Origin of the sequence: Mycolicibacterium hodleri (genome assembly GCF_025822245.1) — a bacterium.
GTDB classification, from domain to species: Bacteria; Actinomycetota; Actinomycetes; order Mycobacteriales; family Mycobacteriaceae; genus Mycobacterium; species Mycobacterium hodleri.
This window is the reverse complement of sequence record NZ_JACKTL010000027.1, coordinates 56,380-114,050: the sequence shown is the minus strand read 5'-3', so window position 1 is coordinate 114,050 and position 57,671 is coordinate 56,380. Positions and strand designations below refer to the sequence as shown.

Sequence of the window (57,671 nt, the reverse complement as noted above, 5' to 3'; positions counted from 1 at the left end):
CCCAGAGCCGACACGACCGCGGCCGCCCCGACGACCGCGTCCGGGTACGGGCCGAGCCAGCGGACCAGTTCGGCCGCCTGGGCGGCGCGGCCGTCGTGCAACGCGACACTGGCCGCAATCCGCACCGCTGCGGCCCGCTCGCCGGCCACCTCGGACCCGAGCAACTCGTCGGCGAGTCGGCCCGCGGTGGCGCAGTCCCCGGTCAGGGCGAGCGCATCGGCCAGTTTGGCGCTGAGCTCGCTCGCCCCCACCGTGGTGGCCGCCCGGTACAGCCGGGCGGCCCGTGCGGGCCGGTCCTGGTTCCGGGCAGCCAGTTCGGTCAGTGCGGCCGCCAGCCGGGGATCGCGCAAGCCGTGCTCGGCCAGGCGCAGGGCCAGGTCGGTCGACAGCGTCGACTGCTCGAGTTGTGTTCGTAGCAGCGATGTTTCGACCTGGTGGTGCCGCGCGGCCCCGATGATCTGGGCGACGCTCTGGTGCAGGGCGACGGCGAACGTCTGGCTGTGGGCCGGGGCGATGAGCCCACTGGCCCTGGCGACGTCGACCAGTCGCTGTGCGTCGTCCTGAGGCACGCCCAGCGCGGCGGCCACGTCGTCCGGCCCAAGCTCCTGGCTCAGCGACGACAGGAGAAGGGTGTCGAGCACCGGCTCCTCCGCCCGACGCAAACGCTCGATCAACGCCACCCTGGTGGCCCGTGCGACGGCGTCAGGGGCCGTCGCGCCGTCCGCGGACGCCACCGCGGTCAGCGCGGAACGGACCAGGAACGGCAGCCCCGCGCTCGCCGCCATGGTGTCCCTGACCAGATCCGCCGACGGCGGCACACCGAGGATCTCGGCGGCGACGCGGTGCACCTCGGACGGCGTGAGAGGGGACAGCACCAGCTCGGGGGCCTCGCGGGCCATCGCCGTGCGCAGCGCCGCCAGTGCGGGCTGATGGGACAACGGTTCGGCCGCGACGACGACCGACGCGGCGGGGTCGCCCACCAGCTCGGTCAACCGCTGCAGCTCCGGGGTGCTCAGGAGGTGAGCGTCGTCGACCACTACCGCCGCGCCCGGCGGGTCACCGACGCGTGGGGGCCGGGCGACGACGGCCACGCCGGCCGCGCGCAGCTTGGCTCGAATCTCGGCGAGCACGGTGGTCTTGCCGGTGCCGACCCCGCCGGAGACCAGCACCTTCGCCGGCTCGGTCGGCGACGACAGCCAGGTCGCGACCGCGTCGCTGACGGCCATTAATTCGCGGGCGCCGCCGGGGCGATCACCGGAGTCGTCGGAATCTCGGGTGGTGGCGCCACCGTGGTTGGCGTGCTCGGCGCCCGCGTCGTCGTGATCGGCGGTTGCGTGGTCGTCGTGACCGGGGGCTGCGTGGTGGTCGTGGTGGGGGGCTGGGTCGTAGTCGTCGTCGGCGGGGTCGTGGTCGTGGTCGTCGTCGTGGTGGTGGTCGTGGTGGTCGTCGTCGTGGTGGTGGTCGTGGGCGACGTGGTGGTCGTGGTGCTCGTCGGCGACGTGGTCGTCGAGTCGGAGGTCGGCGAAGTGGAGACCGTCGAGGTGTTGCTCGGCGCGGCGCTCTGCCGAGTCGACGTCAGGGTGGAGAGGCTGGTGGTCACCAGGCCGTTCGCACCGGTCGAGGAAATGGTGACGACCTCGGTGACGGTGCCGCTGTCGGTCGAGTTGCCGGTCAGCTGCACCGCCGCGAACCCGCCGACCGCCAGGAGTGCGGCGGCAGCGGCGGCGCCGAAGAGGATCGGCGGCCGCTTGTACCAGGGCAGGGGCTCGGAATCGGGCCGGTCGTCCTCCTCCTCGTGCGCGAAGGCCATCTCCGGCCGGGCCCCCGTCGACGAGTACTCCGAGCTGTACTCACCCCCGGCGTACGGCATCGGCTCACTGGCGGGCAGGTCGTCGTCCTGCGACCACGCCAGCGCGCCCGAGTCGCCCGCATTGGGCGGGCCGGGCGGCCCACCCGCGGCCCACCCCATGGTCGGAGCCAGACCCGTCGGTGCGTCGACGGTCGGGGCCAGGCCGGTCGGCGCCATGCCCGTCTGCGCGTCGTCGAATCCGAGGGCCCCGACCACCGCGGCACCCGCGGCGATCGACAGCACCGGCGCCGGCGCCGTGACGACCGGGGCACGTAGCTGTTCCGAGAGCCGCTGCGTGACGAGCGGAATGGCGGCCCCGCCGCCGACCGTGGCGACCGCCGAGATGCTCGCGAGTGGAATTCGGTAGCGCTGCAACGTCTCCGAGATGGTCGACAGCAGTCCCGTCAGGGGTGCGTCGACGAGGCCTTCGAGTTCGGGTCGCGTGATGCGGACGTCGGAGGAGTAGCCGGGGATCTCGGCCTGGATGACGGTGGCGGTGTCGGCGGACAACCGCTCCTTGGCGCCGCGGCAGGCGTCGCGGAGGCGGCTGAGTGATCCGACCGCGGCCGTGCTGGCGGGATCGGCGGAGTTGGCCTCCGCGATGCCCGTGACGACGTGGTTGAGCAGCGCCTGGTCGACGAGGTCCCCGGAGAAGTCCTGGTATCTCAGCGTGGTCCCGATGACGGCCAGCCCGGCCCCCGCGTCGGCCAGCGTGATGCTGGTGCCGCCGCCGCCGAAGTCGCACAACACGACGACGCCCTGCGACGGCAGCCCGGGTGCCGCCCGCAGGCCTTCGAGCGCGGCGACGGAGTCGGGGACGAGCGCGGGGGGCACCCCGTTGGGGGACAGGGCGGGCTTGGCGCGCAAGGCGTTGCGCAGGGCGCCGAGGACCCCCGGACCCCAGTGCGCGGGCACCGCGACGGTGACCGGCGCACCACCGCCGACCTCGCGGGCCAGCACGTCGAGCGCCTCGGCCAGCACGATCTCGCCGCGATGGGACGAGCCGTCCGCCGCCACCAGCGGCACCGGATCGCCCACCCGCTCGACGAATCCCGCCAGGACCAGACCCGGCTGGTTTGGCCCCGGGAACACCCCGACCTCGGGGGCGCGGTCGGGGTACACGACGAGGACCGACCGTCGCGTGACCGGAGCGGACCCCACTCGGGCCGCCACCAGATTCGTGGACCCGACGGAGAATCCGAGTGGTGCTGTCATGTCCCGTGGTTCGCTCATGTCCCGCTATTCCTCGTGAAGACGCGCATCCCTGGGGGATCGGAGAAAATCAGCACTCACCATAGCGGCGTCGCACCCGGTCGTGGGTTACATCCCCCTAACGATTGCGAACCCCTAATGCGTCGGCCCCTAATGCCCACCCCGTGCGGGTGGCGTCAGCACCGATTACCGCGGCCGCCTGCGTCGATAACATTCGAGCTGAACCGTGGCCGCCGCACCTTCGTGTCGGCTTCGCATCGACACCCGAGCAGGGAAGAGGAGGTACGTCGTGGCGAATTCACTTCTCGACTTCGTGATGTCGTTGGTACGCGATCCGGACGCGGCAGCCCAGTACGCGGCCAACCCCGCCCAGACCATCGCCGACGCCCACCTGACCGACGTCACCCACGCCGACGTCGCCAACCTGATCCCCGTCGTCGCGGAGTCGATGTCGACGCCCGTGCCGTCGAACGGTGTCCCCGCCGGCGCCGACACGCTCCTCGACTCGGCCCACAACGTGTGGGCCAGTGGCGCGGCCACCGCGGCCTTCGACGCCTTCGACGACCACCTGCCGATCCAGGGAACCGACGTCGTCGCAGATCACGTGCCCGCGGTGGCGAACGTCATCGAGCTGCCGGAGGATTCCACGCCGACCGTCGTCGACCACGGCTTCGACGATCTGAGCGTGCCCACGGTCGACGCCACCGGGCTCGACGACCTGCACCTGGCGGCCGTGAACGATTCGGTCGACACCGCCGACCTCGACCAGCACGACGGCCAGCACGACCTGCCGGGTTCGCTCGACGACCACCTGGACCACCCGCACGACCCGGGATTCGACATCTTCACCTGACCCTCGGCCGCACGGCCAGACACCACCGCGACTGCGCGGCCAGCAATGGCCGCGCTGTCGTCGTTTCGGCGCAGGTCAACGACGTGGAATCGGAACCCCCATGGCCATCCCCTAATCCCCTAACGGTCGCCCCTAGGGCGCCCCTCAACGGCCCGGGGGAGCAAGGGGTTGCGTCCCCGTTTCCGGGGTTCCGGAAGGCCCATAACGTAGTGAACAGATCGCCGGAGGCACGGCGACACGACCTGGACACCCACCACCGGAAGGCACTCCCATGACGAACCTCCTCGACTACATCCTCGACCTGTTCCGCAGCCCGGCAGTTGCCGCCAACTACGTCTCCGACCCCGAGGGCGCCCTGCGGTCCGTCGGCCTGCAGAACGTCAGCGCCTCGCAGTTCGCCGCAGTCGCCGCCTCGGCCGCGCCCGCCGGTGTCCTGCTCGGCGGCGGCGACCCGGTCTACGGTCTGCAGAACGCGGTCGCGAGCTACCACAACATCCCCGCGGCGTTCTCCCCCCAGACGGCGTTCTCGCCACAGACCGACCTCGCGAGCAACAACGACACCCAGCTCGCCAGCAACAACGACACCTCGCTGCTCAGCCCCGACCAGCACGCCGGCGCCAACGCCCAGCAGGGCGCGTTCAACCTCGGATTCGGCGACATCACCCTGGGAGACAAGACCAGCAACAGCGCCACCAACGGCGGCGTCGTGAACACCGGTTCGGCCGGCCACATCGACACCACCAGCGTCAACGGTGACGGCAACGTCGTCGGCGAGGGCAACAACGCCAACACCGGCTACATCGGCGGCGGCAGCCACTCGCCGATCATCATCGGCGAGGGCAACGACACCAAGGTCACCGACACCTCGCAGCACTCCGGCGGCGACATCATCACCGGCAACGAGGGCACCGTCATCAAGGACAACGACATGTCCGGCGGACACGGCGGCAGCGCGGGCGCCAGCGGCGGCTCGAGCGGTGGCGGTCTGCTCGGCATCGGCGTCGGAAACGGTGGCAACGAGGCCAATGCGGGCAGCGGCGGCAGCGGCGGGTCGATCATCGTCAACGACACGTCCTCGCACTCCACCAGCTCGACCGTGGGCGGCAACCAGACCACCGCCGGTGGCGACCTGGGCAGTGGCAACCACACCGACAACTCGGTCAACACCCACGTCTCCACCGAGACCGAGACCCACACCGACAACCACGTCGACAACACCGTGGACGACCACAGCTTCACCAGCAACGTGGCCTCGGGCAACTCGACCGACCTCGCGTCGCACAACGACACGGATCTGGCGTCGCACAACGATTCGCACCTCGGCTTCTAGCCGATCACCACGACTGGCGGGGACTCCCTTGGGGGTCCCCGCCAGTTCCACGCCTACCGTGGACCGCGGCGGAAGAGGATGACATGACCCAACCGAACGACCCTCGCAAGGTCAAGGTGATCGTCGAGTTGATCGACCACAGCACCAGGATCGCCGAGGCCTACGACCGCGGTGACCTGGTCGAGCGACTCGCCACGGCCAAGGAGCGGATCAGCGACCCCCAGGTGCGCGTGGTCATCGCGGGCCAGCTCAAGCAGGGCAAGAGTCAACTGCTCAACTCGCTGCTCAACGTCCCCGTCGCCCGCGTCGGTGACGACGAGACCACCACGATGGCGACCGTCGTCTCCTACGGCGAGCAGGCCACGGCGCGGCTGATCGTGGCGCGCGGCGACGGCGCCGAGCCGGAGGCGGTCGAGATCCCGATGGCCGACGTCCGCAACGACCTGCGCCGCGCGCCGCAGGCCGGCGGCCGCGAGGTGTTGCGCGTCGAGGTCACCGCGCCCAGCCCCCTGTTGAAGAACGGCCTGGCGTTCGTGGACACCCCGGGAGTCGGGGGTCACGGCCAGCCGCACCTGTCGGCGACGCTGGGTCTGCTGCCCGACGCCGACGCCGTGCTGATGGTGAGCGACACCAGCCAGGAATTCACCGAACCCGAGATGACCTTCATCCGCCAGGCCGTCGAAATCTGCCCCGTGGCAACGATTCTCGCCACCAAGACCGACCTCTACCCGCACTGGCGGGAAATCGTCGCGGCCAACGTCGCGCACCTTCGACGGGCCGGCGTCGACGTCCCGGTGACTCCAGTCTCTTCGGTGCTGCGATCTCACGCCATTGCGATGAACGACAAGGAGCTCAACGAGGAGTCCAACTTCCCGGCGATCGTGAAGTTCCTCAGCGACAGGGTGCTCAGCCGCGAGAACGACCGGATCCGCGATCAGGTGCTCGCCGAGGTGAGGTCCGCGGCCGAACATCTGACGATGACGGTCGAGACGGAGTTGTCGTCGATCAACGACCCCGAGGCCCGCGACGCGCTCAACGCCGACCTCGAACGCCGCAAGCAGGAGGCGCAGGACGCGCTGCAACACACCGCGTTGTGGCAGCAGGTGCTCAACGACGGCATCACCGACCTGACCGCGGACGTCGACCACGACCTGCGCGCCCGGTTCCGCGCCATCACCCAGCACACCGAGCGCGAGATCGACGGATGCGACCCGACGCAGCACTGGGCCGAGATCGGTGCCGAGCTGGAGAACGCCATCGCCACCGCCGTCGGCGACAACTTCGTGTGGGCCTACCAGCGGGCCGAAGCGCTCGCCCAGGAGGTGGGCCGCACGTTCTCCGAAGCCGGGCTCGACGCGGTCAAGATGCCCCAGATCAACGCCCGCGACATGGGCGCCGGCTTCGGTGACATGAAGTCGCTCAGTCGGCTGGAGGCCAAGCCAATTGGCAAGGGCCACAAGGTGGTCACCGGCATGCGGGGGTCCTACGGCGGCGTGCTGATGTTCGGCATGCTCACCTCGTTCGCCGGCCTCGGCATGTTCAACCCGCTGTCGCTGGGGGCGGGGTTGCTGCTGGGCCGCAAGGCGTACAAGGAGGACATGGAGAACCGCATGCTCCGGGTGCGCAACGAGGCCAAGACCAACGTCCGAAAGTTCGTCGACGACGTCTCCTTCGTCGTCAGCAAGGAATCCCGCGACCGGCTCAAGGGCGTGCAGCGCCAGCTCCGCGACCACTACCGCGAGATCGCCAACCAGACCACCCGCTCACTGAACGAATCGCTCCAGGCCTCGCTCAGCGCGGCGAAGATGGAGATGGACGAACGCGACACCCGGGTCCGCGAATTGGAGCGCCGGCTCGACATCCTGCGCCAGGTCACCGAACACGCCGTCAACCTCTCGCCACGACCGGAAGCGGTCGCTACGTAAGTTCCCGGCAACGGTCACTAAGCTGGGCAACCGACATGAGCACCAGCGATCGAGTGCGCGCGATCCTTGGCGGCACCATCCAGGCCTACCGGAGCGACCCGGCCTACCGGGAGCGGGCCGACGTGCACCACGAACTGGACTGGATCGGCAGGCGTCTCAACCAGCCCATCCGCATCGCCCTCGCGGGAACGTTGAAGGCGGGCAAGTCCACGCTGGTCAACGCGCTGGTGGGCGAGGACATCGCCCCCACCGACGCCACCGAGGCCACCCGCATCGTGACGTGGTTCCGCAACGGGGCCACCCCCAAGGTGACGGCCAACCATCGGGGCGGCCGACGGTCCAACGTCCCCATTGCCCGCGACCCCGGGGACCGGGGCTTGACGTTCGACTTCGCCAGCCTCGACCCCGACGACGTCCTGGACCTCGACGTCGAGTGGCCGGCCGCCGAACTCGTCGACACCACCATCATCGACACCCCCGGCACGTCGTCGTTGTCGCGGGACGTCTCCGAGCGCACCCTGCGCCTGCTGGTGCCCGAGGACGGCGTGCCGCGCGTGGACGCGGTGGTCTTCCTGCTGCGCACGCTCAACGCCACCGACATCGGGCTGCTGAAGCAGATCGGCACCCTCGTCGGCGGCTCCGCGGGTGCGCTCGGCGTCATCGGCGTCGCGTCGCGGGCCGACGAGATCGGCGCCGGTCGGATCGACGCGATGCTGTCGGCCAAGGACGTGGCCACCCGGTACACCGCCGAGATGGACAAGACGGGCATCTGCCAGGCCGTGGTGCCGGTGTCGGGGTTGCTCGCGCTGACCGCGCGGACGTTGCGGCAGAGCGAGTTCGTCGCGCTGGAGAAGCTCTCGGGGGTGGACGCCGGCGAGCTGGCCAAGGCGATGCTGTCGGTGGACCGATTCGTCCGGGAGGACGGCGAGCTGCCCGTGGACGCCGCCACCCGGGCGGCCCTGCTGGAGCGGTTCGGCATGTTCGGCATCCGGATCTCGATCGCGGTGCTGCGGGCGGGCATCTCCGATTCGGTCGCCCTGGCCGACGAGCTGCTCGAGCGCAGCGGGTTGATCGCGCTGCGCGACGTGATCGACCAGCAGTTCGCCCAGCGGTCGGACCTGCTGAAGGCGCACACCGCGCTGGTGTCACTGCGCCGGGTGGTCGAGGACAACCCGATCTATGCCACGCCCTTCATCCTCGCCGACATCGAACCGCTGATCGCCGACACCCACGCGTTCGAGGAGCTCCGCTTGCTGAGCCAATTGCGTTCGAGGCCAACGACGTTGAACGACGACGAGATGGCGTCGTTGCGACGAATCATCGGTGGCTCGGGTACCGACGCCGCCAGCCGCCTCGGGCTGCAACCCGACGCGCCCTACGACGGGCCGCGGGCGGCCTTCTCCGCGGCCCAGCGCTGGCGGCGGCGCGCCGACCACCCGCTCAACGACCCGTTCACCACCAGGGCGTGCCGCGCGGCGGTCCGCAGTGCCGAGGCGATGGTCGCCGACTTCGCCGCGCAGGGCCGCTGACTGCCCGCTTGTTGCGGGATGACTCGACCCGCTCAGGGGCGGGGGTACAGCGTGCGCGTCTCGTTGAGTCGCGGCCGCTGACGTCCGTCACCGTAGGTCGACGACGTCCTGGTCCTCGGGAGGTTGGACGGGTCGAACGACGTGGTGGTCGGTGTGGACGAGGTCGTGTCGGTGCTGCTGGTCGTCGTGTCGCCGGGGTTGATGTCGGTAGTCAACGGGGGGCTGGTGCTGGTGATCGTCTCGGTGCTGGTGGTCGAAGTCGTGGCAGCGGACGTGCGCTCGGAGAAGCTGGGATCCGGGTAGTACTGCGGACTGTTTCCGGGCTCGTCGGAACCGCCCACCATGTACGAGATGAGCAGGTAGAGCACGCCGATCACTGCAATTGCGCCGATGCTGGCCCCGACGACGGTCGACGTGCGCTCGTGCCACGCGAGCTCGTCCTCGTCGTGGTCGGCGTCCCTCACGGGCTTGATGGTAGCCGCGGGCACTCGTGCCGGCCGGGGTCAGCCCAGTTGCGGGATGACCTCGGCGGCGAAGAACTCGACGTGGTCGAGGTCGGACTGGTCCAGGACCTGGAGGTAGACGCGCTGCACGCCGGCCTCGGCGAACGGATCCAACTTGTCGGCGATTTCACCGGGCGTGCCCACCAGCGGTGAACTGCCGCGCAGCTCGTCGACGTCGCGTCCGATCGCCGCCGCACGGGCCGCCACCTCGGCGTCGTCGCGCCCGGCGCACACCACGAAGGCCGCCGAGTACGTCAGCGAGTCGGCGGCGCGGCCCGCGTCCGCGACCGCCGCCGCGACGCGGGCGTACTGCGCCTTGAGGGTGTCGAGGTCGACGAACGGGATGTTGAACTCCGCGGCGTACTTCGCCGTCAGAGCCGGGGTGCGCTTGGGCCCGCCGCCGCCGATGATGATCGGCGGGTACGGCGACTGCACGGGCTTGGGCAGCGCGGGTGACTCCTTGACGGTGTAGTGCTTCCCGGCGTAGTCGTAGGTCTCGCCGACCGGCGTGCTCCAGAATCCGGTCAGGATGTCGAGCTGCTCACCGAGGCGTTCGAACCGCTCTCCGAGTGACGGGAAGGGGATGGCGTACGCCTCGTGTTCGGCCTCGAACCAGCCCGCGCCGAGGCCGAGATCCACCCGGCCGCCGCTCATTTCGTCGACCTGGGCGACGGAGATGGCCAGCACGCCGGGGTGACGGAACGTCGCCGAGGTGACCATCGTGCCGAGCCGAATCGTCGACGTCTCGCGGGCAATGCCGCCCAGGGTCACCCAGGAATCCGTCGGACCCGGCATGCCGTCGCCCGACATCGCCAGGTAGTGGTCGGACCGGAAGAAGGCCGAGTAGCCGGCCGCCTCCGCGGTCTTGGCCACGGCCAACTGGTCGGCGTAGGTGGCGCCTTGCTGCGGTTCGACGAATACGCGGAAGTCCATGCCGACGAGCCTAGAGGCCGCGTTCGCCGTCGCGCACCGCCTGCACGGCGGCGTCGTCACCGGTGAAGGTGAGCTTGGCCTGATCCCGCCCGGAGATGAACATCAGCAGCTCGCCGGGTTCGCCGGTGACGGTGACGGCGGGCCCCGAGCCGACGGTGGTCAACGTCGTGCCGTCGGGGGTCTTCAGCGACACCCGCGCCGGGGTCTTCTTCATCGTCATCCGTGACATCAGGCTGACCTGGCGCGCCAGCGAGGACGTCGTCTCGCCGTCGAGTTCCCGTGGCTCCCAACCAGTTGCGGCGCGCCGGACGTCCTCGTGGTGGATGAACATCTCGGCGACGTTGACGAACGGGTCGAGCAGCTTGAACGGCGACAGCAGTGGTGGGCCCGACGCGATCTGGTCGAGCAGGACGTTCCAGTCGTTCTCGGCGGCCACCTGGTTTTGCACCCGTTCGGTGTAGCCGGCGAACTTGGGTACGAGGATGCCCGGTGCGGCGTCGAGCCGACGTTCCCTGATGACCAGGTGGGCGGCGAGGTCGCGGGTCGTCCACTCGCCGCACAGCGTCGGTTGTTCCGGGCCGACACCACGCATGGTGGTGACGAGTGCGGCGCGCTCCTGCTGGGCGACTGTCATGGGTTGTCTCCTGTGTCGAGCGCACGATCGAGGTTGATCGCCGCGCTGATGAGTGCGAAGTGGGTGAACGCCTGCGGGAAGTTGCCGACTTGGTCGCCGGTCGCGCTGACCTGCTCGGCGTAGAGCCCGACGTGGTTGGCGTAGGTGAACATCTTCTCCAGCGCCAGCTGGGCGTCGTCGTGACGGCCCGCTCTGGTCAGTGCCTCGACGTACCAGAACGAGCACAGCGAGAAGGTGCCCTCGGCGCCGTCGAGACCGTCGGTCTCCGGGGAGTAGCGGAAGACCAGGGTGTCGGTGACCAGGCCCTTCTCGACCGCCTCGAGCGTGGACAGGAACTTGGGATCGGCCGGGGAGAGGAACTTCACCATCGGCATCAGCAGCACGCCGGCGTCGAGTTCGGTGCCGCCCTCGGTCTGGGTGAACGCCTGCAGGTCGGCGTTCCAGGAGTGGGACATGATGCGTTCGTAGACGTCGTCGCGCGTCTTCGACCACGCGCCGATGTCGCCGGGCAGCCCACGCTGGCGGGCGATGCGAATGGTGCGCTCGAGGGCGACCCAGCAGAACAGCCGCGACGTGGTGTACGCGCGGTGGTCACCGCGCACCTCCCACATGCTGGCGTCGTCGCGGTCCCAGTTCTCCATCAGCCAGTCGATGACCTTCACGACGTCGTCCCAGGCGTCGCTGCTGATCCCGCTGCCGTATTTGTTGAACAGGTAGACCGAGTCGATCAGCTCGCCGTAGATGTCGAGTTGCAGCTGGTCGACCGCGGCGTTGCCAATCCGGACCGGTCGGGAGTCCCGGTATCCGCGCAGGTGCTCGAGTTCGGTCTCGTCGACGGGGCGGTTGCCGTCGATGTCGTAGAGCACGCGCAGCGGTCCGACCCCGTCGTTCTGCTGACGTTCGTCGCCGAGCCGCTCGGACAGCCAGCCGATGAACGCGCGGGCCTCGTCGGTGAACCCGAGCCGCAGCAGGGCGTACAGGCTGAAGCCGGCGTCACGGACCCACACGTATCGGTAGTCCCAGTTGCGGCTTCCCCCAATGAATTCCGGGATGCTGGTGGTCGGCGCGGCGATGATGGCGCCGGTCGGTTCGTGGGTGAGCAGCTTGAGGGTGATGGCCGAGCGGTGCACCATCTCGCGCCAACGGCCCACGTAACGCGACTGGCGCAACCAGGACCGCCAGTACGACGTCGTGGCGTCGAGCAGCTCGTCGGTCAGGTCGACGGCGTTGCTCGACGGCAGATCGTCGCCGTCGAGCATCTCGAGCACGAACAATGCGCTCTCACCCTGGGACAGTTCGACTTTGGCGCTGACGCGGGTGTTGTCGTCACCCTCCTCGATCGACAGGTCGGTCGAGGCGACCAAGCCGAGGCGCACCCCGTCACCGGTGATGAGCACGCCGTCGCCACTGTCTTCGGCGACGCACCGCTCGCGCCCGTAGTCCGGCCTGGCGTCGACGCACATCCGCATGGTGATGGTGCCCCGCACGCCACTCACCCGGCGGACCAGCCGCTGGCGGTGCTCTGGATCGCCCGCCCCGAGCACGGGCATGAAGTCGTGCACCTCGGCGACGCCGTCGGGGGTGAGGAAGCGGGTGATGAGGACGGCGGTGTCCGGAAAGTAGAACTGCTGGGTGCGCGAGACCTCACCCGTCGGGGAGAGGGTCCAGCTGCCGCCCTGCTCGGGGTCCAGGATGGCGCCGAAGACGCTTGGCGAGTCGAACCGGGGCGCGCAAAACCAGTCGACGGTTCCGTTGGTGGCCACCAGGGCGCAGGTACGCAGGTCGCCGATCAGGCCGTGGTCCGCGATGGCGGGCCAGTCGTCAGGCATCGGGCAGGTGCCACCCTTCCGGGCCTGCCAGCTCGATTGCCTCGTCCGGGCCCCACGAACCGCGAGCGTACGGCAGCGTGGGCGGTGGGTTGTCGAGAACGGGCTGGCAGACCTGCCACAACCGGTCCACTTCGTCGGCCCTGGTGAACAGCGTCTGGTCGCCGCGCATCACGTCGAGCAGCAACCGCTCGTACGCCTCCAGTGGCACGTCGTCGGGATCCTCTTCGGCGATGTCGAGGTGAAAGGTCAACGGCACCAGATCCATTCGGGGACCCGGCCGCTTTGCCATCAGGCTGACGCCGAACTCGGGCGAGTCGCTCAGTTCGAGCGTGAGCTGGTTCGGTCCGTACTCGCTGTCGCCGAATCGGCCCATGGGAGGAGTCCGGAAGGTCAACGTGACGGTGCGCCGGGTGGCGCCGAGTGCCTTGCCCGTGCGCAGCAGGAACGGCACGCCCTGCCAGCGTTCGGTGTCGACGAATGCCTCCAGGGCCACGAAGGTCTCGACCTTCGAGTCGTCGGCGACGCCGTCCTCGTCGCGGTAACCCTCGTATTGGCCGAACACGACCCGATCGGGGTCGAGCGGCTGCATCGCGGCGAACACCTTCGCCTTCTCGTTGCGGAGGGCGGTCGGGTCGAGGTGCACGGGTGGCTCCATGGCGATGAAGCCGAGCACCTGGCACAGGTGCGTGGAGATCATGTCGCGGAAGCATCCCGTGGACTCGTAGAACGCGCCCCTGCCCTCGGCGGTCAGCGTCTCGGGCACGTCGATCTGCACCGAGACGACGTGGTCGCGATTCCAGGCGGGCTCGATCAGCCCGTTGGCGAAGCGCAACGCAAGGATGTTCTGCACCGCTTCCTTTCCCAGGAAGTGGTCGATCCGGTACACCTGGTCCTCGCTGATGACGTCCTTGAGCGCCGCGTCGAGTTCGCGGGAGGACTCCAGATCGGTGCCGAACGGCTTCTCCACGACGACGCGGGCCCCGTCGGTCAGGTGCTCGCGACCCAGCATGCCGATCATCGACTCCATCGCCGTCGGCGGCACGGACAGGTAGATCAGGGTTCGCGAATCGTCGCCGAGCCCGTCGTGGGCCTTGCGGACGGCGGCGGCGAGATCCTTGCCGTCGTCTGCGTCGGAGGTCTGAAACGTCAAGCGGCCCAACAGGTCCTTGAGGACGTCGGCGTCTAGGTCGTCGACCGACTCCTCGAGACCGCTGCGAATCTTGGCGCGGAACTCGTCGTCGGAACCGGGGGAGTGCCGCCCCGATCCGATGATCGCGTACTCCTCCGGCAATCGGGACGCGGCCGCGAGGCGATAGAGCCCGGGGAAGAGCTTGCGCTTGGCGAGGTCGCCCGTCGCACCGAAGAGCACGAAGACGTGCGGTCCGGGGCGTTCCTGGGCGGTCATGCGGCGACCGGCACGTCGAGGAGCGCGTTCTGGACGACTTCGGTCAGCGCGGGGTGTATCCAATATGGCCGGCGCGCCAGATCGGTCGCCGGTATCCCGAATTCGATTGCGGTGACGAAGATGTGGATCAGCGTCGCGGCCTGCGGGCCGATGACGTGGGCGCCGAGGATCAGGTCGGTGTTGCCGTCGACCAGCACCTTGCAGAAGCCGTCGGTGTCCTGCATGGCCCAGCCGTAGGCGACGTCGGAGTAGGGCGTGCGGCCGACGAGGTAGTCGGGATGCCCGTCGCGACACTGTTCCTCGGTGAGGCCGACCGAGGCGATTTGCGGTTCGGTGAACACCGCCGACGGCACGCGGTCGTGGTTGGTGGCACGCATGCGGTCGGGGTGCAGGAGGTTGTGCTTGACGACGTCGGCCTCGCGGTTGGCCACGTGCTTGAGCGGAACCGGCGTGCTGACGTCCCCGAGTGCGAAGACGCCCTCGGCGCTGGTGCGGCCGAACTCGTCGACCGCCACCCGGCCCTTGTCGTCGAGGTCGACACCGCCCACGGAGACCTCGAGCCGGTCGGCGTTGGGCGTGCGGCCAGCGGCGACGAGAAGCATGTCGGCGCTCACGGTGCTGCCGTCGGCCAGCGTCAGCGTCAGATCCCCCGGCTCGCCGTCGATGGCGTCGAGTTCGGTGCCCAGTCGCAGATCCCAGCGCGTGCTCATCAGATCGGTGAAGGTGGACCGCACCTCGTCGTCCTGCGGGCCGCCCAGCAGCATGTCGCCGTTCTCGATGACGGTGATCTCGCTGCCGGCCGCGGACATCACGTGGGCCAGCTCGGCGGCGATGTAGCCCCCGCCGAGGACGACGAGCCGCCGCGGGGGCGCCTCGATTCGCATGATCGTGTCGGACGTCTCGTAGGGCAGACCGGAGTCGGCGACGACCGACGGGATGACGGGGCGTCCGCCGTTGGCGATGACGATCCGGTCGGCGGAGATCTGGTGGCGGTTGCCGGCGTCGTCGGTCACCACGAGCTGGCGCGGACCGGTGAATTCGGCGTGGCCGTCGTAGTAGGTGATGTTGGACGTGCTCGCGCGGCCCTCGCGGCCTTCGTCGGAGTGTCGGTCGGTGAGGCCGAAGACGCGGTCGCGCACTTCGGTCCAGTTCATCCCGCCGAGCTTGGCGTCGACGCCGAAGCGGTTCGCCGAGGAGACGGTGTCCACCACCTCGGCGGTGTAGGCGAGCATCTTCGAGGGGATGCAGCCGTAGTTCAGACAGGTGCCGCCGGCGCGCCGCTGGTCGACGATCCCGATGTCCCAGTCGGCCATCGAGTCGTCGATGACGGAGTTGCCGGAGCCGGTGCCGATGACGAACAAGTCGTGATGCTTCACCGGGGGTTTCTTCCCGTTCGGAGGCGCTGGCTAAACGTCTAGAACGCTTCGACACCGCCGATGGCGACGAACATTCCGTGTTTGGTGCCGTCGTTGGTGAAGCGCGTGCCGTCCTCGCCAGCGGCGATCGTCCAGCCCTGCGCGGTGTAGGTGCGGTAGTCGAGGGGGACGACGGGGATGTCGCCGAGGTTGCCGAGCACCCACTGGAGCTGACCGTCGGTGGTCACCCGCACGCCGTTGGCCGGGGCGCCGTCGACCACCGGGGAGCTGGTGAAGGGGGCCTCGCAGGCCACCTCCGTGGTGTTGATCTGGCAGCGGGTCTGGCCCGACTTGGTGGTGACGAACACGTAGCCGTTCTGCGGTGGCAGCGCCTCGGCCGCCGTCGGAGGGGCGGCCACGGGTGAGGTGGCGGTCGTCGTCGTCGGAGTCGGGCTGGACCGCGACGGCGTCGACGTGGGAAACGTCGGCTCGCTGCCGTTCCCGGCGTTGCCTTCGGGGCTACCGGGGACCGTGGACTGGCAGCCGACGAGAACCGCGCCCACAGCGAGCGCGCCCATGACCTTCCACCGCGCGTTCATTGACGTCCAGGCTACGCAAGGGGTGACGGAAGTGGCGGTAGTGACTCGCTCATTCGAACAGGTCGGGCTGTTCCCTGGTGATCTTGGCGAACAACGGCTGGAAGCTGAACCACCCGGCGAAGTGGCTGCCGACCTGCCCGCGCGTCAGTGCCGCCATCTCGTCGTCGATGAGCACGGGGGTCCCGGCGGCCTCGGCCAGCAACTGAGCCTGGCAGGACCGCTCCATGGTGATGAACCACCACGCGGCCTCCTCCACGGAGTGGCCGACGGTCAGCAGTCCGTGGTTGCGCAGGATGGCCGCCTTGCGGTCGCCGAGCGCGTGGGCGATGCGCTTGCCCTCCTCGAGGTCCAGGACGACGCCCGAGTACTGGTCGAACAACGCGTGGTCGTCGTAGAACGCGCAGGCGTCCTGGGTGATCGGGTCGAGCAGCCTGCCCAACGTCGACCACGACTTGCCGTACACCGAGTGAGAATGCGCCGCTCCGATGACGTCCGGCCGGGCGGCGTGGACCTGCGAGTGGATCGCGAACGCCGCCTGGTTGACCGGCCGGTCGCCGTGCACGATCTCCCCGTCGTGGCGGACCAGCAGCAGGTCGCTGACGCGGATGTGGCCGAAGTGCATCCCGAACGGGTTCACCCAGAAGTGGTCGGTGAACTCGGGATCGCGGGCGGTGATGTGCCCGGCCACGCCCTCGTCGAAGCCGAACCGGCTGAACAACCGAAAGGCCGCGGCGAGGTTCTGCTTGCGGTGCAATCGCTCCTCCTCGACCGTGCGATCGGTGCGGGGGAGGAGGGCGGCGACGTTCCCGCCCGCGAGCTTCGTGGCGTCGTCGATCCCGGTGTCTGACATGGCCCGATGGTACTGCCGCCGCGTCGGTGGCGACAGGATGTTCTTCACGTCCGGGCCGGGTCGAGGTGGGCGCGGTAGTTGGCTCGGTAGGCGTTCGGAGGGACGCCGACACTCCTGACGAAGTGGTAGCGGAACGAGGCGTGCGACGTGAACCCGGACTGCTCGGCGACCTCGTCGATCGGCAAGCGGGTCGACTCGAGCAGACGGCGCGCCAGGTCGAGCCGGATCTGCAACAGCAACTGCAACGGCGTGGTGCCGAGGCGCGCGCGGAAATGCCTGTTGAGACTGCGCACGCTGGTCGACGCGTGCTGGGCGATGCTCCGCAGAGTCAGTTCCTCCCGGGCGTTCTGCTCCATCCACTCCATGATCGACCGCAGCGAATCATCCTCTGGCCGAGTCGGTTCGGCGTACGGAGCTTGGCCGCCCTGGCGCCAACTGGGCAACACCAGTCGCCGGGCGGTGCGGTCGGCGAGATCCGGACCGGCGTCCTGTCGAATCAGATGTAGGCAGAGGTCGATGCCTGCTGCGACGCCGGCGGACGTCAGCATTCGACCGTCCTCGACGAACATCGCGCCAGGGTCGACGTCGACGTCCGGATGTCGACGCGCCAGGGCATCAGCCCACTGCCAGTGCGTGGTGGCCCGCCGCCCGTTCAGCAGACCGGTTGCGGCGACCGTGAACGCCCCCACGCAGATGGAACCGATCCGGGCACCCTCGTCGTGTGCCGCCCGCACGACCTCGACGAGTTCGTCGGCGGGTGGATTGAGGAAGTCCTGCTTACCGGGCACGATCACGACGTCGGCTGCCGCGGCCTCGTCGAGGTCGAAGGGTGTTCGGACGTCGACGGCGCCCCACTCGCTCGTCGTGCTCACGGTCTGATCGGCGGCGCAGATGCGCACGTCGTAGCGCGGTTCGTCGCCCGTCTCCGCCAGCGCGACATTGGCCATTCCGAACACCTGGCTCGGCGTCATGAGTTCGAAGCCCAGGACCTGGCCGTGACCGACGACGACGATCTTCATGGCCAGATCTTAACGGTATGTGGCTATGTCGCCACTGGTGTGAGCGGGCGAGAGCGCCGAAGGTTGAGGAACCACCGATTCGACGAAGGGACGGCACATGACCGGAGATGACGAGGCCTTGGCCGCAGAGTTCGACGTGCCCGACTCGCCGGTTGCGCTCGCGGCGCGCGCACTCGCCCGTGACGTGTCGCCCGGGTTCGTCTACAACCACGTGGTTCGCAGCTACCTGTTCGCGCGGGAATTGTCCGCGGCCGCCGCAGTGCCCCAGGTCGACGACGACGAGTTGCTGTTCCTCGCATGCATCCTGCACGACCTCGGCGCGACCGAATTCGCCAACACCGACCAGCGGTTCGAGGTGGCCGGCGCCGACGCGGCAGCCCGGTTTCTCGTCCAGCACGACGTCGACCCCTCGCGGGTTGAGATGGCATGGGCGGCAATCGCATTGCATACCAGCGTCGGCCTGGCCGACCGGTTCGGTCCCGTCGCAGCGGTCGCTCACGCGGGTATCGGTACCGACATAGTCGGGACTTTCCGCCAGCACCTTCCCGAGCGATTCGCCGATCGAGTGCACGCGGCATGGCCACGCCACGACCTCGGCCATGCGCTCGCCGCCGTGCTGGCCGAACAAGTCGAGCGCAACCCTGCCAAGGCGCCACCGATGAGCTTCCCCGCTCACCTGCACCAGGTGATGTACCTCGCTACACCAGCCGTGACGTGGCTCGACGCCGTTGCAGCCGCCGGGTGGAACGACCGCCCCGTCGCCATGCGAGAGGCCGCCTCGTGACCTCCACGTTCGACGAGATCGACGTGTCGGTGGCGGGTGGGTCGCTCACGGTGCGACGTCGGTGCGGCAACGGACCGACGCTGCTGTTCCTGCACTATTGGGGTGGCAGCGGGCGTACCTGGGACCCGATGCTCACCCATCTCGACCCGCAGACGCCGGTCGCCACTTATGATCAGCGCGGCTGGAGCCGGTCCAAGACACTGCCCGGCCCCTTCGATCTGGCGCAATTGGCCAGGGACGCAACGGCGGTCGTCGCTGCGCTGGGCACTGACGTGGTGCTCGTCGGACACTCGATGGGCGGCAAGGTCGCGCAACTCGTGGCGGCTCAACGCCCCGCCGCACTCGCGGGGCTGATCCTCGTCGCGCCCGCGCCGCCCGACCCGCCCGCGGCCGTCACCCCGCAGTATCGGCGGGAACTCGCCCACGCCTACGACGGTCCGGAGGCGGTGACCTTCGCCCTCGACCACGTCCTGTCCGCGAACCCGCTGACGGGATCGGTGCGGACCGCGGCCCTCGAGGACAGCCTGTCCGCGGCGACGACGGCGGCTCGCACCGAATGGCCTCTGCGCGGCATTGCCGAGGACGTCACCACTGCCGCGCGCCGCATTTCGGTCGACACGGTCGTCGTCGCCGGCGAGCGGGACGTCGTCGAGCCGGTCGACGTACTTCGTCGGCACCTGCTGCCGTTCATTCCGCGGGCGCGCCTGCGCGTGCTCGACGCCGTCGGGCACTTGATCCCGTTGGAGGCGCCCTCGGCGCTCGCCGAACAGCTCACCCGCGCTCGGGCCGAGCTGACGCTCGAGAGGTCCACGTCATGCACGCCAAGGTCGTGAAGATTCCGCTACTCGGTGACCACCTGGTCAACGCGTACCTGTTGATCGGGCGCAGACCGATCCTCGTCGACTGCGGCATGCCCAGCAGTGGCGACCGCGTGTGGAACGGCATCGTCGCGGCGGGTGTCGATCCCGTCGACCTCGAGATGATCGTCGTCACCCACGGGCACGTCGACCACTTCGGTGCGGCGGCCGAACTCCAAGCCCGCACCGGCGCGCCCGTCGCCGCCCACGCCGACGACCTGCCGACCTATCTGGCCGGCCGCTCGAATCCCGAACTGCGCCAACCGATCGGCGTCTTCGGACACGTCTTCACCCGGACACCACCGCCGAACGAAGCCACCCGACCGCTGCACCCCGACCTCGTCCTCACCGGGGAATACGACCTTCACGACCACGGCGTCGAGGGCCGCATCATCCACACCCCGGGCCACACCGCCGGTTCGGTGTCGGTGCTGCTCGACCAGGGCGACCTGATCGCCGGCGACATGCTCACCGGCGGGTTCTTGGGTCTGCTGCAATACCGCCCGTCGAACCCGCCGTTCCACGACGACCCCGAGCAGGCGCTCGCGAGCCTGCAGGCCGCGCTGAACCTGGGGCCGCACACCCTGCACATCGGCCATGGCGGTCCGATGCCCGCTGCCGACGTACGACGATGGCTGGATCGGCAGCTGGCCAGGCGGTCTCGACGTCATCAGATGGCAAGCAGCACGAGGCGAATCCGGGGTTGGGCGTCTGCTTTGCTGTCTGGATGACGTTCCTGAGTCGGCGCCGCATGATCGCCGCGACGGGTGTGGCGGCGATGGCGGCCGGCTGTTCGCCTCGCGCCCGCGGCGACGACGATGATCCGATGCGCTTCACCTACGGTCCGCACCCCAGTCAGTACGCCGAGCTCTCGCTGCCGGCGGGCTCGGCGCCGGCGCCGGTGGTGGTGGTCGTCCACGGCGGCTACTGGCGGTCGAGCTACGGGGCCGAGCTCGGCCGGCCGCTGGCCGCCGACCTGGTGGGCCGCGGCTTCGCGGCGCTCAACGTCGAATACCGCCGGATGGGCGACGGAGGTGGGTGGCCGCGGACGGGCCAGGACGTCGCGGCGGCGGTCGACGCCCTCGCGGAGCGGCCGACCGGCCTGGACCTCGGCCGCGTTGTCGCGCTTGGTCATTCGGCGGGCGGGCAGCTGGCGGGGTGGCTGGCGGCTCGCCGGGGCGGTACGGTCCCGCTCGTGGGCGCCGTGCTTCAGGCGGGTGTGCTGGACCTGGTGCGCGGTTCGGCGGACGGGCTCGGCGGCGGTGCCGTCGACGCCTACCTCGGCGGCTCGCCCGCGCGCCTGCCGGAGGCGTATGCGGCGGCGTCGCCCGTGGCCCTGGTGCCGCTAGGCGTGCCGACGGTGTGCGTGCACGGCACCGCGGACACGTTGGTGCCGCTCGACCAGTCCGAGGGCTTCGTCGCCGCGGCGTCGGCAGCGGGTGACGCGAGCACGTTGCACACCGTCGACGGCGACCACTTCGACCCGATCACCGTCGGCACGCCGGCCTGGGATCTCTGCGTCGACGGCCTGCGCGCGCTGACCGGCCGATGACGTACATCAGGCCCTCCCCCGGGGATTGGTTGGGGAGGGCCTGATGGGTTCTGGGGGCTACTTGCCGGTCAGGTGGGCGATGTAGGCGGGGCCGTGGTTGCCGTACCAGCCGGGGCCGACGGTAGGGGCCGGGGTGGCGTAGGTGCCGGGGCTGAAGACGTTGCCCGGGCCCTGCGGCGAGGTGGAGGTGACGGCGTTGGCGGCTCCGGCCAGTCCGAGTGCGGCGCCGCAGATGATGGTGGCGGCGGCGATGGTGCGGAAGATGGTGGTCATGTGTGACTCCTTTGTGCGAGTGCCGTTTTCGGCGTTGAGACAACTATGTCGTAGCGGAGGGTTGGCGTCTGTCGGGTGACCGGTGGATGGGTCGGATGAACGCGGGTGTCCACCGATCGGGGGACGTCGCGCCTCGCGGTCGCCGATACATGCACGTAACACTTTGGCGGACAGCTCTTTTCCCGCTGCGAGCCCTGCGGTACCGCCGCGGGCGACATAGGGTGTGGGCATGCCCGACGCCGAACTGTGCTGGACACCCGCCACCGCTCTCGCCGACGCCGTCCGGAACGGTTCGCTCAGTCCGACGGAGATCGCACGCGAGTTCGCCGACCGCATCGAGACGGTGAACCCCCAGCTGAACGCCTACGTTCACTTCGACCGCGAGCAGGTGCTGGCCGACGCCGCCGACCTGCAGCAGGAGGTGTCCGAGGGCCGCACTCGCGGGCCGCTGCACGGGGTGCCGTTCTCGATCAAGGGCCTGACCACGATGGCCGGTCTGCCGTTCGACTCGTCGCTCAAACCCCTGGCCGGCAACGTGGGCACCCACGACGCCACGGTGGTCACCCGGTTGAAGGACGCCGGTGGCCTGTTCCTGGGCAAGACGAACGCACCCGAATTCGGTTATTACGGCGGCACGGACAGCCATCTGTACGGCCCCACGCACAACCCCTGGCGGCCCGGTCACACCGCCGGCGGGTCGAGTGGGGGCGCCGCGGCGGCGGTGGCCGCCGGGTTGGGTCCGCTCGCCGAGGGTGCCGACGGCGCGGGTTCGGTGCGCATTCCCTCGGCGATGTGCGGCGTGGTCGGCTTCAAGCCGTCGCTCGGTCGCATCCCGCACACGCTTCTCGACGGGCGGCACTACACCCACGTCTTCCACGGGCCGATCACCCGGACCGTCGCCGACGCCGCCCTGATGTTCTCGGTGATGGCCGGACCATCGGACTCCGATCCCAACAGCGTCCCGTCCGACGGAATCGACTATGCCGCAGCCGTCGAGGGTGACGTGACCGGCTGGCGGGTGGCCTGGTCGCCGAATCTTGGCCTCGGACACGTCGACCCCGAAGTGGTCGCGGTGTGCGCCGAGGCCGTGCGGGCCTTCGAAGCCCTCGGCGCGGTGGTCGAGGAGGCGACGCCGGACTGGGGTGATCCCGAGGAGGCGATGTGGAAGGGGCTGTGGGTGCCGGGGTACTCCTGTGAGTACGACGTACTCGACTGGAAGTCGCAGCGGGGTCAGGTCGACGACAACCTCATCGAGATCTTCGCGCAGGCCGAGACGTTGACCGCCGTCGAGATCGGCCGCGCGGAGGCCTTCCGCGGCAAGATGTGGGACACCTTCGGGGAATTCATGCGGACCTATGACATCCTGGTCAGCCCGACGCTGGCCAGCCCCACCTTTCCGCTCGACCGGTTCGCTCCCGAGTGGCTCGACGGTCAGTCGTTGCAGCGTCAACTGCTCGGTTGGTTGCTCACCTACCCGTTCAACATGACCACGACCCCCGCCATCACGGTGCCCGCGGGGTTCACCGCCGACGGCCGGCCCGTCGGGCTGCAGATCGCCGGAGCTCACCGCGCCGACGCCGCCGTCCTGCGGGCCGCGGCGAACTACGAGGCCGTCCGGCCGTGGGCCGACGCGAAACCCGCTCTGGCTACAGCGCCTTGAGCCAGAACGCCCAGCGGGGATCGGACATCTTCAGCCGTGCCCGCATCAGCTTCCAGCAGCCGTACTTGTGATAGTCGAAGTCCCACGCCGAACTCAGCTGCTGGTTGACACAAGCCCATAGGCCCCACTTGGTGTCGGCCAATGCACCGCACACCTGTACCCGCGCCAGCAGCCCGAAGTCGGCTCGGCCGTAGAAGTCCTCGACGAGCTCGTTGACCAGTTCCTCGGTGTAGAACATCTCGGTGGTCAACAACGCCAGCTCGTAGGCCCGTTCGTTGTTGGACGCGAACTCGTAATCCACCAGTTTCATCGGCTCGCCGTCGGCGACCAGGAAGTTGCCCGGCATCGGATCGTTGTGGCAGGCAACCAGATCCAGCCCGGACGCCAACAGTGCCTGCTTGGCCACCTGGTACTCGCCGAGGATCAGGTCGGCGTCCTCGGGTAGCCGCACCCCGAGCTCGCGGGCCTGCCCGAGATGCTCGTCGATCATGTCGAACATGGTCTTGGTGGTGGTCAGCAATTCGCCGGAGTGCAGCACCCGGTAGATGTCGATGATCTGGTGGGGGATGGCCACGTCCTTGAAGTCGCCGTTGGTGCAGGCGCGGTAGCCCTCCAGGAACTCGATGACCTCGACGCCGGTGTCCGGATCGAAGTGGACCAGTTCGGGGCCGATCCCCTTCACCCCCGCGCGACGGGCGGCCTCGTTGGCCAGGCCGCGGTCGATGAACGTCTCACTGCCGGCGCCGGGGATCTTCAGGAAGTAGCGGGTGTCGGTGCCCTCGACGGTGATTCGCCAATTGCTGTTCTGCAGCCCGCCCAGCACCGGGGCGTACTCCAGCCGCTTGCCCTGCCACGGTGCGATCGCCGCCAGGGCTGCCTCGACGCTGCGCTCCGTCTCGTTGCGCGCCGTGCCGACGGCCCGGTTGCCGGTGGTGTCCCGGACGGTCTCGGTGCCGGTCACAGGCTGCCCAGCCGATCGTGGAAGTGCACGTCGCCCAACCCGGCTCGGGCCCGCAGGAACTGCCAGTCGGAGAGCTTGGAGTACTCCAGCGTGCCCGGGCGGGCCGCGTCGGCATACGCGCCGATCAACCCCCACCGGACGCAGTCGGCGACGCCGTAGACCCGTGCACGGTCGAACAGGGCCTGGTCGAAGTGCCCCCAGGCGATCTCGAAGGCTTGCCGGGCGGTCGAGTCGAAGGGCCGCACCTCGGCCAGCAGCACGCCGACGTCCTGCAGCGGATCCATCACCGCCGCGACGTCCCAGTCCAGCAACAGCATCCGTCCGTCGTCGGGCAGCAGAACGTTGGACACGTTGCCGTCGCCGTGGCAGGGCGCGGTGTCGAAACCGGTAGCCGCGATCCGTTTTTCGGCCATCGCCAGCATCCGGGCCATCCAGTCGAAGTCGACCGGTAGCGCCACGTCGTTGGCCACGGCGAGGTCGGTCAGCGTCCGGACGTCGTCGAAGACGGTGGCACAGCGGGTGATCGAACCGAAGTCGTGCACCCGCTTGCGCAGGGCGATCAGCTGTTCGAGCCGGGCGTCGTCGTCGAACACGTTCAGCGTCGCGGTCGAGGCGGGGTCGACCAGGTTTTCCAGCACCAGGATGCCGGCGGCGTGATCCGAGGCGTGTACCCGCGGGCCGACGCCGAGCTCTCCCGCCTCGGTGGCGGCGGCGAACGCCTGCGCGACGTCGACGTAGGCACCGGCGTGGCCGATCATGGACTTGACGAAAGCCGTTGTCGGAGAAGCCGAAGTGTCGTCGGTGCGGACGTCGAAGCACTCCGAGTCCGCACCCCACCAACTCGGGCTGGCCATCGTCGGGGCCGCGTCGGTGGTGACGTCGACGTCGACGAACAGTCCCAGCGAATGCAGCGAGTCGGCGATGTCTGTGGTGGGCATCATTGGCCTCCCTGGTGGACGGCGGCCGGTGAGGGCCAGGTGACGGTGACGGGCCGGGCCGCTTCCAGCCACTTGGTCAGACGCAGCACGTCGGCGTCGGCGAATCGGGGTCCGATCACCTGGATGCCGACGGGCATGCCGTCGCCGAAGCCGAAGCACAGGGCCGCGGCCGGTTGCGCCGTCTGGTTGGCCCAGGCGGTGAAGCCGCAGTGCGCCAACGGGTGTGCCGGATCGAGCCCGACCTCGTCGGCGGGGAACCCGATCGTCGGGATGACCGGTGAGATGACGTAGTCGAATGCGGCGGTCGCCGCGCGGACGAGCTCCGCCGAACGCGCCACCGCCTCACCGTCGCGGGTGAAGTCGGTGGCGGAGCGGTCGGCACCCGGCGCGCACCAGCCCCGGATGGCGGGGTGCACCAGCTCGCGCAGGTCCTCGCGGATGGACTCCAGTTCGGCCGCGGCGCGCACCTGAAACAGCCGGTCCAGTGCGGGATACGGGTCGTCGGCAAAGATCGGGGCCACCGTCGACACGGTGGCGCCGCCGTCGCGGAGCGCGGCCGCGGCGTCGGCGAGCACCGCCAGCACCGCGTCGTCGGCGCCGAAGCCGGACCCCAGTTCGGTCAGCGCGCCGATGCGAAGACCGTTCGGCGCCAATGGTTCTCGGGGCGTCGGGGCCGTCGGCGGTGCCAGACTCCACAGATCGCGGTCGTCGGCGCCCGACACGACGTCGAACATGTCCATCACGTCGTCGGCGGTGCGACCCATCGGTCCGGCCGAGCGCATGGTGGACGGGGCGGTGTGCGGAACGCGGCCCTGGGTGGGCTTGAGCGCCACCAGGCCGCAGTGTCCGGCGGGCAGCCGGACCGAGCCGGCGATGTCGGTGCCCACCGCCGAGAAGCCGATGCCCGACGCCAGTGCGGCACCCGCACCGGCACTCGACCCGCCGGTGCTTCGGGACGGGTCCCAGGGGTTGCGGGTGACGCCGTACAGCGAGCTGACGCCGGCGGCCATCATGCCGAAGTCGGGCATCGTCGTCTTCCCGACGATGACGGCCCCGGCCTCCTTCAGCCGGGCGGCCGGCGGGGAGTCGAACGTCGAATCGGGAAGGTCGGCGTTGGCGGCGCAGCCGTGCCGCCACGGGGTGCCGACCGCGTGCACGCTGTCCTTGATGGTGACGGGCAGACCGTCGAGCGGACTCAACGGCGAGCCCGCGGCCCATCGAAGGGCGGACTCCTCCGCGGCCGTCGCGGCGCCGGCGGCGTCCACATAGGCCATGGCGTTGACGCCCGGGTTGCGGGCCTCGATCCGTGCCAGCGTATGGCTCAGGACGTCGACCGGTGTCAGGGTGCCGCTGCGGTACGCCTCGCGCACCACGGCTGCGGGGGAGTCCAGCACGTCGTCGCTCACGAGACCTGCGCCGCCTCGAGCGCCCCTGCGACCATTCGCCGGGCGGTGGCCGTCAGCAGGTGCAGGCCCGCGAGCATCTGTGCGTCGGTGCTGTATTCGCGTTCGTTGTGGGAGACGCCGTCGACGCTGGGAATGAACAGCATGACCGTCGGAACCACGTCCTTGAGGTTGACCGAGTCGTGCCCGGCCATGGTGGGCATCGTGCGCCATCGCAGCCCGAGCTCGTCGGCCACGGCACCGGCCAGCGCGATCCCGGAGTCCTGGTAGCGGGTAGACGGGCGCAACGTGGCGCTCTCGATCTCGACGTGGACGTCGCCGGCCTCGTCGATCTCGGTGATCCGCTCGAGGAACCGCGCGTGCGCGGCCTCCACCGTCCGCGCCTCCAGGGCACGCAGATCCGCCGCGAGCCGGACGCGGGCGGGCACCACCACCGGTGAGTTGGGCTCCACGGTGAACCGCCCGACCGAACCGAGCACCGTGTCGGGGCCGAACTCCTCGGCGACGGCCCGGACGGCCAGCACCACCTGGCTGGCGCCGACGAGGGCGTCCCGCCGGTACCGCATGTGGGTGGCGCCGGTGTGGGACTGCTCGCCGTGCACCGTGACGACGTACTTGTAGGCGGCCCAGTTGCTGGTCACCACCCCGATGTCGAGTCCCTCGTCGACCAGCGTGCGGCCCTGCTCGATGTGGATTTCCGCGTACGAGTTCGCCGTCGGGGCCACGTCGTGACCCTGAAAACCGATGCGGCTCAGGGCATCCCGCACCGAGGTCCCGCTCTCGTCGACGACGTCGAGGACCGCCTCGGCAGTGGTCTTGCCGACGTAGACCGCGCTGCCCATCAAGCTCGGCGAGAAGCGGGAACCCTCCTCGTTGAACCAGTTGACCGCCGCCACGTTGTACCGGGCGCGTTCGGGGTCGGCAACCGCCCTCGCCGCGGCGTACGCACCGGCCAGTACCCCGTAGGCGCCGTCGAATCGGCCCGACGTCGGCTGGCTGTCCAGGTGCGAACCGAGCAGGACCCACGGGGCGTCCGCCACGATCTCGGCGCCGCCGTACATGTTGCCGACCGCGTCGACCCGGCAGTGCAGGCCGTGGTCGGCGAACCAGTCCCGCAACCACTCTCGAGCCCGGCCGTCGGCCTCGGTGGCGGCTTCCCTGTCCACCCCGCCGGCCGCGGTCGCACCGATCGCCGATAGCTCGGCGAAGTCGGCGAGGAACGCCTCGTCGGTGAGGTCCGCCGTCATCGTTGTTCTTCGGCCAACTCGTGCACCTGGTCGTCGAGCGCCACCGGCGGCGTCGGGGCCGCGATCCGCATCTTGGTCTTGGCGGCGTCGAACATGTCGTTCACCCGGGCCTTGTCGGCGTCGTCGGTCGTGACCAGCGCGGCGGCCGCCAGGAACACCACCAGGTTGACCACCAGGCCGACGATACCGCCGGTCAGGCTGCCCAGCCAGCGGACGTCGTCGGGATAGATCCAGGTCATGACCATCGCCACCAGGAACCCCGACAGCATGCCCGCCACCGCGCCCTGCTTGTTGCCGCCGCGCCAGAAGATGCCCAGGAACAGTGGCACCGCCAGCTGGATCACGCCCTGATAGGAGATCTGGGCCAGCAGCTGCAGCCGCGTCATGCTGAACGTCAGGTACGCGACGACACCCGCCGCGGCCATGAAGACGAACATCGACGTCTTCGCGACCTGGGTCAGCCGCTTGTCCGACAGCGGCCGCTTCGTGGTGTTGACCAGGTCGTTGGCGATCTGCAGGCCGCAGACCTGGACGCTGCCGTCGATGTGACCCATGGAGGCGGCGAAGACGATGGTGATGCCGAGGCCCAGCAGCCAGGTGCCGCCGTAGTCGCTCATGATGGTGAACCAGCCGGCCTGTGGGTCCGCGACCACGTCGGGCATGGCCGTGGCGGCGATGCCCACGAGCATCAGCAGGGTGTAGAAGACACCGGAGATCAGCACCGTGCACAAGGTGCCCGACTTCACCGACCGCACACTCGACGCGGTGTAGATGCGCTGGAAACTCGTTGGCCAGCACAGTGATCCGATCACGCCGGTGAAGATCAACGCGAAGATGTAGAGCGGTCCGTACTTGTCGCCGTCACCCGGCAGTACCAGGTACTTGTCGGCGACGTCGTCGAGGTCGGCGATGCTGATCGGGCCACCGGCAACGCCGGACAGCAGCACCACGCACAGGATCGCCGAGAACACGTAGGCGACCGTGCCCTGGAAGGCGTCGGTCATGATCAGGCCACGCATGCCCATCCGGACGGTCCAGTACTGGCGGATGAGGATGACCGCGAGACCGACGATCAGGCACGTGGTGACCGACCAGGCCCCGTCGCTGGCGAGCTCGAAAACCGTTCCCAACGCCTGCATTCCGAGGACGACCCAGGGAAAGATCGAGACGATGCCGATGACGCTGGCGACGATCCGAACCGCCGACGAGTCGAACCGCTTGCCCAGCAGGTCGGGCTGGCTGCGCAGGTCGTACTTCTTGCCCCACCGCCATGCGCGGGTGGCCATGAAGTACATCATCGCCACGCCCAGGCTCGAATACGCCAGGCCGTAGAGGCCGAAGACGCCGGCGCCGGTGGCCAATCCGAAGAAGGCGATGAACGTGGATCCCGGCCACCACGAGTTGACGTAGCTCATGGCCACGTACCAGGGGCCGTAGCTGCGGCCGCCGACGGCGTACTCGTCGAAGTTTGGTGCCGTCTTCTGTTGTGTCACATACAGAATGGCGATGACGATGGCGTAGAACACCGCCAGCATGGCGAGCATGATCCACATGTCAGCCTCCGAGGCTCTCTGCGAGGGGTTCGGTCGAGTCGTCGTCGAGCTCGCCGCGGATGTCTTCGACCACGTAGAAGGCCGTCAGCGTCAGCCCCAGCACCAGGGCGTCAATCACCCAGTACATGATCGCGAACGGGATGCCGAGGATGTCGAATCTACTGCCGCTGCCCCACAGGTACAGCGGTGGGAACAGGGCGAACGCCAGGGCCACGGCGTACAGCGTCCCGAAGAAGGCGACGATGGACCGCCGACTGAGTCCTTGGATGAATGACGTCATAGCCGAACTCCTTGTCGATCCAGGTGTCCCGCCAGGGGAGCGGTCACGTATGTGCGGAGAGCCTCGTGGATGCGCCCGTTGCTGGCGATCCCGTTGCCGCCGTTGAACACCCGCCGACCGTCGAGGCTCGTGAACCGGCCACCGGCCTCTTCGATGATCACCGGCATCGGCGCCAGGTCGTAGGGCTGCGTGGTGTAGTCGACCACGGCGTCGGCGAATCCGCAGGCGACCATGGCGTAGCCGAAGGCGTCACCCCAGGTGCGCACCGTCACCCCCTGGGTCTGGAGGTCGGCCACGACGTCCGGCTCCCAATCCTCGAGCCAGGTCGCCATCACGTAGGCGCCGTCCAAGGTGGCGCGGTCGGACACCCGCACCGGTGCGCCGTTGCGAAAGCACCCCTTGCCGCGTTCGGCGTGGACGACGATGCCGGCGCTGGGCATGTTGATGATGCCGAACACGATCTCGTCGCCCTCCTGTAGCGCGATGAGGTTGGCGTACAACGGAACACCGCGGACGAAGGACTTCGTGCCGTCGATGGGGTCGACGATCCACGTGAAGCCGGAGTCGCCGTCGTCGTCGGGGAACTCCTCGCCGACGAAGCCGTCGTGGGGGAAGTTCGCCGCCACGGCGTCACGCATCGTCTGCTCGATCTCCCGGTCGGCCGCGGTGACAGGGGTGCCGTCCCGCTTGGTCTGGACCGAGAGGGTGCCGTCCTCGAAGTAGTGCTTGGCCAGGGAGCCGGCACTTTCGGCCAGCCCGAGAGCGAGGCCAATGCGGTCCGCGCGGTTGTCGCTCATGATCTCCGAGGATGCGGCTAGACCATTTCTGGTTCGTCTCGTCGCACGTTAAGCGCGTGTAACAAGCTCGATCGGCCCGTGCCCGGGTGGCCCGTTGTGGGTATCGTTCCGCCATGCTCCTTCTCGAGCACGCGCACGAGGCGTTGGTGCGGCTGGCCGGGGAACTCGCCGAACGCGGTGAGTCCAGACTGCCCACCGAACGAGACCTCGCGCAGCGGCTCGAGACGTCGCGGACCACGGTGCGCAAGGCGCTGGACCGGCTCGAGGAAGACCAGGTGATCCGCCGGGTGCGGGGCCGCGCCGGTGGTGCCTACCTCACCGGGGTGTCGCCGCAGGCCGCCCTGGAGGGCTCGCGACCGCTGTGCCACGGCCACGGCATCCTGCGCAGCCTGAACACGGTGAAGGGCATCCCAGAGATCCTGCACGAACAGGGATTTCGCGACGGCACCACCGTCATCTCGTCGGCTCTGGTGCCGGCGTCGGCGCGGGTCGCCCGTGCCCTCGGGCTCGCCGAGGACGGCCGGGTGGTCGCGTTGCAACGGCTGCGGCATGCCGACGGTGAGACGCTGTCGCTGGAGCGGATGTACCTGCGCGCCGAACTCGTCGACCTGCTCGGCACGGAGATGAAGTCGGTGTACCGCACGCTGCGCGCACAATTCGGCGTGCAGATCTGCGTCGCCGACGAATCCATCGAGATCGCCACCCTGTCGTCGCCCGAGGGCGCGCTGCTGAATCAGCCGGCGGGCACGCCCGTGCTCAAACTCGAGCGCACCGGGTACGACCAGTTGGGCCGGGCGGTCGAGTACTCGGTCGACCTGTTCCGGGCCGACCGCACCCGCCTGCACGTGCGGTCGCAGTCGCCGGTCACGCCGCGACGTATGTGACGTCGGGCCCCCGTCGGCCCCCGGGAATGAATCCCGCACCCGCCCGGTTGACCCATTCGACAACTTGAGTGACTCAGGCTCAACTCTCGCTTGACACACCGCAGCCGCGGAGGGCAAGCTTGAGCGCGGTCCACTCAGACCCCAGAACGTTTTTCTATACAGGAGGCAGTAACTATGGCTCGTGCGGTCGGTATCGACCTCGGGACCACCAACTCCGTCGTCTCAGTGCTCGAAGGCGGAGAACCCGTCGTCGTCGCAAACTCGGAGGGCTCACGTACCACCCCGTCCGTCGTCGCATTCGCGCGCAACGGCGAGGTGCTGGTCGGTCAGCCCGCGAAGAACCAGGCAGTCACCAACGTCGACCGGACCATCCGGTCGGTCAAGCGCCACATCGGCACCGACTGGTCCGTGGCGATCGACGGCAAGGACTACACGCCGCAGGAAATCAGCGCGCGCATCCTGATGAAGCTCAAGCGCGACGCCGAGGCATACCTGGGCGAGGACATCACCGACGCGGTCATCACCGTGCCGGCGTACTTCAACGACGCCCAGCGTCAGGCCACCAAGGAAGCCGGCCAGATCGCCGGCCTCGAGGTGCAGCGCATCGTCAACGAGCCCACCGCGGCGGCGTTGGCCTACGGCTTGGACAAGGCCGACAAGGACCAGACCATCCTGGTCTTCGACCTCGGTGGCGGCACGTTCGACGTCTCGCTGCTCGACATCGGCGACGGCGTCGTCGAGGTCCGGGCGACCTCCGGTGACAACCACCTCGGTGGCGACGACTGGGACGACCGGATCGTCACGTGGCTCGTCGACAAGTTCAAGGCCTCGGCAGGCATCGACCTGACCAAGGACAAGATGGCCATGCAGCGTCTGCGCGAGGCGGCCGAGAAGGCCAAGATCGAACTGAGCTCCGGCCAGTCGACCTCGATCAACCTGCCCTACATCACCGTCGACGCGGACAAGAACCCGCTGTTCCTCGACGAGCAGCTCAGCCGCGCGGAGTTCCAGAAGATCACCCAGGATCTGCTGGACCGCACCCGCAAGCCGTTCCAGTCGGTCATCAAGGACGCCGGCGTGTCGGTCTCCGACATCGACCACGTCGTGATGGTCGGCGGTTCCACCCGCATGCCCGCCGTGACCGAGCTGGTCAAGGAGCTCAGCGGCAAGGAGCCCAACAAGGGCGTCAACCCCGACGAGGTCGTGGCCGTCGGTGCCGCGCTGCAGGCAGGCGTGCTGGCCGGTGAGGTCAAGGACGTGCTGCTGCTCGACGTGACCCCGCTGAGCCTCGGCATCGAGACCAAGGGTGGCGTGATGACCAAGCTCATCGAGCGCAACACCACCATCCCCACCAAGCGGTCGGAGACCTTCACCACCGCCGACGACAACCAGCCGTCGGTGCAGATTCAGGTCTTCCAGGGTGAGCGCGAAATCGCCTCGGCGAACAAGCTGCTCGGGTCCTTCGAGCTGACCGGCATCCCGCCCGCCCCGCGTGGCACGCCGCAGATCGAGGTCACGTTCGACATCGACGTCAACGGCATCGTCCACGTGACCGCCAAGGACAAGGGCACCGGCAAGGAGAACACGATCAAGATCCAGGAGGGCTCCGGCCTCTCCCAGGACGACATCGACCGGATGATCAAGGACGCCGAGGCGCACGCCGAGGAAGACCGCAAGCGTCGTGAAGAGGCGACCGCCCGCAACGACGCCGAGGCGCTGGTCTACCAGACCGAGAAGTTCATCAAGGAACAGCGCGAAGCCGAGGGCGGCTCCAAGGTTCCCGAGGAGACGCTTGCCAAGGTGGAGTCTGCGATCGGCGAGGCGAAGTCCGCGCTCGAGGGCACCGACATCTCGGCGATCAAGTCCGCGATGGAGAAGCTGGGCGTCGAGTCCCAGGCTCTCGGCCAGGCGATCTACGAGGCCACCCAGGCCGAGCAGGCCAGCTCGGGCGGAGCCGAGGGTTCCGCGTCGAAGGCCGACGACAACGTGGTTGACGCGGAGGTCGTCGAAGACGACGAGCAGGAGCGCAAGTGACCCAGGAGAACGATCCGCACGAGCCGGTGACCATCACCGACAAACGGCGCGTCGATCCCGACACGGGTGCAGTACGTGAGAACGCGGATTCGGCGTCGGCCCCCAGTGGGTCGACGCCGGACCCGGCGCCCGAAACGGACGAGGCCGCCGAGCTCAAGGCGACGCTGCAACGCGTCAAGGCGGAATACGACAACTACCGCAAGCGATCCGTCCGGCAGGAACAGTCGGCGTCCGAACGGGGCAAGGCCTTCGCGGCCACCCAGTTGCTGCCCGTGCTCGACGATCTCGAGCGCGCGCGGCGCCACGGTGACCTGGAGTCCGGCCCGCTGAAGTCGGTGGCCGACAAGCTCACCGCAGCGCTGCAGGCCATCGGACTGGTGCCGTTCGGCGTCGAGGGCGACCCCTTCGACCCGTCCCTGCACGAGGCCGTGCAGCACGACGGCGACGGAAGCAACCCCGTGATCGGCACCGTGATGCGTCAGGGCTACCGCCTCGGCGACGGCCCGGTGCTGCGGCACGCGATGGTCGGGGTGGTCGACTCGGTCGACGTTCCCGACACGAACGACGTGTCGAACGCTCACAACGCACCGAACGGCAACGAGAATTCACAATCAGATCACTAGATTCACAGGACTGGCAGGAAGGGAGGTGACGCAGCATGGTCCAGCGCGAATGGGTTGAGAAGGACTTCTACAAAGAGCTCGGCGTCTCCTCCGATGCCAGCGACAGCGAAATCAAGAGTGTCGCCCGCAAGTTGATGGCGGAGAACCACCCCGACCGCAACCCGAACGACCCCAAGGCCGAAGAGCGGTACAAGGCCGTCGGCGAGGCCAAGGACGTCCTCTTGGACAAGGCCAAGCGCAAGGAGTACGACGAGACCCGTCGGCTCTTCGCCAACGGCGGCGGTCGTCGGTTCAACGGCGGCGGTGGCGGCGGCAACTTCGGCGGCTTCGGCGGCGAGGGCGTCGAATTCAACCTCGGCGACCTCTTCGACGCGGCCCCTCAAACGGGTGGCGCCAACATCGGCGACCTGTTCGGTGGGCTGTTCGGTCGCGGCGCACAACAGCCGCGGCCCAGCCGGCCACGCCGGGGCAACGACCTGGAGACCGAGACCGAACTGTCGTTCCTCGAGGCCACCAAGGGCGTCGCGATGCCGCTGCGGCTGACCAGCCCGGCGCCGTGCACCAACTGCCACGGCAGCGGTGCGCGCCCGGGCACCAGCCCCAAGGTGTGCCCGAACTGCAACGGTGCGGGCGTGGTCAACCGCAATCAGGGTGCCTTCGGCTTCTCCGAGCCGTGCACCGAGTGCCGCGGCACCGGCTCGATCATCGAGGAGCCGTGCGAGGAGTGCGGCGGCAAGGGCGCCACGACCCGGACCCGCACCATCAACGTGCGGATCCCACCCGGTGTCGAGGACGGCCAACGCATCCGGCTCGCCGGGCAAGGCGAGGCGGGCCTGCGGGGCGCCCCGTCGGGTGACCTGTTCGTCACCGTGCACGTGCGGCCCGACAAGGTGTTCGGCAGGACGGGGGACGACCTGACCGTGACGGTTCCGGTCAGCTTCCACGAACTCGCCCTTGGCACAACGCTTTCGGTGCCGACGCTGGAAGGCAAGGTCGGGGTCCGGGTGCCCAAGGGAACGTCCGACGGACGCATCCTTCGGGTCCGTGGTCGCGGCGTGCCCAAGCGCGCGGGCGGTCACGGTGATCTGTTGGTCACCGTGAAGGTCGCGGTTCCCCCGAACGTCGAGGGCGAGGCCGCCGAGGCACTCGAGGCCTACGCCAAGGCCGAGCGGGCAAGCGGGTTCGACCCGCGGGCCGGATGGAACGGTGCGTGATGAGCAAGAAGGACGACGCGCGCACCTTCCTGATCTCGGTCGCCGCGGAGCTTGCGGGCATGCACGCCCAGACGCTGCGGACCTACGACCGGCTCGGGCTGGTCAGTCCGCAGCGTAGCTCCGGCGGCGGCCGGCGCTATTCCGAGCGTGACGTCGACCTGCTCCGAGAGGTGCAGCGACTGTCACAGGACGAGGGCGTCAACCTCGCCGGCATCAAGCGCATCATCGAGCTGACCAACCAGGTCGAGGCGCTGCGGTCCCGGATGAGTGAGATGGCCGACGAGATGGAGCGGCTGCGGGCCAACCAACGCCGCGACCTGGCCGTCGTGCCCAAGAGCACGGCCCTGGTGGTCTGGCAGCCGCGCAAGGGCGCCCGCTAGGGCAACGCCGAGCGCGCGGTCCCGGCGAGGTCTCCTCGCCGCGGGGTCCGGCCGTGTACGCCCCCGGGTCGTTCCCCTTCGCCGAAATCCCATGCATCGGGTACTTGCTGGCGCCGGCAAGGGCGTCGGCCTTCCTCAACCGCGTACCGGGATGGTTGCGGGTTCGCCGCGCCGGAGCGGTCTCACCGGTGCTCACCGCGCCGGTGGTGTTCCTGGTGGCGACCGGAGTGTGGGGTTGGCCCGTCGGGCGTCGGGCTGGTCAACGCCGTTCGCAGACGTTTCCACCCGCAATTTCGGCGCGGGCTGAGCACCCCGATTCGGGTGCGTGCATACCGACTAAAGGTACGAAATTCGATTGCGCGTGTTCGCTAAATTTTAGGCCATTGTCTCAGAAATCGTCGAGCTCCCAGATTTCATTTTCGGCGCGCTGGTTTGCCAAACGCGAATGATTTCGGAAATGTCGCGCACGGTCCGACGTGCGGCCAAACCTCAAGTGCCTGAACCTGTTTGCGATCTAGCGGATGGCATGCGCGAATTCCGCCGAGCAGTTAAATTGATGCGCGTCGTGTAAGCCCGCGGGGAGGGCCGGTGGTGGGGGGATGAATGGTGACGACTAAGTCGACCGGGGACGAAGACAAAGTCGCAATGTCTCGTGATGGCAGCCATGGTTAGTCGCACGCACGTCGGACCATGGGGCCTGGCGATCGCACTGGACGGCTTGCGTGTCTCACGATGGCAGGCCGTGGCGCCGTGGTTGTTGGCCGTGAGTGCGGTCGCCTCCGTGGTGATCAGTACGTTCACCGATCCGATCGACTTGCACATCTACGTGCTCGGCGGGGCCGCACTGGACAATCCGAGTGCTCTCTACGACGTCGCCTATCTCGATCCCGCCCACGGCGAAACCATGCCGTTCGTCTATCCGCCCTTCGCGGCCATGGTCCTCTATCCGCTGCACTTCGTCCCGTTCTGGCTGGTGGCGTTGGCTTGGCGGGTGGGAGTGATCGCGGGCGTCTACGCAGTGGTCCGTCTCTGCCAGCAGATGATGGGTGTGGCCGACAAGCGCACCGCGATGCTGTGGACTGCAGGGGCGCTGTGGTTGGAGCCCATCGTCGGCAACGTCAAGCACGCCACGATCGGCGTGTTCCTGATGCTTCTCGTGATGTATGCGGCCCATTCCAAGCGGTGGTGGCTGTCCGGCCTATTGGTGGGTTTGGGCGCAGGGATCAAGCTGACGCCCGCGATCGCCGGTCTGTACTTCGTCGGGATACGGCGCTGGGCGACGGCGGCGTTCTCGGCGGTGGCCTTCTTGGCCACCCTCGCGGTGTCGTACGTCGTGGCGGGAGACAGAGTCCGGTTCTTCTTCGAAGACTTCATCGGCCGGGACGGCCTGTTCACGATCGGGAACGATTACAACCAATCGTGGCGGGGTGGAATCGCGCGCGTTCTCGGATACGACGCTGGCACCAGCCCGCACCTGATCGTGGCGATCGGTGTGACGGGTGTGCTGTCATTGGCGGCATGGTGGGCGCTGGGGTCTGCCGCAGCACACCGCGATCAGCTTGGCTCGCTGCTGGTGGTCATGCTCTTTGGTCTGCTCGCATCACCGGTTTCGTGGACGGCTCACTGGGTTTGGCTCGTGCCTCTGCTGGTCTGGCTCCTTCACGGGCCGTGGTCTCACAGGCCGGGGGCGCGTGTCTTGTGGTGGGCGTGGCTCATCGTGACCTTCGCGGCGATACCCAATCAACTCGCACAACTTCAGACGAACCGGTGGGAGATCAGCCGCCCCTGGTATGAGGCGTGGGCGGGACTGGTCTACCCGGCGTTGACCTTGGCAACGCTCGGATGGATCGTGGCCACTGCCGTTGCCATCCGTCGTGACGCCGCGCTGACAGCGGCGATTCCGATGGGCCAGTCAAGACACCAGAGTGTCACCACTGCGCACTGACGCAGTGCCGGCATGGCCGTGACGGCAAGAGCGAAATTCGTTCCATCCGAACAACTTCGATCGCAATCGTCGATGTGAATCGAGCCTCTACGCTCGCGGGACGCTCGAACTCAAGACGGCATCCACCGTCGGAGAGATTTGGCCCGACAGCATTTCGACGGCCGCCGCACTGAGGTGATCGGTGTCGATGAAGTTCACGATCCCGTCCCGTTCCGCTTTGCACAGCTGCGCGTCACAGATCAGGCCGATCGGATCGATGGTCCGCGACCGGTCTCCGAGCGTGGCGTGCAGTCGCTGGAACCATTGTGCGGTGCCGTGCCAGTACTGCTCCTCGGCGGCTCGGCTGACGTCACACGTGAAGGTCTTCCACCGCCGGGTGACGCATTCGGGTCCCGGCCGGTCCAACTCGGGAGACAGGCCGAACAGGTCGACCCCCACTCCGGCCCGGTCCAATCGCGTCAGCAGTGCCGGCGTGCCGGCTTCCATCAAGGGGCCGTTGGCCACCATCAGGTCGTGAGTCTCCTGCGCCTGCCCACCGTAGAGCTCTGGACGGCCCTGGTATGCGGGCCACCTGGCCACCAGGATGACGCGAACCGGCCGCCCGTTCTTCGCGGCGTCGAGCACCCACTGAAGCGCTGTGGCGTTGTGCTCCTGACACAGCTCGAGGCGGGTCCGCTCGAGTCCAGGTGGGATGTTCGGCAGTGTCGTGGCGCTCGAAAGGTATGGCGGGCAGGTGGCCCGGCTCGCGACCACCACGTTGACCGGTCGACCGTCGACCGCCTTGACCACACCGGGAATGAGCGCTTGGGCGAAGGAGTCGCCCCACACCACGACGGAAGGTCGCGCAGGATCGAAGCCGTCCAATGGGCACACGGGATCTTCGGACCTCGTCTGGAGCATCACGGTGTGGTAGCACCGCTCGGGAAAGGCTCTGTCGTTCTTGGCATGCGACGCGGCCGACCAATCCTCGGCCCTGGACCACCGATCGGCGATCAGCAGGCAGCAGAGTGCGAGCGCACAGGTCAGTGCAATGGCGAGAAGCCCGGTCAGCACCGTGCGTCTGCCGTGTGAGCTGGAATGCGTACGGAAGCGCGGCTCCCAGAAGCGGTAACTGGCCACCGCGATTCCCAATGCGACGAGCACCACGAGCACCCGTAGCCACACGGGCGGTTCGCGCAGATACCAGGTGGCCAGCATCGACAGCAACGGCCAGTGCCACAGGTACCACCCGTAGGAGACCTTCCCGATGCCCAAGACCGGAGGAGACATCGCGAATCGCCCACCCGGATCGGCAGAAGTCATGTGCGCCATGATCATTCCAGCCGTCGCGAGCGTGGGCATCAAAGCCCACGCGCCCGGATATCCGTATTCCGGCAGGCCCACGACGACGACTCCCACCAGGACGACGGCCGATGAGAACCACACGATGCGGCGCAGCAGAGTGGATCCGAGGGCCGGGTTCACCACCGCCAGCATGGCGCCGATGCCGAGCTCGTAGGCGCGACCAAAGGGAAGGTAGAAGGCCTGGGTCGGGGAGTATCGCGCAAGAATGACCGCGCAGAGCAGCGAGGTCACGCATACCAGCAGGATCAACGCGATCATGACCCGCCGTCGATCGCGAGTTCCTCGGCGGCAGAGGAATCCGGCGATCAGGAACAGCAGCGGCACGCCGAGGTAGAACTGCTCCTCGACGGACAACGACCAGGTGTGAAGGAACACCGTCGGTTGGTACGAGGGGGTGAAGTAATCCCCCGTGAACATGCTCAAGTAGAAGTTCGACGTCGACGTCGCGGCCGCAATGGCGCCCTTGGCGACTGCTTGTTGCTCACCGATGGGGTTGAACACGAACATGCTCAGGACGGTCGTGACCGCGATCATCAGGAGTGCTGCTGGGGCTAGCCGACGGACGCGGCGGCCGTAGAACGCCCACCAGCCGACGTGTCCGGTCCTGGCACGCTCGTCGGTCAAGCTGCGCAGAATGACGAAGCCCGAGATCACGAAGAACACGTCGACCCCGGTGAATCCACCGCGGAAACCGGGCACGCCCGCATGGAAGGCGACGACGATGACGATGGCGACGGCTCGCAGCGCGTCGATGTCGGGTCGGTAGCCGCCCCCGTCGACCAACCGCGTCGTCGCGGCCTGCGTCGTCGTCTCCTGGTCGACCACCGTGTGAATCCCATCTCCGCGGTGCGGCAATTCGAAGCGGGCGCTGTGTCATGACCCGGCAAACGGCGGACGGCCCTCACTATAGGCAATGAGGCTGGAAGTCACCGACCGGGCAGTGCAGGACACCCGAAACCTCGCACCGACGTGCGAATCGAAATCCGAAGTGGCATAGCGAATTGCGTGATCGGTCCGCGAATCGTGTTTGCCATCGTTGCGAATTCCAGGATTCGTTCAGTCGTGGTCCCTGGTCCGCTGGGCGCGCGGCCAGTTACCGCCGTCGGGGGCATCGTTGCCACGGTCGGCGTCGGACGTCAGGCACCGGGGTGCACGCGCGCTCACCCGGGGCGGCAACGCCAACGTTGTTATAGTCGCCCGGTGATGGCGGAGACGGAGACGAGGGTGCGCCCCGCCCTCACCCGCCTCGAGACACTTGCGCCGATCTTGTTGGCAATCAGCGTCATTGTGCGGCTCGCATCCACGATGGGTGCCTACTTCGTCACCGGCGACTTCTTCTTCGACCTCCACGTCTACGTGATCGGCGGCGCGGCCCTGAACCACCCGGGCACCCTCTACGACGTCTTCTACGTCGACCCGGTCAAGGGCGAGCACCTGGCGTTCACCTATCCCACCTTCGCGGCGATCATCTTCTACCCACTGCATCTGCTGCCGTTCGGTCTGATCGCCTTTCTCTGGCAGGTGGCGCAGATCGGGGCCGTGTACGGATCGGTGCGGCTCAGCCAGCGCTTCCTCGGCGGCGGCAGTCGACGAATCGCGATGGTGTGGACCGCGGCAGCCCTGTGGCTCGAACCCGTGGCGAGCAACTTTCAGACCGGACAGGTCGGCGTCTTCCTCATGCTGGGCGTGCTCTACGCCGCCTACAGCACTCGCTGGTGGGTGTCCGGCCTCCTGATCGGCGTCGGTGCCGGCATCAAGCTGACGCCGGCGACTACCGGTTTCTACTTCCTCGGCATGCGGCGCTGGGCCGCCGCGGCGTTCTCGGCGGTGGCGTACTTCGGCACGGTCGCAGTGGCCTACCTTGCGTTTCGGGATGACACGAGTCGCTACTTTCCGGGGCAGATGATCGAGGCGGGCCGGACTCTTCCCGTCGGTTCGTCGTGGAATCAGTCGTGGTTGGGTGGCATCTCGCGGATCGTGGGACACGATGCCGGTCCCCGTTCGCTCGTCATCGTGGCGATCGCCGCCACCGCGGTGCTGACCGTACTGGCTTGGCGGGCACTGGGTTCCGGCACGGGTGAACGCGACAGGTTGGGTTCTCTGCTCGTGGTCCAGCTGCTGGGACTGATGGCGGCGCCGGTGTCGTGGATCCACCACTGGGTATGGGTGGTTCCCCTGATGGTCTGGCTGATTCACGGTCCATGGCGCGACAAGCCGGGCGCCAAGATCCTCGGGTGGGGCTGGCTGGTGCTCATGGTGGTCAGCGTTCCGAGTCTGCTGTCCCTGGCCCAGCCGAACATCATGGACTTCAGCAGGCCCTGGTACCTGGCGTGGGCCGGACTGGTCTACATCGCGGCATCGCTGACCACACTGGTCTGGATCATCGTCACCGGTCGCCGTGTCTGACACGCACACGCGAGTCGACCGCCACCAGTTGTTCGCCCCGGTGGTGCTGGCGGTCAGCGTCGCGGTGCTCCTCGGCGCGACCATGTCGAGCCAGCCCTACCTCGTCGACTTCCGGGTCTACATGCTCGGCGGCGCCGCGCTGAGCCACCCCGAGACCCTGTACTCCTTCGCATACTCGGCCCAGTCGCCCGACCAACCCTTGCCGTTCGTCTATCCGCCGTTCGCGGCCGTCGTCTTCTGGCCGCTCACGGTGCTGCCGGTCGAAGTCGCCGGGCTGCTGTGGCAGCTGGCGATGTTGGTGGCGGTGTACGCCATCGTCTGGATCAGCCAGCGCATGGTGGGCGTCGGGTCGCATCGCTCGGCCATGCTCTGGACCGCAGGAGTCGTCTGGCTCGAGCCGGTCCGCATCGCGGTGCAGCTCGGACAGGTGGGTGTCTTCCTGACGCTCGCCGTGCTGTACGCCGTGTACACCAATCGTTGGTGGCTGTCGGGTCTGCTGGTCGGGTTGGCCGCCGGTGTGAAGCTGACCCCGGCGATCACCGGCCTCTACTTCCTCGGAGTCCGGCGCTGGTCCGCCGCGGCCTTCTCGGCGGTGGTCTTCTTTGCGACGGTCGCACTGTCCTTCCTGGTGGTCGGCGACCAAGTGGTCCATTACTTCACCCAGGTGATGGGCGACACCAGCGTCAACCCGATCGGCATCGCGATCAACCAGTCCTGGCGAGGCGCGATCTCCCGAATCCTGGGCCACGATGCCGGCGAAGGCACCCTGGTGCTCGGCGCGATCGCCGCCACGGCGGTCCTGGCTCTGTTGGCGTGGCGCGCACTCGGGGCTGGCTCCGGGCCCCGCGACCAGTTGGGTTCGGCGCTCGTCGTCCAGCTGTTCGGCTTGCTGATCTCACCGATCTCATGGATCCACCACTGGGTGTGGGTGGTGCCGCTGGCGATCTGGCTGCTGAGGGGGCCGTGGCACGACCACCCGGGTGCCCGCATCCTCGGGTGGGGTTGGCTGCTCGTGACCTTCCTCGGTGTCCCCAGCATGCTCGCCTCGGCCGAACCGAGTCTCTGGCAGATCAGTCGGCCGTGGTACTTGGCATGGGCTGGCTTGGTTTACGTCGTCGCGACGCTGGTGACACTGGTCTGGATCGCGGTGACCGGGCGACGCGCGACCGCTGCGGGCGGGATCAGGTAGCGCTGATCGAGAACCTCGTCGTCTCCGGCTTGCCCGCGACCGCGAAGCGGTAGTTGCCGCGCCGCAGTGCGTCAGTCGGTGCGGCCATCGGCTCGATTGCGATGACGTCGTCGGTGGGCGGGGCGAACAGCTGCGCGGCGGGATAGCCCTTGAGGAACGCCACCTCGACGCGGCGGTCCCCGCCGGAGACGGAGAACACCGAACCCTCCGGCACCTCGTCGAATCCGTCGTCGTAGACGGTGTCGCCCAGCACCTTCGAGCCGCCCTCCCAGTCGTCGTGGGCGCCGGTCGGCAGTCCCCAGTTGTCGACCGGCCGGTGCCGCATGCTCGGGGTGGTCAGCGTCCACTCGGCGCGCGGAACCCCGGGCAGTTGGACGTACGGGTGATAGCCGAAGCACAGCGGCACGGACGCGGCCGTCGTCGGCATCACGGTGGTCTCGACGGTAAGGGTGCGGTCGTCGAGCGTCATGCGTTGGGTCAACACGTGAGGAAACGGGAACGACGCCAGCAGGCGGGGACGCCCGCCGTAATCCAAGACGGCGGTCAACGCGTTGTCCGACCGGTCGGAGATCAGCCAGCCCGGGTAGCCCGTGAGGACACCGTGAATGGGCACGCCATGCTCGTCGGTGCGCACGCCGCCGGTGCCCGGGGTGAGCGTCACGACGGCGCCGTTGATCCCATACTTGCTGGCGCTCAAGCGGTTTGCCCACGGATACAGGATGGGCACGCCCATGGTCTTGCCCGCGGTGATGTAGGCGTCCAGGCCGCGCCGCTGGCCGAGGAACTCGTGGTCCCCGTCGCGCAGGGACGTGATGATCATGCCTGCCATGGGGACGACGGTCGCGGTGAGCGGCGACGACGGATCAGCCAGCGTGACGGCTTCGAACTCGGACATCCGGCGATTCTGTCACGCTCAACCGTCGAGTGGATCGTGTTGGATGCGGCGTGGATCGGCGCCCTTGGCGATCAGGGCCGCCCGCGTCGCCGCGACCATTGCCGGTCCGCCGCACACCAGGATCTGTCGATCGCTCCAGCTGCCGTATCGCGTCACCACCTCGGGCAGCGTCCCGGTCTGGCGCACGTGCAGCCCGCGCGGAGGTTCGACGCGGGGGAAGTCGGCCGCCCACGGCGGATCGGAGGAGTACTCCGACACCGGTGTCACCGACAGCCACGGGTTGGTCGAGGCGACCTGCCACAGCGTCTGCAGGTCGTACAGGTCGCAGGGGTACTTGGCGCCGAAGAACAGGTGCACGCGCGGATTCTGGCCCCAGCGAGCGAGATTCATGATGATCGACCGCAGCGGTGCGAGACCGGTGCCACCGGCCACCATCAGCACGTCCCCGCCGTTGCGGTCGACGTGCATGGCGCCGTGCGGGTTGGACAGCCGCCAGCGGTCCCCGAGTGCGGTCTCGCCGACGATGGCGGTGCTCACCATGCCGCCGGCGACCGAACGCACGTGGAACTCGATGGCGCCGCTGCGGTCGGCCGGAATCGAGGGGCTCAGATACCGCCAGCGCCGCGGCCACTGCGGCACCTGCACCGTCACGTACTGGCCGGCGTGGAAGTGCAGCGGCTCGTCCAGTTGCAGCCGGACCACCGACACGTCGCGGGTGGCCCTGATGTGGTCGACGACGCTGCCGTCGACGAAGGGCGGCCCCTTCTCGGCGTCGGCCGCACCGCGCATGATCCCGACGATCAGCATCACGGCCTGCTGCGCGGCGTCGGCCAGTCGGTCGTCCCACCGTTCGATGAGATGGCTGCGCAGCGTGGTCAGCAGCGCGTCCTGCATGGAATCGTAATGTCGTTGCGTGACACCGTATTTGCGGTGATCGCGACCTAGCTGGGCGAGGAAGGCGACGGGCTCGTCGGCGCGTTGGGCGATCAGCTCGCCGAACAACCACGTCATGGCCTTGGCGAACACGGTGCGCTGCCGGTCCATGTCGGGCGGGAACAGGTCGCGGACCGCGCCGTCGACGGCGAACCAGCGGGTGTAGAAGCGGTGGATCAGCTCACCCGAGCCGGCCTCGGGATCGAAGGCGTCGCGCAGCGTCGCCAGCGCGTCACGATCGTCGAGTCCCACGCCGTTCGAGTGTAGGGGCGTGCCCAGGGTCAGAGCCCGTGCAGGCCCTTGTAGAGCACCAACACGCCGAGCACGACGAGGATGCCGGCGACGAGGGCGGCGTGCTGAGCCTCCATCCAGTCCTTCAGCCGGGTGAGAGGTTGGTGCAGCCGGTCGCCGGACACCGCATAGGCGAGCACCGGCAGCGCCACCGTCGAGGCGGCTATCGCGACGTAGAAGAACACACCGAGGGCGGCCCCCTTGCGGCCCAGCCCCTCGGTGCCGATCGCCAGACCCGCTGCGGCACACATGAACAACACCTTGGGGTTGGCCACGACCAACACCAACGCGGTGACCAACGCCTTGCGCGGGGTGATCGTCGCGAAGCCGGTCATCCACTTCGGCGAATGTTCCGACCGTCGCCGGGTCAGCCACTTGTAGCCGCCGAAGACGATCAGGGCACCGCCGGCCACGATGCGCACCCACGAGGCCCAGCTGGGAGGTTTGTCGAGACCGCCGCCGACAACGTTGGACACCTCCACGAAGATCTGCGTCACGACGGCCAACCCCACGACCCAGCCGGCCAGGAAGGCCAACCCCGTCGGCCTCGGCCGGGGTGAGTGCAGCACGAGGACCCCCGGGATGATCGACAGGGGTGACAGGGCGACCACCAGTGCCAAGGGGATCAGTTCGGCCAGCATCGCGGTAAACGTAGCAAGCTCGGGCCTCCCGGTCGTACTCTTCCGCCCAGCTCGGCGGGGTGGGCGCTGACGGCGTTCTGCTGAGAGCAGCGCGAGCGGCCAAAGGTGCTGCCGTGGCGGCATCGTCGAGGCATGACCGACGACAAACCGCCGCAGTTCACCCAACGACTGCGTGACGGCCTCTTTCGCAAGCGCGTCCTCGTTCTGGACGGCCCGCTGGACGACGACAACGGAACCGTCCTCGCGACGCAGATCCTGACGCTCGCCACCGACGACGCCGACCAGGACATCGCCCTGTGGATTCACTCACCGGGCGGGTCGGTCCCGGCGATGCTCGCCATCCGCGACGTGATGCGCCTGGTGCCGTGCGACGTCTCGACCCTCGCACTCGGATTGGCCTGCAGCGCCGGGCAGTTCCTGCTGTCGGCGGGCACGCCGGGCAAGCGCTACGCCCTTCCGCATGCACGCATCCTGATGCACCAGGGCTCGGCGGGCATCGCCGGCTCTGCGGTCGAGGTGGAGGTTCAGGCCGACGACCTTCGGCACACCAGGGACACGGTGCTGCGGCTCATCGCCGAGGACACCGGCCAAGACGTGGAGCGGATCTTCACCGACTCGCTGCACGATCGTTGGTTCACCGCCGAGCAGGCGCGCGCCTACGGATTCGTCGACGGCGTCGTCGAGACGTTCGCCCAGGTCGCACCGAATCGCCAGCGCCAGTTCGGGATTGGGGCACCCGCGTGAGCACCTACACCATCCCGAACGTCCTCGTGCGCAATGCGGCCGGCGAACGGATCATGGACGTCTATTCGCATCTGCTCACGGAACGGATCGTCTACCTCGGCACCGCGATCGACTCCGGCGTCGCCAACGCCCTCATTGCGCAGCTGCTTCACCTGGAGGCCGACAATCCGGAGCAGGAGATCAGCCTCTACATCAACTCCGAGGGCGGCGACCTGGCCGCGATGCTGGCGATCTACGACACCATGCGCTTCGTCAGGGCGCCGGTCGCCACGACGTGCATTGGGCAGGCCGTCGCCGCGGGTGCGGTGCTGCTCGCGGCGGGCACGCCGGGTCGACGTTCGGTGCTGCCGCATTCGAGGGTGGTGTTGCATCAGCCGGCCGCCCAGGGCCGCGGCACCATTCCCGACCTGATCCTGCAAGCCGACGAGGTGGTGCGCGTGCGAAGCCAACTCGAGGCGATCCTCGCCAGGCACACCGGCCGCACCGTCGAGGAGTTACGGCACGACACCGACCGCGACCGGGTGTTCGACGCCCACGGAGCGGTGGGCTACGGCCTGGCCGACCACGTGCTCGACCAGCGGGCTTAAGCCGCCATCAGCGTGGGGCCCGCGGACCGATGGACGGTGGGACGGCCCAGGTCGGCCGAGATGCCGCCGAGCAGTCGGGCCAACTCGATGCCGAGCGCCCCGGAGACGGCGGCAATCATCTCGCTCGACGGCTCCTTGCGCCCGCGCTCGATCTCGGACAGGTACTGCGGTGAGATGCCGGCCCGCTCGGCGACGTCGACCAGTCGGCGGCCCTGGTCTTCGCGGCGCTCACGCAGCTTCCGCCCGAGCACCTCGCGCCAGAGGGGCTCCGGTTCCCGTCGTTCGGGATGGATGCGGATGATCTCGCCCATGGCCACATCATGGCTGGACCTGGGCTGCGGCGGAAGGGTGTTCGCTGAGGACGAATCACTACCAGCGGTCAGGTGACGGACCGTCGGTTGTGGGGTAAGGACGTGGCATGGCCCCCACCCGTGGTTCGATCTACGCTGCCCATTTGCGACGGGGCGGAACCGTCGCGGTGCAATTCATCGCGGTGGTGGCCGCCCTGTGGGTGCTCGGCTGGGTGGTGGGCAAGACCTGGGTGATCATCCTGCCGGTGGTGCTGGCGCTGATCGTCTGCACGGCGCTGTGGCCGCCGGTGCGGTGGCTGCGCGAGAAGGGGCTGCCGCCGGCCGCCGCGGTTCTACTGGTGCTGCTCCTCGCGGTGGGCGTCGTCGCGGGCCTCGTCGCGGCCGTCGCGCCGGCCATCTTCGAGCAGTCGGTCGAGCTGGCCGACCAGGCCCAGGCGGGCGTCGTCCAGGTGCGCAACTGGCTCGACGGGCCGCCCCTGAACGTCAGCGAGGCACAGCTGAACTCGGGCGTCGCGGCCATCAACGACTGGTTGAACTCCAGCAGCTCGCAGATCGCCTCGGGGCTGTTCACCGGCGTCGGCGCGGCCGCGTCGGCGCTCATCACGGTCTTCACCGCGATCGTCGTGACGTTCTTCCTGCTCAAGGACGGTCCGCAGTTCATCCCGTGGCTGCGTCGGAGTGTCGGCATGCCGGCCGCGCCGCACCTTGCCGAGGTGTTGAGCCGGTGCTGGGCGACCCTCGGCGGCTTCATCCGCACGCAGGCCCTGGTGAGCCTCGTCGACGCGGTTCTCATCGGCATCGGCCTGGTGGTCCTCGGGGTGCCGCTGGCCTATGCGCTGGCCATCGTCACCTTCATCGGTGGATTCGTCCCCATCGTCGGGGCGTTCGTCGCAGGCGGTCTCGCCGTGCTGATCGCGTTGGTGTCCAACGGGCCGGTCAACGCCCTTCTCGTGCTGGCGCTGATCCTCGCCGTGCAGCAACTCGAGGGCAACGTCCTGCAGCCGTGGCTGCAGGCCAAGTCGATGAAGCTGCACGCGGTGATCGTGCTGCTCGCGGTGACCTTGGGCAGCACGGTGTTCGGCATCATCGGCGCCTTCTTGGCCGTGCCGGTCGCGGCCACCGGGGCGGTGATCATCCGCTACTACGGCGAGCAGGTGGGTATGCGTGCCGGTGAGACGCCGCAGGAAGACGAGGACCACCCAGAAGAAGAAGTGGACGAGGAACCCGTCACGGCAGACGCCAAATGACTTGCGTCGCAGGGTAAGACGCCTACCCGGAACACGTTCGGCCCCGTCGGCGGCGCGAAGCCCGCAGGTCGTCGCGCGTCGTCACGACGTCTCCGGGACGATCCCAGACCTTTGCTGGGCGTTCACCGGCGAGACTCGCCGCCGTCGCGTTCGTAAAGTGGCTGTAGTTCTGGAACTATCTCGAATGACCACGCTCGTGCTGCGTCGGATCTGCCGGGAGGGCGGGGGAGTGACTTTGCCAGACCCTCGCCGCGCTGCGGCGATCGGCGTCGTCCTCTGGGGCGTCTATCTCGCGTGGTCGGTCGTGCAGGGATTGACGGGCCAGGCGATCAGCCCGGCCGCCGGGCGAACCGTCAGCGGTGTGGCCTTCGCGGCCTTCGGGTTGTTCGCCTTGGTGTGCGCCTCGATGGCGGCGGTCTCGAACGGCGGGCGGGCGCGGGCGGCATGGGTGTTCGTGGGCATCGGAGCGGCCGCGTGGATCGCCGCGATCGCCGGCTCGGACCTTCGGTCGCCGTTGGGCGCCATCGGGGTCCCGTTCGCCTCGGTGGCCGACGCGGGTTTCATCGTCTTCCCGATCGCGACGTGCGTGGCGCTGTTGCTGCTGCACGTCGGACCGTCCGGGTCGTCGACGATGCGCCTGTTGATGGACGGGCTGGTGGTCGCCGGCTCGCTGTTCCTCATCGCGTGGATCGTCGTGCTGCGGGAGCTGTTCGACGCCGGTCGCACCGATCCGGTCGTGTTGGCCGTCCGCGTGGCCTATCCGATTCTCGACCTCGTCGCCATCACCGTCGGCGTGCTGGTGACGATGCGGGCAAAGGGCGCGATCCGGATGTCGGTCGCGTCGTTGACCGTGGGCATCGTGCTCATGTCCATTTCCAACGACGTGCTGTATCACCTCGTCGCCGGCAGCGGTCGCGGCGGCGTTCACCTGCTCGACCTCGGCTGGGCGACCTCGTTGCTGGCGGTGGGGCTGGGGGCACTGGCCGGCTGTGGCCAGCGGCGCGCCGGGCACATCCCGGTCCACGACACCCTCTGGTTGCCCTACGTACCGCTGTCGGTGGCCGGGGTGGTCGTGGTCGCCGATCTCGCCAAGCCGGCGTCCGCAGTCGTTCTGATGGTCTCCGTCGCGCTGGTCGTCGTCGTCATGTTGCGGCAGTTCCTGGTGATGGGCTCCAATCAGCGTCTGCTCGCCGTCGTCGCCGAGCAGGCGCTGCAGGACCCGCTGACCGGGCTCGCCAATCGGTACCTGTTCAACGACCGACTTCACCACGCCGTCGAACTGCACCGGCGCGAGCTGTTCGGGGTGCTGGCGGTCCTGACCCTCGATCTCGACGACTTCAAGCTGGTCAACGACGGACTGGGCCATGCCGCGGGTGACGCGCTTCTGGTGGACGTCGCGGCGCGGATCCGATCGGCCGTGCGCAGCGGAGACACGATCGCGCGACTGGGCGGCGACGAGTTCGCGATCCTGATCGAGAAGGGTCCGGAGACGCCCGACTCCGTCGCGCAGCGCGTCGTCGACGCCTTCGAGCAACCCTTCCTGGTCGACGGTCACCTGCTGCCCATCCGACCCAGCGTGGGGTTGTCCGTCGCCCAGGCGCGGGATCGCGATCTGCGGGCCGAGGTGTTGCTCAAGCAGTCCGACCTGGCGATGTACGCGGCCAAGCGCACCAGTGGCTCCGGGGTGGTGACCTTCGCCTCGGACACGGGACCGCTGCGCGGTCTGCAGGGCGAGGACGACGCCCCGCGACTGGGACTGCTCGGCGACCTCCGGGCGGCGATCGAGCACGGTGACCTGTCGATGGTGTACCAGCCGAAGGTCGACCTGAGAGTCGGTGCGCAGGACCTCGTCGGGGTGGAGGCGTTGGTCCGGTGGCCCCATCCGGAGCATGGTCTGCTGACCCCCGGCGAGTTCCTCCCCCTGGTGCGTCGTCACGACCTGATGGCGCCGATGACCGAGCTGGTGTTCGACCTGGTCTTTGCGGACTCGGCGCAGTGGCGAGGGGCCGGGCGGACGGTGCCGGTGGCGGTCAACCTGTTCGCGCCGTCGTTCGACGACGCCGACCTGCCCGACCGGTTGATCGCGGCCCTCGGTGGGCACGGGTTGGCGGCGACCGAGCTGACGCTGGAGATCACCGAAGAACTCGTCATCCAGAACGTGCCCGGGGCGCGCCAGGTCTTGGAACGCTTGCGCGAGTGCGGGATTCGCGTGTCGGTCGACGACTTCGGCAGCGGGTTCGGCGGTCTGCACTATCTGCGGGAGCTTCCGGTCGACGAGGTGAAGCTGGATCGGGAGTTCGTCATGCCGATCCTCGAGGATCGTCGGACCGCCTCCATCGTGCGCGCCGTGATCGAGCTCGCCCACGACCTCGGGGTGACGTGCGTCGCCGAGGGTGTCGAGAGCGCGGCGGTCGCCGCTCGGCTCCGGGAGTACGGCTGCGATCTGGCGCAGGGGTATCACTTCAGTCCGCCGATCGCGGCCACGGAACTGCTCGAGACGTTGACGAACCTGGACCCTCAGGCGACCCGCAGTTGACGGATCGCCGCAAAGTGATCAGACTTGAGCGGAACAGACTCAACCTTAACGGCGTTGGACAACGCGAGAAACCTTTTTCCCTGACAGAAACGGAGGTGTCGTGGACTCGTTCAACCCGACCACGAAGACCCAGGCGGCGCTCAGCTCGGCGTTGCAGGCGGCCAGCGCCGCAGGCAACCCGGAGATCCGGCCCGCTCACCTGTTGACGGCGCTGCTCGCCCAGAGCGACGGCATCGCAGCACCCCTACTCGAGGCCGTCGGCGTCGACCCCGCGGTCGTCCGCTCGGAGGCCGCCAACCTCGTCGACCGCCTGCCCAAGGCCAGTGGCGCCAACTCGACGCCCAACCTGTCGCGCGAGTCGCTCTCGGCGGTCACCGCCGCCCAGCAGCTCGCCGGCGAAATGGACGACGAATACGTCTCGACCGAACACCTGCTCGTCGGCCTGGCGACCGGTGACTCCGACGTCGCCAAGCTGCTGACCGGGCACGGTGCCTCACCGCAAGCGCTGCGGGAGGCCTTCACCAAGGTCCGCGGCAGCGCGCGCGTCACCAGCCCCGATCCGGAGGGCACCTACCAGGCGTTGGAGAAGTACTCCACCGACCTGACCGCCGCCGCCCGCGAGGGCAAGCTGGACCCGGTCATCGGACGCGACAACGAGATCCGTCGTGTCGTCCAGGTGCTCAGCCGTCGCACCAAGAACAACCCGGTGCTGATCGGCGAGCCCGGCGTCGGCAAGACGGCGATCGTCGAGGGCCTGGCGCAGCGGATCATCGAAGGCGACGTGCCGGAGAGCCTGCGCGACAAGACCGTCGTGTCACTGGATCTCGGCTCGATGGTCGCCGGCGCCAAGTACCGCGGCGAGTTCGAGGAACGCCTCAAGGCCGTCCTCGACGACATCAAGAACTCGGCGGGTCAGGTCATCACCTTCATCGACGAGTTGCACACCATCGTGGGGGCCGGCGCGACCGGCGAGTCCGCGATGGACGCCGGCAACATGATCAAGCCGATGCTGGCCCGCGGCGAGCTGCGCATGGTCGGCGCCACCACGCTCGACGAGTACCGCAAGTACATCGAGAAGGACGCCGCACTGGAACGCCGCTTCCAACGGGTGCTCGTCGGCGAACCGTCGGTCGAGGACACCGTCGGCATCCTGCGCGGACTCAAGGACCGCTACGAGGTGCACCACGGCGTCCGCATCACCGACTCCGCGCTGGTGGCCGCGGCCACGCTGAGCGACCGCTACATCACCTCGCGCTTCCTGCCCGACAAGGCCATCGACCTGGTCGACGAGTCGGCGTCGCGGCTGCGCATGGAGATCGACTCCCGGCCCGTCGAGATCGACGAGGTCGAGCGGTTGGTCCGTCGCCTCGAGATCGAGGAGATGGCGCTGGCCAAGGAGTCTGACGACGCGTCCAAGGATCGGTTGGAGAAGCTGCGTTCCGAGCTGGCCGACCACAAGGAGAAGCTGGCCGAGCTGACCACGCGGTGGCAGAACGAGAAGAGCGCCATCGACGTCGTCCGCGAACTCAAGGAGCAGCTGGACACGCTGCGCGGCGAGTCGGAGCGGGCGGAGCGCGACGGCGACCTCGCCAAGGCCGCCGAGCTGAGGTACGGCCGCATCCCCGAGGTCGAGAAGAAGCTCGACGCGGCGCTGCCGGTCGCCGAGGCCCGCGAGAACGTCATGCTCAAGGAGGAGGTCGGGCCCGACGACATCGCCGAGGTGGTGGAGGCCTGGACCGGCATCCCCGCCGGTCGCATGCTCGAGGGCGAGAGCGCCAAGCTGCTGCGCATGGAGAACGAGCTCGGCAAGCGCGTCATCGGACAGCGCAAGGCCGTGCAGGCCGTGTCCGACGCGGTGCGCCGGACGCGCGCCGGCGTGGCGGACCCCAACCGGCCGACCGGCTCGTTCATGTTCCTGGGGCCCACCGGCGTCGGCAAGACCGAGCTGGCCAAGGCGCTGGCGGAGTTCCTGTTCGACGACGAACGGGCGATGATCCGCATCGACATGAGCGAGTACGGCGAGAAGCACTCCGTCGCCCGCCTGGTCGGAGCGCCTCCCGGCTACATCGGCTACGACCAGGGTGGTCAGCTGACCGAGGCCGTCCGCAGGCGTCCGTACGCGGTGGTCCTATTCGACGAGATCGAGAAGGCGCACCCGGACGTGTTCGACGTGCTGCTGCAGGTGCTCGACGAGGGCAGGCTGACCGACGGTCAGGGCCGCACGGTGGACTTCCGCAACACCATCCTCATCCTGACGTCCAACCTGGGCGCCGGGGGCTCCGAGGAGCAGGTGATGGCCGCGGTGCGCTCGGCGTTCAAGCCCGAGTTCATCAACCGGCTCGACGACGTCATCGTCTTTGACGGACTGAACCCGGAGGAGCTGGTGTCCATCGTCGACATCCAGCTGGAGCAGCTGCAAAAGCGGTTGGCCCAGCGCCGGCTCGTGCTCGAGGTGTCGCTGCCCGCCAAGAAGTGGTTGGCCGACCGCGGCTTCGATCCGCTCTACGGCGCCCGGCCGCTGCGCCGGTTGCTGCAGCAGGCCATCGGCGACCAGCTCGCCAAGCAGCTGCTGGCGGGTGACGTGCACGACGGTGACGTGGTGCCGGTCAACGTCAGCCCCGACGGCGAAGGCCTCATTCTGGGCTGACGCCTCTCCCGACTGGCCACTTGTTGCACGCCTTCTCTCTGATTGCGTGCGACAAGTGGCCATTCGGCGTTGGAAGGTGGCGCCCACGAGGCGTGACCGGTTTGTGATCACCACGAGTTCTGGCGAAACCGGTACCAACCAGTAGGCTAGGGCGCAATGGTCCCGCTTTGGTTCACACTGTCCGCACTCTGTTTCGTGGGTGCGGCCGTGCTGCTGTACGTCGACCTCGACAAACGGCGCGGACTCGGCCGTCGCCGCAAGTCCTGGGCCAAGTCGCACGGGTTCGACTTCGAGCCCGAGTCGACCGAGATCGTCGACCGCTGGAAGCGCGGCGTGATGTCCACCGTCGGCGACGTGGCGGCCAAGAACGTGGTCCTCGGCCAGATTCGCGGCGAGGCCGTCTACATCTTCGACCTCGAGGACGTCGCGACCGTCATCGCCCTGCACCGCAAGGTCGGGACGAACGTCGTGGTCGACGTCCGGCTCAAGGACATCAAGGAACCCCGCGAGAGCGACATCTGGCTGCTCGGCGCCATCGGTCCGCGGATGGTGTACTCCACCAACCTCGACGCCGCCCGCCGGGCCTGCGACCGCCGCATGGTCACCTTCGCCCACGCCGCACCCGACTGCGCCGAGATCATGTGGAACGAGCAGCACTGGACGCTCGTCAGCATGCCGGTCACGAGCACTCGCGCCCAGTGGGACGAGGGCCTTCTGGTGGTCCGGCAGTTCAACGACCTGCTGCGCGTGCTGCCGCCCATCCCGCAGCCGGGGCAGAGCGGCGTCTCCGGTCAGGCGATCGCCCGGCGCGGTGGCTCGCCCAGTCGACCGGTGGCCGCACGTCCCGCCGAGTTGCCGGCCGGTCGCACCGACGCGCCGCCCAACCGTGGCGACGTCGGCCGCTACACCCAGCAGCGCCCGCCGGTGCGCAACGGGCGGCAGTCGCCTCACTACCAGCGTTAGAGTCGCCCCCGCGTAACCTGTCGGCATGCCACGACCCGTAGCACTGATCACCGGACCGACGTCCGGGCTGGGCCTGGGCTTCGCCCGCCAGTACGCGCTCGACGGACACGACCTGGTGCTGGTGGCTCGCGACGTCGAACGGCTCGAACGACTGGCCGCCGAACTGCGTGCCGACGCCGGGGTGGAGGTCGAGGTGCTCGCCGCCGACCTGGCCCTGGCCGACGATCGCCTCAAGGTGGCCGACCGCCTCGCGCTGGGCGTGCGAATCCTGGTGAACAACGCCGGTTTTGGCACCTCGGGGGAATTCTGGACCGCCGATCTCGACGTGCTGCAGTCGCAGCTCGACGTCAACGTCACCGCCGTCATGCAGCTCACGCGGGCCGCGCTGCCCCCCATGCTGGCCGCGGGGGCGGGCACCGTGGTCAACGTCGCCAGCGTCGCGGGCCTGTTGCCGGGCCGCGGGTCGACCTACTCGGCCTCCAAGGCGTGGGTGATCTCGTTCTCCGAGGGGCTGGCCAACGGTCTCGGCGACACGGGCGTCGGCGTGCACGTCCTGTGCCCCGGGTTCGTGCGCACGGAGTTCCACGAGCGCGCGGGCATCGACATGGAGGGCACGCCGTCGTTCCTGTGGCTGGAGGTCGCCGACGTCGTGCGCGACTGCCTGGCCGCGGTGGCGAAGGGTGAGGTGGTGATCGTCCCGGGTCTGCAGTACAAGGTGCTCACGACGGCGGGACGCGTGGTGCCGAGGAGTCTGGTGCGGGCGGCGACGAAAGTGGTGGGCCGCGGCCGGGGACGTACCTGAGTGCGCGCAGTCGTCGCGCTGCTGCTGACCCTCGTCGTCGGCGCCGCCCTCGTCGCCTGTTCGGATGACCCCGAGCCAAGCCCGTACGCCACCCAGGGCGCCAAGATCGGCGAATCGCTGGCCGTGCTGGGCTGGAACGTCTCGGCGTCCAACCTTCGATTCGACGGCGACTACGTCCTGGTCGACGTGGACGCGTCCCCCTCGCAGGCCGGCGGCCAACACGCGAAGGCGGACTCGCTCCGGTTCGGCCTCTACGGAGCGCTGGCCCACCCGATCGAGAGCACCGCGCTGGGCAGTTGCGCGAACGTGACGACCCTGAGCCTGCAGCCGGCCGTCTCGCCGAACCCCGACAAGCTCTCCGGCACCGTGTGTTTGGGCCCGCTCCGCGATCAGACCCAGGTCCGCGGGGTGTACGTCTACTCGCCGCAGGACCGCATCCCCGGCACCATCGCCGCCTACGGCGCCTCGTTTCCCGTCGGGCTGAGTCCCACCGCGGACACCGAGACGGGCCTGGTGCTGAAGTCCACCAGCGTCGACGCCTTCGACGCCGACGGGTCCCAGCTGGCGCCGGCCGCGTTGGGGGAGCCGACCGCGTTCACGGGCAACGGCTACATGCTGCTCGGACTCGACATCAGCGGGCTGGCGTCGCGCTACCGCGACGATTCCGTCCGGCGCGGCGGACCACTGATGGTGCAGGTCACGCCGACGCTGCCCGGCAAGGGGCTGTCGTATGCGTGCTCGGTCTACGGTGCGTCGCTGCTGGTCTTGCCCGACTCGTCGTTGGACGCGGTGTCGGTACGGGCCTCGCTGTGCACGCAGGGCGAGATCAACCAGGCCCTGCTGTACGCCACCGTCGCCGTGGTCGGCACCCACGCCGCGCTGTGGACCACCCGTGACTGAGGACGACCCCACGCTGCTCGGTCCCACGCTGCCCGGTCCCACCGAGTGGGGGACGACGCCCGGGGTCGGCCCCTGGGACGGCCCGCTGCCCGACGACCCACGCTACGACCGGGATCTGTTGCGCGAGGGCGACACTCGCAACGTCGTCGACGCGTACCGGTACTGGACCCGCGAGGCCATCATCGCCGACATCGACCACCGGCGGCATCCCCTGCACGTGGCCATCGAGAACTTCGGCAACGACGCCAACATCGGCGCCGTCGTCCGCACGGCCAACGCGTTCGCCGTCGACACCGTCCACATCGTCGGCCGGCGTCGGTGGAACCGTCGCGGCACCATGGTGACCGACCGCTATCAACGCCTTCGCCACCACGCGACCACCGCCGAGTTGCTCGACTACGCCGCCGAGCAGGGCCTCGAGGTGGTCGCGGTGGACAACGTGCCGGGTGCCGTCCGCCTCGAGCACACCCGGCTACCCCGCAACTGCCTGCTGATATTCGGGCAGGAGGGCCCCGGCATCACCCCCGAGGCGCAGAACGGCGCCGCCCTCACCGTGTCCATCGCACAGTTCGGCTCCACGCGCAGCGTCAACGCCGCCGTGGCCGCGGGCATCGCGATGCACGCCTGGATCGCGGCGCATGCCGACACATCGCGCGCCTGGTAGGGCAGGATGAAATCCATGGATCAGCTGTGGGCCAATCGCGCGGCCAGTGCAGAAGCCGCGATCGCCAAACGGCACTACCGGAAGCTGTGGCGGCTGCCCGGCACCCAGCTCGGCGTCGTGTCCTGGCCGCCCACGAAGAAGAACCTGTCGTTCGGCACGTGGCACTACTGGTGGCAGGCGCACCTCCTCGACTGCCTGGTCGACGCCCAGATGCGCGACCCGCAGCCCGAGCGCAGGGCGACCATCGAACGCCAGATCAAGGGTCATCACTGGCGCAACACGCTTCGGTGGACCAACGACTATTACGACGACATGGCTTGGCTTGCACTGGCTTTGGAGCGGGCTGGCAGCCAGGCCGGCGTCGAACGCCCCAAGGCGCTCGACACGCTGGCCAACCAGTTCCTCAACGCGTGGGTGCCCGAGGACGGTGGCGGCATCCCGTGGCGCAAACAGGATCAGTTCTTCAACGCACCGGCCAACGGGCCCGCGGGGATCTTCCTCGCGCGCTACGACCGACTGCGCCGAGCGCAACAGATGTCCGACTGGATCGACGACACGCTGGTCGACCCGGACACCCACCTGGTGTTCGACGGCATCAAGAGCGGCTCGCTGGTGCGCGCGCAATACACCTACTGCCAAGGCGTCGTGCTCGGACTCGAGGTCGAACTCGCCGACCGCACGCAGGACGCCCGGCACTCCGCCCGCGCCCGTCGGCTGGTCGACGCGATCGCCGACAACATGGCACCGGGCGGCGTCATCCAGGGTGCCGGCGGGGGAGACGGCGGTCTGTTCAACGGCATCCTGGCGCGCTACCTCGCGCTGGCCGCCAACCGGCTGCCGGAGGATTCGCCCGAGGACACCGCCGCGCGCGCCACCGCCAAGGAATTGGTGCTGAAGTCGGCGCAGTCGGCCTGGGACTTCCGGCAGAACGTCGACGGTCTGCCCCTGTTCGGCGCGTTCTGGGACCGCAACGCCGAGCTGCCGACGGCCGGCGGCGCGGACGCGCAGTCCGTCGACGGCGCGGTCAACGCCTCGGCGGTCCCCGAGAAGGACATGTCGGTGCAGCTGTCGGGATGGATGCTCATGGAGGCCGCCCATTCGGTGGCCGACGAGACACCCGCCGGGCAACTGGTGCTGGACGTCCCCGAGCAGCCCGACGGGGAGGACGGCGCGCCGTGACTTCCGCCGATCAGCTCTCCGGGGGGTGGGTGCCCGATCAGCAGACGAGGGACGACGCCAACCTGACGCGCTTCATGACGTGGCTGGCCGACACCGGCCGGGGCGAGTTCGACGACTACCACGCCCTGTGGTCGGCCTCGGTCGACGATCTCGAGTGGTTCTGGGACGCGGTGTGGCACTAC

At 68.7% G+C, this 57,671-nt stretch carries 52 protein-coding genes (2 of these 52 only partly in view); 28 read left to right on the top strand and 24 right to left on the bottom strand.

All coding sequences use genetic code 11. The annotated features are described in order from the left end of the window. Positions 1-1,226, bottom strand: the start of a protein-coding gene (gene iniR / locus H7J06_RS11285) for an isoniazid response ATPase/transcriptional regulator IniR (protein WP_264038929.1). The gene continues 1,258 nt to the left of window position 1, outside the view; the window shows 1,226 of its 2,484 coding nt (coding positions 1-1,226); its start codon is at positions 1,224-1,226; the stop codon falls past the left edge of the window. Continuing rightward, a complete protein-coding gene (locus H7J06_RS11280; RefSeq protein ID WP_264038941.1) occupies positions 1,226-3,064 on the bottom strand; it encodes an Hsp70 family protein in 1,839 nt (612 codons plus the stop codon). The genes iniR and H7J06_RS11280 overlap by 1 nt, the downstream gene beginning before the upstream one ends. Before the next feature lie 286 nt (positions 3,065-3,350). Here H7J06_RS11280 and H7J06_RS11275 point away from each other — a divergent pair, with 286 nt between their 5' ends. The 4 genes from H7J06_RS11275 (at position 3,351) to H7J06_RS11260 (ending at position 8,698) form a co-directional block, all read left to right on the top strand. After that, entirely contained in the window at positions 3,351-3,914 is a 564-nt protein-coding gene (locus H7J06_RS11275) for an Rv0340 family IniB-related protein (RefSeq protein WP_264038928.1), read from the top strand. A gap of 271 nt (positions 3,915-4,185) precedes the next feature. Further along, positions 4,186-5,244: an IniB N-terminal domain-containing protein gene (locus H7J06_RS11270; protein ID WP_264038927.1), complete on the top strand. Its 1,059-nt coding sequence runs from the start codon at positions 4,186-4,188 to the stop codon at positions 5,242-5,244. A gap of 83 nt (positions 5,245-5,327) precedes the next feature. After that, positions 5,328-7,169 (top strand): dynamin-like GTPase family protein, encoded by a 1,842-nt coding sequence (locus H7J06_RS11265; RefSeq protein ID WP_264038926.1) that lies wholly within the window; start codon positions 5,328-5,330, stop codon positions 7,167-7,169. Positions 7,170-7,204: 35 nt separating this feature from the next. Continuing rightward, the gene (locus H7J06_RS11260; RefSeq protein WP_264038925.1) at positions 7,205-8,698 is read left to right on the top strand and encodes a dynamin family protein; all 1,494 of its coding nucleotides are present in this window, start codon (positions 7,205-7,207) and stop codon (positions 8,696-8,698) included. A 32-nt stretch (positions 8,699-8,730) separates the two neighbouring features. Here H7J06_RS11260 and H7J06_RS11255 read toward each other — a convergent pair whose 3' ends face one another. Genes H7J06_RS11255 through H7J06_RS11215 form a run of 9 tightly spaced genes read right to left on the bottom strand, consistent with a single transcriptional unit; the run spans position 8,731 to position 17,825 of the window. Continuing rightward, complete coding sequence (locus H7J06_RS11255; RefSeq protein ID WP_264038924.1) at positions 8,731-9,162, bottom strand: hypothetical protein; 432 nt, start codon at positions 9,160-9,162, stop codon at positions 8,731-8,733. A 39-nt stretch (positions 9,163-9,201) separates the two neighbouring features. Next, positions 9,202-10,134, bottom strand: coding sequence for an LLM class F420-dependent oxidoreductase (locus tag H7J06_RS11250; RefSeq protein ID WP_264038923.1), 933 nt, complete (start codon positions 10,132-10,134; stop codon positions 9,202-9,204). A gap of 10 nt (positions 10,135-10,144) precedes the next feature. Beyond that, a complete protein-coding gene (locus H7J06_RS11245; protein WP_264038922.1) occupies positions 10,145-10,768 on the bottom strand; it encodes a TIGR03085 family metal-binding protein in 624 nt (207 codons plus the stop codon). Continuing rightward, on the bottom strand, positions 10,765-12,597 hold the full coding sequence (locus H7J06_RS11240) for a glycoside hydrolase family 15 protein (RefSeq protein WP_264038921.1): 1,833 nt from the start codon (positions 12,595-12,597) through the stop codon (positions 10,765-10,767). Before H7J06_RS11240 ends, H7J06_RS11245 begins: the two co-directional genes overlap by 4 nt. Beyond that, the gene (gene zwf, locus H7J06_RS11235) at positions 12,590-14,002 is read right to left on the bottom strand and encodes a glucose-6-phosphate dehydrogenase (protein ID WP_264038920.1); all 1,413 of its coding nucleotides are present in this window, start codon (positions 14,000-14,002) and stop codon (positions 12,590-12,592) included. Before zwf ends, H7J06_RS11240 begins: the two co-directional genes overlap by 8 nt. Then, positions 13,999-15,378, bottom strand: a complete 1,380-nt coding sequence (locus tag H7J06_RS11230) for a mycothione reductase (RefSeq protein ID WP_264038919.1) — start codon at positions 15,376-15,378, stop codon at positions 13,999-14,001. Before H7J06_RS11230 ends, zwf begins: the two co-directional genes overlap by 4 nt. A 38-nt stretch (positions 15,379-15,416) precedes the next feature. Further along, positions 15,417-15,956 (bottom strand): hypothetical protein, encoded by a 540-nt coding sequence (locus H7J06_RS11225; protein ID WP_264038917.1) that lies wholly within the window; start codon positions 15,954-15,956, stop codon positions 15,417-15,419. 49 nt (positions 15,957-16,005) lie between these two features. Beyond that, positions 16,006-16,806 carry a class II aldolase/adducin family protein gene (locus H7J06_RS11220; protein WP_264038916.1) on the bottom strand — a complete coding sequence of 267 codons (801 nt, stop codon included), beginning with the start codon at positions 16,804-16,806 and terminating at the stop codon, positions 16,006-16,008. 44 nt (positions 16,807-16,850) lie between these two features. Next, on the bottom strand, positions 16,851-17,825 hold the full coding sequence (locus tag H7J06_RS11215; RefSeq protein ID WP_264038915.1) for a GlxA family transcriptional regulator: 975 nt from the start codon (positions 17,823-17,825) through the stop codon (positions 16,851-16,853). Between the two features lie 97 nt (positions 17,826-17,922). On the opposite strand from H7J06_RS11215, the gene H7J06_RS11210 reads away from it, so the two are divergent. The 4 genes from H7J06_RS11210 to H7J06_RS11195 are packed head-to-tail and all read left to right on the top strand — an operon-like array spanning position 17,923 to position 21,018. Then, positions 17,923-18,609, top strand: a complete 687-nt coding sequence (locus tag H7J06_RS11210) for an HD domain-containing protein (RefSeq protein ID WP_264038914.1) — start codon at positions 17,923-17,925, stop codon at positions 18,607-18,609. Then, the gene (locus H7J06_RS11205; RefSeq protein ID WP_264038913.1) at positions 18,606-19,442 is read left to right on the top strand and encodes an alpha/beta fold hydrolase; all 837 of its coding nucleotides are present in this window, start codon (positions 18,606-18,608) and stop codon (positions 19,440-19,442) included. The genes H7J06_RS11210 and H7J06_RS11205 overlap by 4 nt, the downstream gene beginning before the upstream one ends. After that, a complete protein-coding gene (locus H7J06_RS11200) occupies positions 19,424-20,197 on the top strand; it encodes an MBL fold metallo-hydrolase (RefSeq protein WP_264038912.1) in 774 nt (257 codons plus the stop codon). Before H7J06_RS11205 ends, H7J06_RS11200 begins: the two co-directional genes overlap by 19 nt. Continuing rightward, positions 20,194-21,018 (top strand): alpha/beta hydrolase family protein, encoded by an 825-nt coding sequence (locus H7J06_RS11195; protein ID WP_264038911.1) that lies wholly within the window; start codon positions 20,194-20,196, stop codon positions 21,016-21,018. The genes H7J06_RS11200 and H7J06_RS11195 overlap by 4 nt, the downstream gene beginning before the upstream one ends. Positions 21,019-21,075: 57 nt before the next feature. On the opposite strand, the gene H7J06_RS11190 is transcribed toward H7J06_RS11195, so the two are convergent. Further along, complete coding sequence (locus tag H7J06_RS11190) at positions 21,076-21,291, bottom strand: hypothetical protein (protein WP_264038910.1); 216 nt, start codon at positions 21,289-21,291, stop codon at positions 21,076-21,078. A gap of 229 nt (positions 21,292-21,520) precedes the next feature. On the opposite strand from H7J06_RS11190, the gene H7J06_RS11185 reads away from it, so the two are divergent. Further along, positions 21,521-22,951: an amidase gene (locus H7J06_RS11185; RefSeq protein ID WP_264038908.1), complete on the top strand. Its 1,431-nt coding sequence runs from the start codon at positions 21,521-21,523 to the stop codon at positions 22,949-22,951. Here H7J06_RS11185 and H7J06_RS11180 read toward each other — a convergent pair. From H7J06_RS11180 to H7J06_RS11150, 7 genes are read right to left on the bottom strand one after another with little or no spacing between them, the layout of a single operon-like run. Continuing rightward, the gene (locus H7J06_RS11180; protein ID WP_264038907.1) at positions 22,938-23,912 is read right to left on the bottom strand and encodes a choline/ethanolamine kinase family protein; all 975 of its coding nucleotides are present in this window, start codon (positions 23,910-23,912) and stop codon (positions 22,938-22,940) included. The genes H7J06_RS11185 and H7J06_RS11180 overlap by 14 nt on opposite strands. Next, a complete protein-coding gene (locus tag H7J06_RS11175) occupies positions 23,909-24,850 on the bottom strand; it encodes a phosphotransferase (protein WP_264038906.1) in 942 nt (313 codons plus the stop codon). The genes H7J06_RS11180 and H7J06_RS11175 overlap by 4 nt, the downstream gene beginning before the upstream one ends. Continuing rightward, entirely contained in the window at positions 24,850-26,256 is a 1,407-nt protein-coding gene (locus tag H7J06_RS11170; protein WP_264038905.1) for an amidase family protein, read from the bottom strand. The genes H7J06_RS11175 and H7J06_RS11170 overlap by 1 nt, the downstream gene beginning before the upstream one ends. Continuing rightward, positions 26,253-27,500: a M20 family metallo-hydrolase gene (locus tag H7J06_RS11165; RefSeq protein WP_264038904.1), complete on the bottom strand. Its 1,248-nt coding sequence runs from the start codon at positions 27,498-27,500 to the stop codon at positions 26,253-26,255. Before H7J06_RS11165 ends, H7J06_RS11170 begins: the two co-directional genes overlap by 4 nt. After that, positions 27,497-29,053, bottom strand: a complete 1,557-nt coding sequence (locus H7J06_RS11160; protein WP_264038903.1) for a sodium:solute symporter family protein — start codon at positions 29,051-29,053, stop codon at positions 27,497-27,499. The genes H7J06_RS11165 and H7J06_RS11160 overlap by 4 nt, the downstream gene beginning before the upstream one ends. A 1-nt stretch (position 29,054) precedes the next feature. Beyond that, positions 29,055-29,333 (bottom strand): hypothetical protein, encoded by a 279-nt coding sequence (locus H7J06_RS11155; RefSeq protein ID WP_264038901.1) that lies wholly within the window; start codon positions 29,331-29,333, stop codon positions 29,055-29,057. Beyond that, complete coding sequence (locus H7J06_RS11150; protein ID WP_264038900.1) at positions 29,330-30,130, bottom strand: inositol monophosphatase family protein; 801 nt, start codon at positions 30,128-30,130, stop codon at positions 29,330-29,332. Before H7J06_RS11150 ends, H7J06_RS11155 begins: the two co-directional genes overlap by 4 nt. Before the next feature lie 113 nt (positions 30,131-30,243). On the opposite strand from H7J06_RS11150, the gene H7J06_RS11145 reads away from it, so the two are divergent. The 6 genes from H7J06_RS11145 (at position 30,244) to H7J06_RS11120 (ending at position 37,210) form a co-directional block, all read left to right on the top strand. Beyond that, the gene (locus H7J06_RS11145; RefSeq protein ID WP_264038899.1) at positions 30,244-31,014 is read left to right on the top strand and encodes a GntR family transcriptional regulator; all 771 of its coding nucleotides are present in this window, start codon (positions 30,244-30,246) and stop codon (positions 31,012-31,014) included. A gap of 174 nt (positions 31,015-31,188) precedes the next feature. Next, positions 31,189-33,048, top strand: a complete 1,860-nt coding sequence (gene dnaK, locus H7J06_RS11140) for a molecular chaperone DnaK (RefSeq protein ID WP_264038898.1) — start codon at positions 31,189-31,191, stop codon at positions 33,046-33,048. After that, entirely contained in the window at positions 33,045-33,671 is a 627-nt protein-coding gene (gene grpE / locus H7J06_RS11135; protein ID WP_264038897.1) for a nucleotide exchange factor GrpE, read from the top strand. Before dnaK ends, grpE begins: the two co-directional genes overlap by 4 nt. Before the next feature lie 35 nt (positions 33,672-33,706). After that, positions 33,707-34,885 (top strand): molecular chaperone DnaJ, encoded by a 1,179-nt coding sequence (gene dnaJ, locus H7J06_RS11130; RefSeq protein WP_264038896.1) that lies wholly within the window; start codon positions 33,707-33,709, stop codon positions 34,883-34,885. Then, a complete protein-coding gene (locus H7J06_RS11125) occupies positions 34,885-35,265 on the top strand; it encodes a heat shock protein transcriptional repressor HspR (protein ID WP_264038895.1) in 381 nt (126 codons plus the stop codon). Before dnaJ ends, H7J06_RS11125 begins: the two co-directional genes overlap by 1 nt. 655 nt (positions 35,266-35,920) lie before the next feature. Continuing rightward, positions 35,921-37,210 carry a mannosyltransferase gene (locus H7J06_RS11120; protein ID WP_264038893.1) on the top strand — a complete coding sequence of 430 codons (1,290 nt, stop codon included), beginning with the start codon at positions 35,921-35,923 and terminating at the stop codon, positions 37,208-37,210. 87 nt (positions 37,211-37,297) lie between these two features. Here H7J06_RS11120 and H7J06_RS11115 read toward each other — a convergent pair whose 3' ends face one another. Next, a complete protein-coding gene (locus H7J06_RS11115) occupies positions 37,298-39,379 on the bottom strand; it encodes an acyltransferase family protein (protein WP_264038892.1) in 2,082 nt (693 codons plus the stop codon). 378 nt (positions 39,380-39,757) lie between these two features. Between H7J06_RS11115 and H7J06_RS11110 the strand changes: the two genes are divergently transcribed. Next, positions 39,758-40,960 (top strand): mannosyltransferase, encoded by a 1,203-nt coding sequence (locus H7J06_RS11110; RefSeq protein ID WP_264038940.1) that lies wholly within the window; start codon positions 39,758-39,760, stop codon positions 40,958-40,960. Further along, the gene (locus tag H7J06_RS11105; RefSeq protein WP_372515286.1) at positions 40,953-42,149 is read left to right on the top strand and encodes a mannosyltransferase; all 1,197 of its coding nucleotides are present in this window, start codon (positions 40,953-40,955) and stop codon (positions 42,147-42,149) included. Before H7J06_RS11110 ends, H7J06_RS11105 begins: the two co-directional genes overlap by 8 nt. On the opposite strand, the gene H7J06_RS11100 is transcribed toward H7J06_RS11105, so the two are convergent. The 3 genes from H7J06_RS11100 to H7J06_RS11090 are packed head-to-tail and all read right to left on the bottom strand — an operon-like array spanning position 42,142 to position 44,909. Continuing rightward, entirely contained in the window at positions 42,142-43,044 is a 903-nt protein-coding gene (locus H7J06_RS11100; RefSeq protein WP_264038891.1) for an aldose 1-epimerase, read from the bottom strand. The two genes, H7J06_RS11105 and H7J06_RS11100, sit on opposite strands and share 8 nt — an antisense overlap. Before the next feature lie 18 nt (positions 43,045-43,062). After that, positions 43,063-44,229 carry an FAD-binding oxidoreductase gene (locus H7J06_RS11095; protein ID WP_264038890.1) on the bottom strand — a complete coding sequence of 389 codons (1,167 nt, stop codon included), beginning with the start codon at positions 44,227-44,229 and terminating at the stop codon, positions 43,063-43,065. Between the two features lie 29 nt (positions 44,230-44,258). After that, positions 44,259-44,909 (bottom strand): GAP family protein, encoded by a 651-nt coding sequence (locus tag H7J06_RS11090; RefSeq protein ID WP_264038889.1) that lies wholly within the window; start codon positions 44,907-44,909, stop codon positions 44,259-44,261. Positions 44,910-45,041: 132 nt separating this feature from the next. On the opposite strand from H7J06_RS11090, the gene H7J06_RS11085 reads away from it, so the two are divergent. Beyond that, entirely contained in the window at positions 45,042-45,653 is a 612-nt protein-coding gene (locus H7J06_RS11085; protein WP_264038888.1) for a ClpP family protease, read from the top strand. After that, a complete protein-coding gene (locus H7J06_RS11080; RefSeq protein ID WP_264038887.1) occupies positions 45,650-46,240 on the top strand; it encodes a ClpP family protease in 591 nt (196 codons plus the stop codon). Before H7J06_RS11085 ends, H7J06_RS11080 begins: the two co-directional genes overlap by 4 nt. Here H7J06_RS11080 and H7J06_RS11075 read toward each other — a convergent pair. Beyond that, positions 46,237-46,551: a helix-turn-helix domain-containing protein gene (locus H7J06_RS11075; RefSeq protein WP_264038885.1), complete on the bottom strand. Its 315-nt coding sequence runs from the start codon at positions 46,549-46,551 to the stop codon at positions 46,237-46,239. The two genes, H7J06_RS11080 and H7J06_RS11075, sit on opposite strands and share 4 nt — an antisense overlap. A 107-nt stretch (positions 46,552-46,658) precedes the next feature. On the opposite strand from H7J06_RS11075, the gene H7J06_RS11070 reads away from it, so the two are divergent. From H7J06_RS11070 to H7J06_RS11030, 9 genes are all read left to right on the top strand, one after another. Beyond that, complete coding sequence (locus tag H7J06_RS11070; RefSeq protein ID WP_264038884.1) at positions 46,659-47,798, top strand: AI-2E family transporter; 1,140 nt, start codon at positions 46,659-46,661, stop codon at positions 47,796-47,798. Positions 47,799-48,027: 229 nt separating this feature from the next. Continuing rightward, positions 48,028-50,334 (top strand): putative bifunctional diguanylate cyclase/phosphodiesterase, encoded by a 2,307-nt coding sequence (locus H7J06_RS11065; protein WP_264038883.1) that lies wholly within the window; start codon positions 48,028-48,030, stop codon positions 50,332-50,334. A 100-nt stretch (positions 50,335-50,434) separates the two neighbouring features. After that, the gene (clpB, locus tag H7J06_RS11060; RefSeq protein WP_264038882.1) at positions 50,435-52,981 is read left to right on the top strand and encodes an ATP-dependent chaperone ClpB; all 2,547 of its coding nucleotides are present in this window, start codon (positions 50,435-50,437) and stop codon (positions 52,979-52,981) included. Between the two features lie 156 nt (positions 52,982-53,137). Continuing rightward, on the top strand, positions 53,138-53,944 hold the full coding sequence (gene ttfA, locus H7J06_RS11055; protein WP_264038881.1) for a trehalose monomycolate transport factor TtfA: 807 nt from the start codon (positions 53,138-53,140) through the stop codon (positions 53,942-53,944). Positions 53,945-53,969: 25 nt separating this feature from the next. Further along, complete coding sequence (locus tag H7J06_RS11050) at positions 53,970-54,746, top strand: SDR family NAD(P)-dependent oxidoreductase (RefSeq protein ID WP_264038880.1); 777 nt, start codon at positions 53,970-53,972, stop codon at positions 54,744-54,746. Then, positions 54,747-55,646: a hypothetical protein gene (locus tag H7J06_RS11045; RefSeq protein ID WP_264038878.1), complete on the top strand. Its 900-nt coding sequence runs from the start codon at positions 54,747-54,749 to the stop codon at positions 55,644-55,646. It begins immediately after the preceding gene. Continuing rightward, positions 55,639-56,310, top strand: coding sequence for a TrmH family RNA methyltransferase (locus tag H7J06_RS11040; RefSeq protein ID WP_264038877.1), 672 nt, complete (start codon positions 55,639-55,641; stop codon positions 56,308-56,310). Before H7J06_RS11045 ends, H7J06_RS11040 begins: the two co-directional genes overlap by 8 nt. Before the next feature lie 15 nt (positions 56,311-56,325). Continuing rightward, positions 56,326-57,489 (top strand): glycoside hydrolase family 76 protein, encoded by a 1,164-nt coding sequence (locus H7J06_RS11035; RefSeq protein ID WP_264038876.1) that lies wholly within the window; start codon positions 56,326-56,328, stop codon positions 57,487-57,489. After that, positions 57,486-57,671, top strand: partial view of an acetoacetate--CoA ligase gene (locus tag H7J06_RS11030; RefSeq protein ID WP_264038875.1) — the beginning only. 1,770 nt of this gene lie beyond the right edge of the window; the window shows 186 of its 1,956 coding nt (coding positions 1-186); its start codon is at positions 57,486-57,488; its stop codon lies off the right edge, out of view. Before H7J06_RS11035 ends, H7J06_RS11030 begins: the two co-directional genes overlap by 4 nt.

Bases quoted from the DNA above. Each gene is read 5' to 3' on its own strand.
- H7J06_RS11110 (WP_264038940.1), top strand. From the start codon at position 39,758: ATGGCGGAGACGGAGACGAGGGTGCGCCCCGCCCTCACCCGCCTCGAG.
- H7J06_RS11215 (WP_264038915.1), bottom strand. From the start codon at position 17,825: ATGAAGATCGTCGTCGTCGGTCACGGCCAGGTCCTGGGCTTCGAACTC.
- H7J06_RS11225 (WP_264038917.1), bottom strand. From the start codon at position 15,956: ATGAACGCGCGGTGGAAGGTCATGGGCGCGCTCGCTGTGGGCGCGGTT.
- H7J06_RS11165 (WP_264038904.1), bottom strand. From the start codon at position 27,500: ATGACGGCGGACCTCACCGACGAGGCGTTCCTCGCCGACTTCGCCGAG.
- H7J06_RS11280 (WP_264038941.1), bottom strand. From the start codon at position 3,064: ATGACAGCACCACTCGGATTCTCCGTCGGGTCCACGAATCTGGTGGCG.
- H7J06_RS11245 (WP_264038922.1), bottom strand. From the start codon at position 10,768: ATGACAGTCGCCCAGCAGGAGCGCGCCGCACTCGTCACCACCATGCGT.
- H7J06_RS11070 (WP_264038884.1), top strand. From the start codon at position 46,659: ATGGCCCCCACCCGTGGTTCGATCTACGCTGCCCATTTGCGACGGGGC.
- H7J06_RS11145 (WP_264038899.1), top strand. From the start codon at position 30,244: ATGCTCCTTCTCGAGCACGCGCACGAGGCGTTGGTGCGGCTGGCCGGG.
- H7J06_RS11075 (WP_264038885.1), bottom strand. From the start codon at position 46,551: ATGGGCGAGATCATCCGCATCCATCCCGAACGACGGGAACCGGAGCCC.
- H7J06_RS11190 (WP_264038910.1), bottom strand. From the start codon at position 21,291: ATGACCACCATCTTCCGCACCATCGCCGCCGCCACCATCATCTGCGGC.
- dnaK (WP_264038898.1), top strand. From the start codon at position 31,189: ATGGCTCGTGCGGTCGGTATCGACCTCGGGACCACCAACTCCGTCGTC.
- H7J06_RS11195 (WP_264038911.1), top strand. From the start codon at position 20,194: ATGACGTTCCTGAGTCGGCGCCGCATGATCGCCGCGACGGGTGTGGCG.
- H7J06_RS11270 (WP_264038927.1), top strand. From the start codon at position 4,186: ATGACGAACCTCCTCGACTACATCCTCGACCTGTTCCGCAGCCCGGCA.
- H7J06_RS11265 (WP_264038926.1), top strand. From the start codon at position 5,328: ATGACCCAACCGAACGACCCTCGCAAGGTCAAGGTGATCGTCGAGTTG.
- H7J06_RS11160 (WP_264038903.1), bottom strand. From the start codon at position 29,053: ATGTGGATCATGCTCGCCATGCTGGCGGTGTTCTACGCCATCGTCATC.
- H7J06_RS11175 (WP_264038906.1), bottom strand. From the start codon at position 24,850: ATGCCCACCACAGACATCGCCGACTCGCTGCATTCGCTGGGACTGTTC.
- H7J06_RS11210 (WP_264038914.1), top strand. From the start codon at position 17,923: ATGACCGGAGATGACGAGGCCTTGGCCGCAGAGTTCGACGTGCCCGAC.
- ttfA (WP_264038881.1), top strand. From the start codon at position 53,138: ATGGTCCCGCTTTGGTTCACACTGTCCGCACTCTGTTTCGTGGGTGCG.
- H7J06_RS11125 (WP_264038895.1), top strand. From the start codon at position 34,885: ATGAGCAAGAAGGACGACGCGCGCACCTTCCTGATCTCGGTCGCCGCG.
- H7J06_RS11240 (WP_264038921.1), bottom strand. From the start codon at position 12,597: ATGCCTGACGACTGGCCCGCCATCGCGGACCACGGCCTGATCGGCGAC.
- H7J06_RS11150 (WP_264038900.1), bottom strand. From the start codon at position 30,130: ATGAGCGACAACCGCGCGGACCGCATTGGCCTCGCTCTCGGGCTGGCC.
- H7J06_RS11050 (WP_264038880.1), top strand. From the start codon at position 53,970: ATGCCACGACCCGTAGCACTGATCACCGGACCGACGTCCGGGCTGGGC.
- H7J06_RS11200 (WP_264038912.1), top strand. From the start codon at position 19,424: ATGCACGCCAAGGTCGTGAAGATTCCGCTACTCGGTGACCACCTGGTC.
- H7J06_RS11155 (WP_264038901.1), bottom strand. From the start codon at position 29,333: ATGACGTCATTCATCCAAGGACTCAGTCGGCGGTCCATCGTCGCCTTC.
- H7J06_RS11100 (WP_264038891.1), bottom strand. From the start codon at position 43,044: ATGTCCGAGTTCGAAGCCGTCACGCTGGCTGATCCGTCGTCGCCGCTC.
- H7J06_RS11035 (WP_264038876.1), top strand. From the start codon at position 56,326: ATGGATCAGCTGTGGGCCAATCGCGCGGCCAGTGCAGAAGCCGCGATC.
- dnaJ (WP_264038896.1), top strand. From the start codon at position 33,707: ATGGTCCAGCGCGAATGGGTTGAGAAGGACTTCTACAAAGAGCTCGGC.
- H7J06_RS11220 (WP_264038916.1), bottom strand. From the start codon at position 16,806: ATGTCAGACACCGGGATCGACGACGCCACGAAGCTCGCGGGCGGGAAC.
- H7J06_RS11250 (WP_264038923.1), bottom strand. From the start codon at position 10,134: ATGGACTTCCGCGTATTCGTCGAACCGCAGCAAGGCGCCACCTACGCC.
- H7J06_RS11185 (WP_264038908.1), top strand. From the start codon at position 21,521: ATGCCCGACGCCGAACTGTGCTGGACACCCGCCACCGCTCTCGCCGAC.
- H7J06_RS11085 (WP_264038888.1), top strand. From the start codon at position 45,042: ATGACCGACGACAAACCGCCGCAGTTCACCCAACGACTGCGTGACGGC.
- zwf (WP_264038920.1), bottom strand. From the start codon at position 14,002: ATGACCGCCCAGGAACGCCCCGGACCGCACGTCTTCGTGCTCTTCGGT.
- H7J06_RS11090 (WP_264038889.1), bottom strand. From the start codon at position 44,909: ATGCTGGCCGAACTGATCCCCTTGGCACTGGTGGTCGCCCTGTCACCC.
- H7J06_RS11120 (WP_264038893.1), top strand. From the start codon at position 35,921: ATGGCAGCCATGGTTAGTCGCACGCACGTCGGACCATGGGGCCTGGCG.
- H7J06_RS11260 (WP_264038925.1), top strand. From the start codon at position 7,205: ATGAGCACCAGCGATCGAGTGCGCGCGATCCTTGGCGGCACCATCCAG.